This is a genomic window from Chryseobacterium sp. C3, assembly GCF_014218905.1.
Taxonomy (GTDB): Bacteria; Bacteroidota; Bacteroidia; order Flavobacteriales; family Weeksellaceae; genus Chryseobacterium; species Chryseobacterium mucoviscidosis.
In genome coordinates this window covers 403,701-461,264 of sequence record NZ_JACLCU010000005.1, presented here as the reverse complement: position 1 = coordinate 461,264, position 57,564 = coordinate 403,701, and the positions used below count along the sequence as shown (strand labels likewise).

The window sequence follows — 57,564 nt, the reverse complement described above, 5'->3', positions numbered from 1 at the left end:
CCTTCTTTTTCTTCAAATTTCACAATATCAAAATAATCCACTAAGTATGGTGGAAGCAAAAACTTTAGTAATTCTTGTTCGTTTAGCATTAGACAAAGATAAAACTACTTAACATTACTCCCCAGCTTTTGAGCCTGATCCCTTTTCCACTATTTTCTGCACATGCAACTCCTCAAGACAAGCCCAGTCTCCACGATAGCATTCTTTATCCCCAAAAACAGAACAAGGTCTGCAGGTAAGGTCTTTCACCTGAACCACATCTTCCTCCTTTTGTCCAAATCCTAAAAAACCTGCAAAAGGATGAGTTTGTCCCCATACGGAAACACATCTCGTTCCCATGAGACTTGCCAGATGCATATTGGCAGAATCCATAGAGATCATTAATTCTAATGTAGAAATTTTATTTAACTCCTCCTGAAGGCTTAATTTTCCCGCTAAACTGAGAGTATTCGGGATTTCTCTCTCCCACTGCTCCAGTGTTTCAGCTTCAGATTTTCCGCCTCCGAAAAAATAAATCGTATGTTTTTGTGCTAAAATTTTCGCCAGCTCAAAAGACTTTTCCAAAGGAAGCATTTTTCCGCGATGCTGTGCGAAAGGCGCAAATCCTATTCCTGATTTCTCGATAGAAAGAGGTCTTAATGTATGGGAAAGTTCAACGCTAAAGCCCATTTCCCGAAAAACATCTGCATAACGTTCTACCGTTTTTTTTAATTGGTTTTTATTTAAATTCCAGACATTCGTGAGGTCTTCTTTTTCTTCTTTTCCCTTATTGATTTTGAATACTTTAAGCCCTTTTCTTCTGTAAATTTTGTCGAGAATCTTCGTGCGGATTACATCATGAAGATTCGCGATAAAATCCGGATGAAACTCTTTAATCAATTCATTAGCAAGACGCCTCAATCCGAAGATGCCCTTATAATCATCAAGATTAACTCCTTTGAATATAACGTTCGGAATATCAGCAAATAAAGCTTCAAAATTTTTTCGGGAAACCATCACAATTTCCACATCAGGATTTTGCTCCAGAAACTCACGGAAAACGGGAGCTGTCATCGCAACATCCCCAAAAGCAGAAAAACGGTATGCTAAAATTCGGGTCACAGATTAAGACTTCAGTTGATATGCGACTGCATAAAATTTAATCTGCTTCGTCATTGCCATCAAACCATTGGCTCTGGAAGGAGAAAGAAACTCCTGCATACCAATTTCAGAAATAAACTCAAAATCAGAGTCCAAAATTTCCTGTGTAGAGTGACCGCTGTAAATGCTTACCAGAAGCGAAACAATACCTTTCGGCAAAATCCCGTCCGAATCTGCCTCAAAAAACAGCTTTCCCTCTTTAAATTCAGCATCAATCCAAACTTTACTCTGACAGCCTTTAATCAGGTTTTCTTCTGTCTTCTTGTCATCAGAAAGCCCCTTCAGCTCTTTTCCAAGATCAATAATATATTCGTATTTCTGCTCCCAGTCTTCAAGAAAAGCAAATTCGTCGATGATTTCCTGCTGTTTTTCTTTAATAGTCATTGTAAACTGATTTCTTTCTGCAAAGATAGCCAAATTAAAAAGATGTTGAATTTATTTGAAGCTATTCCCGCTTTCTGCTGTATCTTTTTTACACGTTCTTATCCCCATACAAAAAAAGGATGTCGCGGCAATCGGGGCTAAAATTGCAGTCATCCATATCAGATATTTGACATAAATAAATTTATCTTTCTGAAAAAACATAAAATAATATGAATAAACCGTCTCAAAAGAATCAAGCTTAGATCCTTGTAGGATGACAAACTTAGTAGAGTTATCTAAAGAGAAGCTTTTTCAAAAAGCTGTAAGATTTTGGTTTCTTCGTTTTCCCAACAAAATACTTTTGCCGCTTTTTCAAGCTCAGTTTTATAGTTTAGGCGTCCCCTTTCAAGAACTTTATTCAAAGCCGCAGCTATTTTCTCCGGATCATGATCTGTAACAACTTCACCTATATCAAACTGCTTTTTTATACGAAGCATTTCAGGGAAATTGATCATCACCAACGGTACTCTGGATTGTATATAATCACAGACTTTATTGGGAAGAGAATAATAATAGCTTACCCCATTATTTTCTTCAAGACTGAATCCCGTATCTGCTGTTTTCGTCACTTCTCTGAGATTTTCCGGCTTTAGTTTTCCAAGAAATACAACTTTATCCTGAAGCTTTTCCTTTATGACAAGATTTTCATACTCCTTCTTTTTAGGGCCGTCACCGGCAATTTTAAGAACAGCATTCTCAATTGAGTGCATGGCAACAATAACCTTATCAATTCCGCGGGATTGATTAACAGCTCCCTGATAAAGAATTATTTTAGGATTATTTTCTGGAATTTCGGGAGTAGAAATAATTTCTCTTGGAATATTTCTTACAACGATAGGATTTACTTTATATTTTTCCTTAAACCATTCGGCATAGCTTTCACTCTCCGTCATCATGAATTTAATTTTGGGCACAATGCTTTTTTCCAATACCCTCCAAACCTTTTGCGAAAGCTTATTCTGTATTGCGGGCATCTCTGTAAAAATTTCATGACTGTCAAAAACCAAAGGAATATTTAATTTTTTTGAAATAAGATAATTTGGCAGAAGCGCATCTATATCATTGGCATGAAGAATTGTATTTTTGTCAGCTTTTTTCTTTAATTCCTTATATAACTTCCAATTGAACTCAAAATACGCCGTTTTTAAAGTCTTAGATTTTATTTTTATCCTCTCAAAAGGATACGGACGCTCCATCTTTTCGTTTCCTCCCCAGTCATTGCCAATTAGTTCTATATTATATCCATTGTCAAAAAGAGTTTTACATACTTTCTCTATTCTCTGATCAGTATAAAGATTGCTGAATGCTGAAGTTATTATTTTCTTCTTCATTAATTTTTCTTATCAAATATTAGATAATACATTTGAATAAAACAGATGAGTCCATTTGGAATAATAACCGGCCAAAGCATGCCGCTGAAAATCCCGTAAATGACAAAACAGATACAGCCGATCATATTCACGATCCTTATTTTTCTAACATCTTTCAAGATGAAACTCAATACAATAAAAACAGATGCAGAATATCCTATATAACTTGCAAAATCAGAATTCATGAATAAAAATTTCGGGGAGACAAACTTAATCATTTTCAATAAGATAATAAAATTATTTCTGCCATAAAGTCATTTATTGCTTTTTGGTAAAATATTTGTAATTTAGATAATGAATAAATGGCAATGTTGCTTTTATTCTAATGAGATATATTATGGATTATAAGTTTTCACAAGGTTTGAGCCAGGTGTTCAAACAAAGCAAGAGCGAAGCGAAAAGGCTCAAAAGTGAATTTCTTAATACAGAACATCTACTTTTAGGTATTATAAAAACAGAAAACTCTGCAAAAGAAATCCTTCAAAACCTTAATGCGGATCTAACACAAATCAGAAGAAAAATTGAAACTTTAAATACAGCAAGTCTAAATCCTATTTCTGAGGAGGTTACCAATATTTCTTTCACGAAAATGGCAGATCATGCCATCAAACGTGCTGAGCTTGAATGCAGACAATACAAAAGCAATGAGATTAATACCGTTCATCTGCTTTTAGGCATTCTTTACAAATATGAGGACCCTACTTCAAACATATTAGGAGCTTACGACATCGACTATGAAGGAGTTTCAAAAGAATATCAGACTATGCTTAAAAATTCCGGACAGGCACCACAGATGAGTGCTTACGACGACGATGACGAAAGAGAAGATTTTGAGCAAATGAGAAAGCCTACAGGAAATTTAGGCTCTGCTAAAAGTAAAACACCAACACTGGATAACTTCGGTAGAGACTTAACTTCTCTGGCAAGAGACGGGAAATTAGATCCTGTTATCGGTCGTGAAAAAGAAATTGAGAGAGTTTCTCAGATCCTTTCAAGAAGAAAGAAAAACAATCCTTTGCTAATCGGGGAACCGGGAGTTGGTAAATCTGCCATCGCGGAAGGTCTGGCTTTAAGAATTCAGCAGAAAAAAGTTTCCAGAGTCCTTTACGGAAAACGAGTGATCACTTTAGATCTTGCAAGTTTAGTTGCCGGAACAAAATACCGTGGTCAGTTTGAAGAAAGAATGAAGGCGATCATGACGGAGCTGGAGAAAAACAGAGACGTGATCTTATTCATTGATGAGCTTCACACCATTGTTGGTGCGGGTAGTTCAACAGGAAGCTTAGATGCTTCCAATATGTTCAAACCGGCTTTGGCAAGAGGTGAAATTCAATGCATCGGAGCTACTACTCTGGATGAATACCGTCAGTACATTGAAAAGGACGGCGCATTAGAAAGAAGATTCCAGAAAGTAATGGTGGAACCTACTTCTATTGACGAAACCGTTCAGATTTTAAATCAGATCAAAGATAAATACGAAGAGCACCACAATGTAATTTATACACCTGAAGCAATTGCAGCGTGTGTAAATCTTACATCAAGATATATTACAGACCGTTTTCTACCAGACAAAGCGATTGATGCGATGGACGAAGCGGGATCACGAGTGTATATTAAAAACATGAAAGTTCCTACCGAAATCATTGATTTTGAAAAGAAAATTGAAGAAATCAAGGAATTAAAACAAAAAGCTGTAAAAGCTCAGGACTATCTGGAAGCAAGAAAACTGAAAGATGAAGAAGAAAGGCTTCAGATGGAACTGAATTCTGCTCAGGATAAATGGGACAAAGATGTAAAAGAGAAAAAAGAAACCGTAACAGAAGAAAATGTAGCGGAAGTAGTTTCTATGATGAGCGGTGTTCCTGTTACCAAAGTTGGTAAAAACGAACTGGATAAACTTGCCGGAATGGATGGAAACCTGAACGGAAAAGTAATCGGTCAGGAAGATGCGGTGAAAAAAGTTGTGAAAGCAATTCAGAGAAACAGAGCCGGTCTTAAAGATCCGAACCGTCCGATCGGTACATTCATTTTCTTAGGAACAACAGGGGTTGGTAAAACCGAGCTGGCTAAAGTAATGGCAAGAGAACTTTTCGAATCTGATGAATCTTTGATCAGAATCGATATGAGTGAATACATGGAGAAATTTGCCGTTTCAAGATTGGTAGGTGCGCCTCCGGGATACGTTGGATATGAGGAAGGCGGACAATTAACAGAAGCGGTAAGAAGAAAACCTTATGCTGTGGTTCTTTTGGATGAGATTGAAAAAGCGCATCCTGATGTATTCAATATCCTGTTGCAAATCTTAGATGAAGGTCACGTTACAGACAGTTTAGGAAGAAAAATCGATTTCAGAAATACGATTATCATTCTTACTTCAAACATCGGTACAAGAGATCTTAAAGATTTCGGTGATGGTGTCGGATTCGGAACTTCTGCGAAAAAATCAACAACGGATTCCAGAGCAAGAAGTACAATTGAAAATGCGCTTAAAAAAGCATTCTCACCAGAATTCCTGAACAGAATTGATGATATCGTTATCTTTAATTCTCTTGAAAAAGAAGACATCAAGAAAATCATTGATCTTGAACTGAACAAATTGTATTCAAGACTTGAAAAATTAGGATATAAAGTGGAACTGACTGAAGAAGCAAAAGACTTTATTTCTGAAAAAGGATGGGATAAAGATTTCGGAGCAAGACCATTAAAAAGAGCGATCCAGAAATACATTGAAGATTTATTGGCAGAAATGCTCGTAAACAAACAATTAACAGAAGGAGAAACCGTAGTTCTTGATCTGAATGAAGCGAAAGACGGTTTGGCAGGGAAAACTTCAAAGCCGAAGAAATCTGCCGCAGAGAAGTCTTCTTAATCGTAAGTAAATAATTTAATATAACAGAAAAGCATCGGAAAAATTTCCGATGCTTTTTTATTGATTTTTTAAAACAATATTCTTAATTATCGGCAAATCTTAACTTTTTAGTATTTTTACGGCTCAATTAAAAAATATGAATATTTCTATATTAGGAACCGGTTTTATGGGCAAAAAGCATAAAGCTATTTTAGAGCAGATTTCTAACGTTCGTATTAATGCGGAAATAGACTCACATTCAGAACCTAATTCTGATATTCATTTTCAGTCTCTGGAGCATTTTCTGGAAGAAAAATTAGAGACAGATCTGGTTGTGGTTGCCACACCGAATTATCTTCATTTCCAGCACACTAAAATCCTTTTGGAAAATGGATATAATGTACTCATTGAAAAGCCCTTTGTATTTAATCTTGAACAAGCCTATGTTCTTCGAGAAACTGCGCTTCAAAATGACTGCCGTGTTTTTCTGGTTATGCAGAACAGGTTTTCGTCTGTAACTTTATTTCTAAGCGAACTTGTAGAATCTAAAAAACTAGGGAAGATCTATAATATTCAGCTCAATGCATTTTGGAACAGAGGTGAGCAGTATTACATTAAAGATTCCTGGAAGGGAAAAAAGAATATGGACGGAGGCATTTTATATACCCAGTTTTCGCATCTTCTGGATCTTTTATGCTGTGTTTTCAAAGACGATTTTGCCGTTCTTTTCAGAGATTTAACCTCTTTTAGAAACTTTAATATCTCAGAAATTGAAGATACTGCCCTACTCGTTCTTCAGGGTAAAACAGGAACAAAAGTCTCCGTTAATTTCACCACTTCTGTTTTTGAAAAAAATCAGGAGACTTCGCTCAATATTATCGCAGAGAAAGGCACTCTTAAAATATCAGGACAGTATTTCAATGAAATTACGTTCCAACATATTGCTGACTGCCCAGATAAATTTGAGATTCCATCCACTTCCAATGAAGAAAACCTTAAAGAAATGTATCTGGAGATCTTCAAATCTTTGCGAGGGAAAAAAAACAATGCTATTTTACTGAAAGACGGTCTAGGTCTGGTTGATCTTCTGGAAAAAATTTATTCCTAAAGCCCCACCACAAATCCTATATTTGGAACTAAACCACTTGAGAAAATACTCGAATTTTCTTTCCATAAAACATTATACATCAAACCAAGCTGTAAATAAGAATTATTCCCAATTCTCTGCATATACCCGCCGCCAAGATAAAGAGCATCTTCATCTGCATTGGTTTTAAAATCATAAAACTTGTCTTTATAATTGATGAAGTAATGCTGATAATTGGCACTTACGAAAAACGTTCTTGCAATATAATAATTCAGAAAAGGACCAACTCCGAACATCGTAGAACTGTAAGCATTTGATTTCTGCCAGGAAACACTTCCCAAAACTCCGCCTTCAAGATCGTCCGTAAGTCGGTAACCCACTCTTGGAGCCGCTGAAAGATTAAAGTAATTGTTACTTCCGAAACTAAAGCCGATTCCGCCGCCGAAAGTCCAGCGATTGTTATTTTCAGGAGAAGCATTTACAGCAACCTGAGAAAAAAATAGTCCTGAACATGAAACACATAAAGAAATAATCAGTTTTTTCATATTTAAATTGTTTTTATCGATGTCTAAAATTATCACTTTTTTGCGAATCTTTTTAATTGTATTTTTGCAGCGTCAAACTAAGAACTCCCGTTAAGAGTTTCGTAAAATTGAAACAACATGAAAGTAGTAGTAGGATTATCCGGAGGAGTGGATTCCAGTGTTACAGCGTATCTGCTGCAACAGCAAGGTCATGAAGTGGTGGCTTTGTTTATGAGAAACTGGAACGATGCTTCGGTAACGCTGGAAGATGAATGTCCGTGGATCGAGGACAGCAATGATGCCTTAATGGTGGCTCAAAAACTTGGAATTCCGTTTCAGGTGATTGATATGAGCGATCTGTACAAGGAAAGAATCGTAGATTATATGTTCGACGAATATCAGAAAGGAAGAACTCCGAATCCTGATGTTCTCTGCAACAGAGAAGTAAAATTCGATGTTTTTATGAAGACGGCAATGTCTCTGGGCGCAGATAAAGTCGCAACGGGTCATTATGCAAGAGTAGATTCAACGATCGATGAAAACGGTAAGGAAATTTTCCATCTTCTTGCCGGAAAAGATAACAATAAAGACCAGTCCTACTTCTTATGTCAGTTAAGTCAGGATCAGTTGTCCAAAGCATTATTTCCGATTGGAGAGCTTACAAAACCTCAGGTTAGAGAAATTGCCAAAGAAATCGGTTTGGTAACAGCAGATAAAAAAGATTCTCAGGGATTGTGTTTTATCGGAAAAGTAAGTTTACCGCAATTCTTACAGCAGCAATTGGTTCCAAAAGAAGGCGAAATCGTAGAAATTTTCAAAGATTCTCCCCTTTTTGCTGAAGAAATGCCTGAATTTTCGTTAAAACAGGAAGAATTGGAATACCTCAGCCGAAAAATCAATTACAAAAATACAGACGGTAAAGTTATCGGAAAACATCAGGGAGCTCAGTTTTTCACGATCGGACAAAGTAAAGGACTTGGAATCGGCGGACATAAAGAAAGCTGTTTTATCATCTCCAGAGACATGGAAAACAATATTCTTTTCGTGGGAGAAGGACATCAGTTTCCAGGACTGCTTAAAAGAGCCTTAAAAATTGATAATTCTGAACTGCACTGGGTTCGTGAAGATCTGAGACTGAAAAACGGAGAATCGATGGAAGCAATGGCAAGATTCAGATACAGACAGCCATTGCAGAAAGCAACTTTATATCAGTTTGAAGAAGGATTCTATGTGGAATTTGAAGAACCGCAGTCTGCCATTGCAGAAGGACAGTTTGCATCGTGGTACATCGGCGAAGAGCTGATCGGAAGCGGAGTTATTTCCTAAAATAAATCTTATCTAAATAATAATCCCGAAGCGTTTTTAGTTTCGGGTTTTTTTTTGAAAAAACATCAATTTCTATTTCATTTTATGGTTTAAATAGAACAAATTAAGAAACACAGATACAATAATTTCCAATATTAAAATCATTATTAAATAGCCGATTGGTTTTCCTAAGAAAATTCCTCTGGCTAATTTTACCACTCCCAATAGAAATATAGAAATCAGGAAGTAAAAAGTTGTTCTCGAAATGGTTTCTCCAAAAAATTTCAGCGCAAAAACAGAGGCATAAAATCCAAGGACGAGAATGAAATAGAATTTTAGAAAATAGTGTCCTTTCAAAGAAATCGGATCTAAAGTATGGTTGATTGCAATAAGCCAGATCAGACTTATGAGCACCGGAATTGTGTGGGTAAGGATTTTTTTCATGTGTATTGTATTTCGGTTAATCTCCTCCACCTCCGCAACCACCGCATCCGCTTCCACAACTGCTTCCGCAGGAACTGCCGCAACCGGAACCTCCGTCGCTGTGTGAACTGTCGCTTCTGCAGGTGTAGAAAAAGCCGCCATCACTTCCGTTGTCTTTATTGGATTCGTTATTTGTACTGAATGCTTTTATAATCATTACAATCAGCACGAAGACGAAAATAAGAGTCAGGAATATTCCCCAACCTCCGTTATTGTTTTCCGTACAGGAATAGATCACCAAAGAACTGCTTAAAAAAATAAAAATTTTAACAAAAGGCGATATTTTTCTCTTTTTTGAAGGAATTTGAGTCGGTTTCCAGATATCTTTCGGCGGTTCCTGCTCAAATATTTTCTCATAATTTTCTAAAGTTTCCGCAAACCAGCTTTTATGTTTTTCATTTTCGTTTTCTCCGCCTTGTGATGGTTGATGATGCAGTTTCTGCTGCAAAACTTCGGGACAGAATTCTTCCCAGTAGTTTTGTGTGTAAATGAGATGCATATGCCATACTTTGTCTATAATTTCGCTTGGCGAAGCACCATTTGGAAGTTTACAGCAGAGGTAGACGAATTTTTTGTATTCATCAATTGCTTTTCGGGTAAATGTTTCTGTCCAGTTTTCTTCTTTTGCCAGTTTCTTTGAGAAAGGAAAATTGGCAGCAGATTCATCCAATGAGAATTCCTGAAGCCTGTTCCAGAGAGGATCGTTTTGTAATACCATTTTTGTTTCCATTGTTTTAACTTTTAATTTCTACTCAAATATCGTTGGAAGTTGAGATATAAAAGTCTTGCAACAGTCTCATTTGGTTTTAAAATTATCTTATATTAGTCTTATAAATTAGAAAATGAAAAAAGAAGATATTGTACATGTAGAAAAACTGATGAATTTTCTGGCGTTGCATTTCCTGAAGAAACATCATTGGGAAGATGTCTCCAAAACCGAATGGTCTTACATTGTTGCAGAACTTAATGATCTGATTATCCAGGAAACCTCAGAGAACAACAGTAAAAAAAGCCCAGATCTTTTAGGTTCCAACTACCTCTACGAACATTTGATTATCAACAAATTAAAGAAATATTCTCAAAATGAAAATGCAGTATTAAGCAAGCCTAATCTTGCTAAATTAAGCACAATTGTAAAAGTTTTGGGATATTCAAGTTATATCGATTTCATCAATTCTAATACAGAATCATTTAATTTTAATGATCTGAGGATTGATATGAATAATGTAAAGCCAAACACCGCATTGCTGGATCGGCTTGTCGGCTGTTGGTATTCCTACAACAGAAATCTTCCGGAAAATCCTTTACAGGCAAAAGAAGACCGAATCTGGCGTTCTGCAACGGAAATCTACAAATCTGAAACGTCCGGAGAATATTTCATCGAAAGAAGCGGCGGCGACCGTCATAAATATTTTGGAAAAATAACAGCCTATTCCGATTATGTTTTTATCATCATGAACAGCAATACGTTTATCCGGCAGCGTCATTTTATTTCAAGAATAAAAGATATCAAGGAAAAGCTGAAAAATCCAGAGTATAAGCTCCATGAGTTGCATTTTATAAGTACGTGTATCAGTTTTAATCAGGAACCGATTGCCCTTTTCGAAATTTTCCAGAAAGCAGACCGGAAAACCTTTATTTCAGACTCCATCAGTTTTCCGATCGACAGCGATGAAATTCCGAAATCGATTATCAAACAGCTTGAAGACACGGAATCTAACCGTATCGATTACAGATAGTTGATCATAGTTGATGGTCGATAGATTTGAGTTTTTGGGTTTAAGTTTTTTTGTTTTGGGTTTTAACTTACCAACCAGTCTTTAAAATCTTTTACGCGGTCGCGGCTGACAGTAATTTCTTCCTGTGGCTGAAATTCCAGTTCAACCTTGTAATTGGGTGAAGTGTGGATATTTTTAATGTAATCTGAATTGATGATAAACTGCCGGTTTACACGGAAAAATTTCTTTTCATCCAGCACTTCTTCCAGTTCGTCCAGTGTGAAATCCGAAGGATACGTTCTTTCCTGAGTCTGTAAATAAACAATTTTATTTTCGCTGAAAAAACAGCTTACTTCATGTGTCTGTACAATTTTCAGGTTGTACCCGATCTTTACTAAAATTCTGGAAAGCGTGCTTTTCCCCTTTTTAATTAACTGCTTAATTTCGTGTGAATTGACGGAATTATCTGAAGGAATAAATGATTTGAATTTTTCGATCGCTCCGGCAAGATCTTCATCTAAAATCGGCTTCAGAAGATAATCGATGCTGTTCAGTTTGAACGCTTTTAAGGTATACTGATCAAAAGCTGTCGTGTAAATGATAAATCCTTTTGTCGGAACTTTTTCAAAAATATCGAAAGACAGACCGTCTCCCAGCACAATGTCTGAAAAGATGAGCTGCGGATGTTCATTTTCCGAAAACCACTGCACTCCTTCTTCTACGGATTCTATTTTCGCAACAATCTCTATTTCAGTAAATTCTTTAAGCATTCTTTCCAGTTTCCTTGAAGCGGGTTTTTCGTCTTCGATAATGACAGTCTTGATCATTGAGTTCCTGTTTTAGTTTTACAATTTCGAAATAAAAGTAATCAAAAATTGTCAGTTTTAAAACTTCAGCGGTTCTTTTGATTTTTTCATTTCTTTTTCCATCACTTCTCTTTCCCATTCAGAATCCAGAAGGAAGAGTTTTACGGCTTTTACGATTAAAATAATTCCCCAGATGGTAAGAATGATTGATCCGTTCCACAATGAAAAATTAAATATTCCTTTTTCTAAAATATCGTCTCCGAAAATAATTACTGCCACGATCCCAAACCATAAAAGGCTTTTGTAGAATTTTTTAAGATCGTTTACTCTTTCCTGTGCCTGATTGTAATTCATAATAATTTATTTTTAAGGTTAAAATTGAATGTTGGTTATAAAGATTTAGTATTTCTTCTTTCTTCGTCCATCAGTTGTTTTATTTTTCTTTCTTCCCAGTCTCTTCCGATCCCGAAAGTACTCGCTGCGTGTGCTGCAAGACCTAATCCCCATCCTAACATCGGCCAAAAAAACCAAAGATATTGTGGTGATGTTAAAAAATTCAGTACGGCTAAAAATGAAATCACAAGGCAATATGAAGTAAGGTTTCCGTAAAATCCTTTCAGTTCTTTTACTCTTCTTGATGCTTTTTCGTATGCTAATTCTTCTTTGTTGGTGTAAGTTTCCATATTTTTTATTTTTAAAGATTAATTGTTTGTTTTGTTGAGACAAATGTAGGTCGGAAAACAGCCTCAAATCAATTTTAACTGACCGAACCGTAGATTATGCATCCTGAATTGTAAAAATCCCGACTCAACGGAGAATCGGGATTTTTTGATTTTATGTTTTTAGTTGTTTGGTTAGGAATACCGCGAAAGTATAGTGCGTTTTTTAGCTAGAATTTGTAATCAATTTCTATATCAAATGATTGTCAAACTGACTAAATTTCTCCTTTGTCGAAATGACAGTGCAAGGATTTTTAATTATGGAGTTAAGTGTTTGCTCATTTAGGAGCAGAATCTGTGTAGAAATAAGAATAAATCCGTCAATCAATCCATAGGATTGGTATCTTAAATACGATAAATTTTCTAAAGATAGCGTTCCTACGGAACGCAGAACGCCTTGCGAATATGCTGTCTACACAGATGAAACTCTATAGAGTTTTCTACCATTTTACTTTAAATAACTTTCCTGATTTTGTTGATTAAAAATCAGTGAATAAGTAACTTAATAAACAAAAGGAATCAGCTTTTTCGTTTTTCTACGGTAATCCAGATATTCTTCTCCGAACTGCTCGATTAAAGCCTTTTCTTCGACATTAATTCTGTAGCTGAATGCAATGAAAGGAATCAGAAAAGCCAAAGTCAATGAGAACCAGTTGTTTAAATACAATCCCAAACCCAACGAAGTAAGCAATGAAAAAGCGTAAGACGGATGTCTGAGATATTTGTAAAACCCTTCTTTCTTAATTTTATGATCTTCTTTAATCGTAACATCCACCGTAAAATATTTTCCCAAAGAACGAATGATGATGAATCTTAAAATGATTCCGATCCATATCAGAACGGCTCCTGAATAATAAATCCAGACCTCATCAGAAATGGGAAATCTTGTAACATACGAAACCGCAACGGCACTTATGATTGAAAGCGGAATGGCAATCCATAACAGATTTAGAGTAGATTTATCCTTTTTATTGTCTTTTTCTCCGGATTTCAGGATGTTTTTGTAAAGAAATTCGCTTAAAAACCATGCGACCATAGAAATGGCAAAAACAATCTGTAAAGTTTTCATATCAAACGGTATTTGGAAGTGATGAACAATTTATCTGCCGTTTTTTTCCTTTTCCATCAGTTCTTTAATTTTTCTTTCTTCCCATTTATTTCCCAGCATAAACCCCGGAATAAACGTTCTCATTGCTGAAATGGCAACTCCGATTCCCCAGAAAAAAGGAAGCGCAAAAAATTTTAACTGAAAAATAGATTCATTGGGTTTTAATTCTTTGTAATTCAGATATAAAATGAAAATATTTACGGCAATATAAATGAAAACGGAAAAGTAGAATCTTTTGATTCTTTTCACCTGTCTTTCCGCTTCTTTGTATCTGAAATCGCTCTTGCTTATATTTTCCATGATGTTTATTTAAATGTTCTGTTTTGTTTTTCTAAAATTTCTCTGATCTTTCTTTCTTCCCAGCCTCTTCCAATAGCAAAAACGCTCATTCCGTGAGCAACAAGCCCGATTCCCCAACCTAACATCGGCCAGTAAAACCACAGACGATTCGGACTGGTTATGAGATTTAAAATGATTAAAAAAGGAATGATGATGCAGTAAGAAATGAGATTTCCGTAGAAGCTTTTTATTTCTTTTACCCGTTTGTGTGCGCGTTCGTAAGATTCATTTTTGGTTTCTGCTATTTCGCTTACCTCATCTGGTTTAGAAGAAAGTACCGGAAGTTTTACTTTAAAATAATCTTCAGACTTTTCTATAAAAACATTTCTTTTGGTGAGTAAAGAATAGCGCTGTACAATATTTGCAAGACCGATTCCGGAGCTTTCTTTGATCTGCTCTCTTACCTGTAAATTATTTTCGATGCACAACGTATCATTTTCAGAGAAAATTTTAATGATGAGAGGTTTTGAAGAAGTGGCAAAATTATGCTTGATGCAGTTCTCCAAAAGAAGCTGTAAAGAAAGAGGAACGACAAATCTCCGGTAATCTTCTTTTTTAACCTCAAACGTAAAATCTACGCTGTCCTCGAATCGAGTTTTCAGCAATTCGCAATAGGTTTTGGCAAATTCCAACTCATCTTCCACCGTTACCAGTTCTTTGTCTTTCTGTTCTAAAACATATCTGTAAATCTTTGACATTGAGGCAGTAAACTTCTGCGCCTGTTTCGGGTTTTCATCAATTAACGAGCTTAAAACATTCAGAGAATTGAATAAAAAATGTGGATCTAACTGGTTTTTAAGACTTTCAAACTGTGCATTGGCAGATTTGGCAATTAATTTCTGTTCAACCACTTCTTTTTTGGACGTTTTCCGAAGTTCTTCCATGAAACCTTTGGCATGAAGGAAAGCTGAAATAAGCAGGGCAATATTAATCATGAACCAGTTGGAAACATTGTACTTGCCGGAAAAGAATTCTTCGGCGGTTGCTGCCTTCTGGATGACTACGAAATTCATATAATTACAGAAATATACCAAAACTGTGTTTGCGACAAGAATGGAAACAATGCTTATGATTGCTCTTGTTCTGGTGGTTTCAGACCAAGGGAATTTCCTGTTGAGAAAATCGTTGATGATGCCGTTTCCAATTCCCAAAACGAATGAATACATGGTGGAAACCAAAAGAGTGATGGCAAAATTTTCCAGTGTTTTTTCATCATTAAAAACAAAAAAGAAAAAAAATGTTGTTGCCAGCGATATCCAGAGTAATATGATGATGCTTTTGTATTTCATTGTAAGTTTTCTTGGTTCAAAATTAGGCTTTAATAAAAGTATTAAAAATTATTTTTCTCCGAACCGTCATTTTTTGTGACTGAAGGGCACAAAAAAACCTTCCGCGAAGAAGGTTTTTTTAAATTTTAAAGCACAAAAGATAATGTTAAAATGAATTTCTAAAATAATCATAATACTCAAAAGAATAAAAATCAAAATCTTTTGTGGTTTTTGTGGTTAAATAAAAGTTTAAACAGACTTTTTACATTATTTCGCAGCTCCGCTTACAAAATATTCAGCTTCTGCTTTTCCCCAGTTGGGAGCGATTTTAGATTTCGGAACGTAGGTTTTAAACTTCGTTAAAGCATCTTTAAACTGTTCCATCCCTTTTGTTTTGCTTCCTCCAAACTGCTCCGGAGTGAAGTAAGTGTCTTCCGCTTTTATCAGGGCAATTCTTGGGTTTTCGGGATCCAGGTTTTCCGCTTTTTTCAATTCTTCTATGGCTTTCATTCCGTCTGTCATGTATCTTTCGGTAGGATTTTCCATCATTTTAAGAGAATACGACATTTTTCTCAGCAGGTGAATTTCTGCATTGTCTTTTCCGGCAATACTTTCTGCCTGATCAAGATATTTTTCTGCAATATTTGCCTGTGTTGAAAGCTCAGACATTTTACCTTCTCTCATTAACATTCTTCCCTTTTGAATGTATGAAAACGCAGCATAATATGCAGGAAGCCATTCTTTGGTTTCTTTTTTTCCGATTCTGTCAAAGTCATTCGCCAGAGTCTGGAATTCGTCAAGAGATTTACAGTTTTCAATTTTGGCAATTTTATCAGACATTATTTTTTCATAATCTGTCTGGGCAAAAGCAGTTAAACTCATCAGACTTAAAGCAAAGGTTAATAGATATTTTTTCATGTTTTCTAAATTTTTAAGTTAATTTTTGTTTTGAATAAAGATATATTTTTAATTGAATTGAAATAACTTTTACAGATTATTATTGATGGCATCCTGCGTTTTGTCGACTCCGAAGCTGATGAATGCGCCTACAAAAACAAAGGTATTTACAGGCGGAACAACCGCTGAACTCCTTGATCCGTCCATTGAGAAATTGTAACCATATATATTTTTCGATCCTAAAATATTGGATACACTCAATACGAGAACGGTAAATGTTTTTGAGTCTTTCTTTCCTAAATTGGGAAGATAATTTACACTGAAATTTAACGCGGTGTAATCTTTCAGACTGCCTTCGTGTCTTACGAAATATTTCTGTTCACCATTCAAGTCCTGCGTTGCGATGTCGTAATACGGACGGCCTTTTGCGTAGGTGTAGGAAATATTGAAGCCTGTTTTCCATTCCGGAACAAATCTTTTGGCTACTGCAGAAAGGGTATGTTCGGAAGCGAAATTCGGTTTTAAACTCATCGGATAATTCATAAAATCTCTTTTTGAATCTAAGAATGAATAGCTGATCCAGTAATCTATATTGTCGAATGTTTTTTTGTCTCTCCAAAATAATTCCAGTCCTTTTGCATAGCCAAAACCGCTGTTGTTATCTGCTGTCTGTACAAATTGGTTCTGTCCGTCAATATACTGTAGGTTTTTTACCTTCAGAAGATCATCATATTTTTTGTAAAAAGCTTCAAATCTCAGACTTCTTCCTTCCATTGTTCTCTGCACCTGAAAGATATAATGCTGTGATTTCTGGAAGTCTAAATTTGCAGGACCGTTGATGTATCTGCTTTCGGGATTCTGATAAAAAAGTCCGTAAGCGAAAGAGGTAGTCCAGTCTTTGGCAAGACGATACGCTAAAGCCAGTCTAGGTGCAATATTGCTTTTCCCAAGATAGGAAGAATGCTCTGCTCTCACTCCTATTTTTGCTGATAACTGATTGCTGAACCCTAAATCTGTTTCTGCAAACGCTGAAGAGATCAGGTCTTTGTAGTTTTTCGTTACAAAATCGTTAAAATTTAATTTTTCGCTGGTACTGTTGAATTCAAAACCTCCTCTTAATGCGCTGATTTTATTTATTTTTCTTTCTAAAACTGTCTTGAAATTGATGTAATTTCCGTCATTCAGAAGTTTTGTGGTTCCGGTTTGGGTTTCGCCTTTTTGGGTTGAAAAATCAAGGTCTGATTGATTATAGGAATAAGATGCTCCTGCATTTAGCAAATATTTTCCAAATTTCTGCTTGAAAGAGAGATTATGATAGGTATTTTTTCCTTTCAGTTTCACGAGAGACAGGTCATAATCTTCCGGTTCCAGACTTGGAGTCTGCACTGCCATTCTGTTGGAATCATATTTTCCATAATATTTGAAAAATCCGCCTGATTTTGTTTTAAATCTGAAATTCAGATCGCTGTTTATACTTTGTGGAGCTTCAGAGAAATTCGTGTTGAAATTGAAAATTTCCTGCATCAGCTTTAAGTTGGAATAGCCAAGACTTGCTCCGTAAGAATAGTTGTTATTATTGCCCAATCTCTGAAATCCTGCGTTTAAAAAGATCGGAGAAACACCGAAATCGTAAGAACTCTGATCCGGAAGATCCACACTTTCCAGCATCAGTGCCCCCGAAAGAGCCTGACCGTACAATGCAGAATATCCGCCGCTTGAGAAAACATTTCCTTTGAAAAGAGAGGTATTAAAACGGTCTCTTCCTGCAATTCCCGGAACTGAATTGGAGAAATAATTATTGATTAAGCTTCCATCCATGAAAATTCTGGATTCTGCTCCTGTTCCTCCACGGATGAAAAGACCTTCTGTTTCGCCTACTTTCTGAACTCCCGGAAGATACGTTAATGCCGATGTAATCTGTCCGTCCGCTCCGGCTGTTGTGTAGATATCAATCGGAGTAAGTAAAGCTGTTGCTCTTTTTTTGTCGCTTGCTTCGATAGAACCCGCTGAAACGACTACCGCATCAATTTCATTAATTTGCTCTTTCAGTTCTGCATTTACAGAAACTTCCTGATTTTCAATAACAATCGGTTTTTCAACATCAATGTATTTCGGATGGGTAAAAACTAAAACACGGCTGCCTTTTTCTGTGGTTTCGAAAGAGAAATTTCCGTTGGCATCTGTTGTTGCGCCGTCGTAAGTATCTTTCAATGTTATATTTACCTCTCCTACTCCTTTATTTTTGTATGTTACTTTTCCCGAAATTCTGGTTTGAGCAAAACTTAGTGCAAATGATAAAAAAGTGGTAAGAAATAATAATTTTGTTTTCATAGCTGTTTTATTTCGATTCAAAATTATAACGAATTTTCGCTGCTTTTAAATTTTTGTTGCTGAGTGGTCGTTTTTGGAATCTGAATGGTTGTTTTTGATTTTTTGGTGCTGAAAATTTACTTTGTAAAAATATTGACCACCCCGTCAAAAATTCTTTGAATTTTCGCCACCCCTCCAAAGGAGGGGAATTTTACCACTATCTAAACTGAGTTCGGGATAAATCTTCTTAAACGCAAGGTTAAACAAGGAGATTCAATTATCAGGAATTCAGCTTTTAAGATATACAAAGGCGTAAAACTTATCAAAGTAATACCATTTTCGTCTTTTTTAAATAAACGAATTGCCTTTGTTGAGCTTACCAACTTTCAGTAAGTAAAATAATCTTTTGTTTTTCTTTGCGATACATTAATAAAACACTACAAATCAATTATTTAAAATCATTCCTTATCCCAAACTGAGGCTATTTACATTATTAAACTGCGCTGAATTTAATGGATGGGAATGCAGAAATCGACGAGCATTTTTCCTTCGGGATGTTCTTTGTAATTGGTATGGTAGATTTCGAAAGGAAAAGTTTTTCGTACTGAATAATGGTTTTCATTCATCCATAGAAAAAGGGAAACCCAGCATTGTTCAAAGTCATTTAAGGTAACTTCTCCGCTTCCGACAATGAATTTTCCGGCTTCAAGGGTTTCTGGGAAAATCTGGTTTTCCTGCTGTTGTAATTTTTCCTGCAAAAGCATACAGGCGTGAATCTGTACTTTATCGGGCGGAGTAACTTTAAAGCTGTCGTGATAAACGGAAATCATTTTTAGATTCTCTCGGGGAAATAGTTTTTTCTCGGTTGCCCAATCTATTAAGGTGTTGTAAGAGGATTCAACATTAGCAATTCCAAGGCTCATTACTGCTGCGAGATTCATCTCCGGAAGTTCGGTAACTTTAATTTTTAAATTCATTGATGTCCATTTTAACAGGTTTTCTATATTGCAAATGTATTGTTGGAAAACTGCATCCGTTTGTCCGTTCTTGCTTTGTTTTAATTGAATTTTATGAAATTTTTCGGGAGCCGATTTTCTGAATTCTGAGGGAGATTTTCCGTAATGCTTTTTAAATGATTTGTTAAACGCAGAATGGTTGGAGAAACCTAATTCAAGATAAATATTTTTTACACTTATGTTCTTTTTTACAGCTAAACAAAAGGCGCTTTTTTCAATTCTTTTGCGGATGATATAGCTTTGAAGGGTTTCATTGGTCATCAGTCTGAAAACCCTGTGAAAATGAAAGGGAGAATACGCTGCAACTTCCGCAACTTTTTCTAAAGAAAGTTCGGTATCGAGATTGTTATCAATGTACTGAATAGCTTTCACCATTCTTTTTGTATATTCTTCCAAGTTAAAAGCATTTCCTGCAAAGGTATCGACATCGGATGAAATTGGTTTGTCTTTTATTGCTATTGATGAAAAAAGAAAGGAATCGTAATGCGCTTTGAAAAATGTTGTCTAACTTTATCCAACAATCACTTTAAATCATTTAAAAATGAAAGGTACAACATTAGCATTATTGGCAGGATGTGCGTTTTTTGCGGTTTCATGCGGAACAACAAATACGTATCAGATCCTTTCCAAAAGCAACACACAAACGGGCGGAACGGCAAAGTTTACCCAAAAAGGAGATGAAGTTGTTATGAAACTGGATGTTACGAATCTTACTCCGGGAATTCATGCGGTACACATCCACGAAAAGGGAGACTGTTCTGCAGCAGACGGAACTTCAACGGGAGGACACTGGAATCCATCGAAAAACGATCACGGAAAATGGGGCGCTGAACATTTCCACATGGGAGATATCGGAAATCTTACGGCAAATCAGGATGGTGTGGCAACGCTGACTTTTAAAACCAATAAGTGGTGTCTCGGATGTTCTGATGAGTTTAAAAATATCATCGGAAAAGGAATGATTATTCACGCCGCAGCCGACGATTTTCATACGCAGCCAACCGGAAATGCAGGAGGAAGAGTGGGTTGTGTGGAGATTAAGTAGTTTACTGCTTTTATCAGTAAAAAATACCGCTACTTTTTGTTAGCGGTATTTTTATATTTTGATCTGAATATTAAGATTTTACACTCATGTCTGTAATGATGTTCATTGCTTCCTGAAGGTAAAGGTCTTTTTTAAGATTTTTGATCCAGATTTCAGATTTTTTCTTGAAGGCTTCATCTTTTTTCTCTCTTTCAATTTCATTCTGATATAAAGTAAACTGAAGACCGTTTTCAAATTTCGTAAGAGACTTGAACTTCTCAATCTGTGCTTTTCTCTGCTTCATCAGTTCATTGAATTTATTGATATTCAAAGTAATGGTTTCTTCTTTATCCAGCTGTTCTCTCCACTGAGCGGATTCTAACAGCAACTGATATTTTGCATTTTTAGCCATTCTGTCGTTGCTTGCTTTTTCCAACGCCTGAATGTTGAAATAATTAAGCTTCTGGAAACTTGTAGAAGGAATTTTATCCCAAGCCAATGCATAATCATCATATCTTTCTCCTACTTCAGCATATGTGAAAAGATCTTTCATCTGAATATCTGAAACAATTCCTTTTCTCTGGGTAGATTCTCCTGTAATTTTGTAGAATTTCTGGATGGTCAGTTTTAAAGATCCGAAATCGTCTTCTGTGTTTAAGAATCTGTTCAGATCCACAAAAGTCTGCACGGTTCCTTTTCCGAATGATTGAGGCGAACCGATAATCATCGCTCTTCCGTAATCCTGCATCACACCTGCTAAAATTTCTGAAGCTGAAGCGGAAAGTTCGTTCTGCATAATCACCAGTGGTCCTGTCCAGATCGGAGTTTCATTTTTATTTTTTAAGGTCTGAATTTTCCCGTTTCCGTCTTTTACCTGAACATATGGTCCTGCCTGCATGAAAAGACCCATGATGTCTCCCACTTCAGTTAAGGAACCTCCACCGTTGTTTCTAAGATCCAGAACAATTCCTTCTATTCCCTGAGCTTTAAGCTTGATGATTTCGTTTTTAATATCATCAGAAGCATTTCTTCCGTTGGGATTTTCAAAATCTGCGTTGAAACTTGGTAAATTGATGAATCCGTATTTTTTACCATTCGGAGAGTTGATAATAATACTTCTTGCGAAAGTATCTTCAATCGCCACTTCTTCACGAATCATGGTAACTTCTTTTATCGTTCCGTCTTTTTTCTGAACGGTTAAAGTAACCGGAGTTCCTTTTTCTCCTCTGATGAGTCTTACGGCTTCATCAGAAAGCATTCCCACAACATTTACGGCATCTTCTTTCGGTTTAGATTTTACTTTTAAAATTTTATCTCCTTCGGAAAGCTGCTTGGATTTCCACGCCGGAGCGCCGATCGTTAAAGCACCCAGATAAAGATTTCCTTTTTTCTCCTGAATAATGGCCCCGATTCCGATCACTTTTCCGGTGAAATTGGTATCGAAATCTTCTTTATCCTTTGGAGAATAGTAGTTGGTGTGCGGATCGAAAACTTCTGTATAGGCATTCATATACACTGTAAACCAATCCATTTTCTTTCTCTTTTTGAATCTCGTAAAGGTTTCTTTTACAAGATCTTTCACCTCATCGGTTGCTTTTTTAAGCTTCTGATCCGGCGCAAGAGGCTGATATTTTATGGTATCTTTCAGATTATATTTCTGTACAGAATCTTTTTTCTCTTTCTGAGCTTCTTCTTTGCTGTTCATCGATTCAATTTCCTGAAGGATATTGTATTTGATGAATTTTTTCCACTCATTATACTGCTCCTGCTTGTTTGCAGGAACTTTTTTCATTTTCGGTTCTAAAATAAGCGTTTCATCTTCTTCCAGATTAATCGGTTTACTGAAAATATCCTGTGTAATTTTATCGATCTCGTCTACTCTCTGGTATAATCTGTCGATGGTAAGTTTGTAGAAAGTAAGATCTCCCTGGTTGATGTAATCATCCAGTTTCGTTTCGTGTTTGCCGAACTCATCCATATCGGACTGAATGAAATATCTTTTTCCCGGATCTACCATTTCAAAATAATGCTTATAAACATCCTTAGAATAGGCATCATTAATAGGTTTTGGGCTGTAATGCAAATAAGAAAGTGTATTTTTAACGCTCACCATTATCGTCTGCATCTTTTCGTCATCATTCTTTGGCGAGTTGAAACAAAACATTAGACTTGTTAATGGAATTAGGAGTAAAAATTTATTTAGCTTAAAATTTTTCCACATAAATCTGTAATGTATTTTTATTAATTTTAAAAAAGTATTGTAATAATGTAATAAGTAGTTATTTTTTATTCTCCGTTACAAACTATCAAATTTAATACCTTATTTCTAAATATCTGTTACTTTTAAGGAATTTTATTAAAATCCGTTTTCCAATACATTTTCTCTGTTAAAATTGTTTTTTAAAAAAAGAGAATTGTTAGTTTTTAAATTTAGTTTTCGCAAAAATGAATAAAAAGACATAAACATTTCATACAATAATTAAACGCAAAGTTTTTCCGAAGAAACTCTTTATGCTATATTTGTTACAATTAAAAAATTTATATGGAAAGACCACTTATTCTGGTTACGAATGACGACGGAATTACAGCACCGGGAATCAGAAATCTTATCAGTTTTATGAACGAAATCGGAGAAGTAGTTGTTGTAGCGCCCAACTCTCCACAAAGTGGTAAAGGTCATGCGATTACCATAAATTCTACTTTAAGTTACGAAGAAGTACATCTCGACGGTCCGCAAAAGGATTTTTCGTGCAGCGGAACTCCTGTTGACTGTGTAAAGATGGCTCTTGACAAAATTCTTCCGAGAAGACCGGATATTGTGGTTTCAGGAATTAATCACGGAGCAAATTCTTCCATCAATGTTATTTATTCGGGAACGATGTCTGCTGCTGTTGAAGCGGGTGTGGAAAGTCTTCCTGCCATCGGATTTTCTTTGCTGGATTTCAGTTGGGAAGCAGATTTTACACAAGCAAAAGAATATATTCAGAATATTGTAAGAAAAACTCTGGAAAACCCAATGCCGAAAGGAATTGTTTTAAACGTGAATATTCCGAAACTTCTGAAAGAGGAAATAAAAGGCGTAAAAGTATGCAAACAGGCAAATGCAAAATGGGAAGAAAGCTTTGATGAAAGGGTGAATCCTCACGGAAAAAAATATTACTGGCTTACAGGCTATTTCAACAATATGGACGAATCTGAAGATGCCGATGAAACTGCTTTGGCAAATGGCTATATCTCTATTGTTCCGGTGAAATTCGATCTTACAGCTTACGAGTATATGAATACGCTGAATGAGGTAATGAAGTTTGATTAAACATAAATATTGAGGCGTAAAAAAAATTTACGCCTTATTATTGTCCTTTTATCTTGAAATCGAAGATTCGACGTCGTCAAACAAAAGAACGAAAAATTCAAGACTTGGGAACTTTCGCTAAAAATTAATTCTGTTCTCTAAAAATTCTAAAACTCGCGCGAATTCAAGATTTGTTCTTCGGTTTAAACAGTCCTCTCGCGCTCAAACAGTAGAATTTTTTTAACGTTCACAGAAGTAATTTTCTTAACGCTCCATTTCCCTATGTCATTATTAATACAAAAAATTCATAAATAGCGGTGAAATTTGTTGAAAGAAATTAAAACAAAACTCTATCCTCTTTCCTCAATTCATCAAGATATTTGCTTTTATCATCACGATAAAATAAATTCATGGTTTCGAAAGGAATCATTTTAAGGTCTTTATTCACGATATGAACGCAGGATTTTTTCACAGCACGGACATCAAAATCATGCGCATCCATAAAATTCATGATGATAATTCTGAACAGGTTATCGTAATCCAGATTGGGTGCGGAAACGTCAGGAAGACAGCACAATAACTGATTAACTTTAGGTTTTACTTTATCTACAGAAATTCCGGTGCTGAAAATATCCAGAAGCTGCATCTGCAATCCGGTATCCTGTTCGTAAACAATGGTATTTCGGGTTTCATTGTTCAGTAAATCAGCAGGATTGATGTATCGTGTTAAAGGAATCGTTTCGCCTTCCAGTTTCAGAATATATCCCATCGCCAAAGCATCGGGATTACACGGAACCGGAATGATATCATCCGAATTCAGCAAAGGAAACTGATTTAGAATTTCCTGTCTTACTTCTGTTAAAGTAATTTTTTCATGAGCAGAATCTTCGCGGTTTCTTCCTGCAATTTCTACAGGCTGAAAAGTAATTCCGCGGACACATTTCTGTTTCAGGGCAAAGTCAATGATTTTTCCGATCTCGTCAATATTTTTATCTTTCTGAAGAACAATAACGAGGGTAGTCGAAAGATTTAGGGCATTTAATTTTTCCAACGCTCTCATTCGTACGTCCGTTAAATCTTTTCCTCTGAAATCTTCCAGAACTTCCGGTTTAAAGGAATCAAACTGAAGATAAATTTCAAATTCCGGAGCGTACGTTGCCAGTTTTTCGGCAAAACCGGGATCATTGGCAATTCTTACACCGTTGGTATTCAGCATTAAATGCTTAATAGGTTTCGACTTCGCAATATCCATAATTTTAAAAAATTCAGGATGGATTGTCGGTTCTCCTCCACTGATCTGAACGACATCCGGTTCGCCTTCATTTTTAACAATAACATCAAACATGGCTTCGATCTCCTCCAGACTTCTGTGACTTCCGTAATGCGGTGAAGACATTGCGTAACAGGTAGGACATGTAAGATTGCACCGATCTGTTACTTCCACAATAGAAAGGCAGCTATGTTGCTCATGATCAACACATAAACCACAATCATAAGGACAGCCATATTCTACATCGGTTCCAAAATGTACCGGAATTTCTGACGCTTTATTGTAGTTTCTGATATTTTTATAATACTGAACATCAGAAGCAATTTTAGTTTTGAAAAATCCGTGATCCGGACATCTTTTCGTCATGAAAACCGCTTCATCTTCAATAATGATCTTTGCTCCCACTCTTTTCAGACATTCCGGGCAAAGACTTATGGTATAATCGTAATAGGTATAATTTCTTACTGGCATAATAATTCTTAATTTATAAAGCTCCTCCGCAAATCATTCCGCTAATAATCAAACAAATAAGCATGGAAATCGTGACGGTTTGCCAAAATTGTTTCTTCGAAAATTCTTTATTCTTCCACTGAAAAATAGCTTCCGTAATTTTTCCAACTATAGATGAAATTCCAAAAATAGTTCCTCCAAATATCAAAAGTATTACTATTATGCTAATCAATAAATCCATCTTAATTTCTTTTACATTCCACCACAAACAACGCCGCTGATCAGTCCGCCAACAAGCATGGAAATCAGAACAGTCATCCAAAACTGACCCGTTGAAAATTTTCTTTCATTATTCCATTCGTAAATAACTTTTGTAATTACGGCAACAACAAGCGATATCATCAATAATACAAAGGCAATAATTCCAATGATCATTACAACAAGACCACCAAGATCTCCTACTTCAAGAAATATCAGTAATTTCATGGTTAAATATTTAAAGTGAAGTTACAAATTTTGTTTTTCTCAATTTTAAGAAATAATAAAAAATTACAGCTATACAAACAAGCTGTATGGTTCCTAAATTTCCTAAAATTTCTACTCTCGGCTTGATGAAGTCCAGCAATAGCCGGAAGCTAAAATAACTGACCATAAACAACTGAAAGACGAAACCTGAAGGATATTTTTTTGTATTCTGGATGATTTTTAAAACGATCCATAAAAGAATGAGAAACGCTATTTCATATAATGCCACAGGATGTCTGAGAAATTGGTCTCCCAGATGCATTCCGAAAATAAAATCAGTAGGAATTCCGTATGTTTCTTCATGAATTCCGGTAAGAAAGCAGCCGATTCTGCCAATAATCATTGCTAAGATCAGTGGATAGACGATCAAATCTCCGGTACTTTCTTTATGCCCGACAATTTTTTTTGCCCATTCAACACCAATTAAGCCAAAAGCCAATCCGCCAACAATTGTATTATTTGTCCAGATGGTTTTCAAATCAAAATGCTCTAAAAGTCTGATGGGGTTTTCGAGATTTCCAATTAATTTTGATCCGATTAATGCTCCCGCTGTTGCACCAATTAATACCGCAGCCGAAGTATTGAAAGACATTTTCTCTTTCGATTTTCGTTTTAGATAAAAATAAAACCGCATTGCGATAAAAATTCCTGCCCCTTCAAACAGCGGATGAGCGAGAATAGTTTTACCAAATAGGTGAAAGGTCACAGGAAATTCCATGGTTTCAAAAGTATTGTTTTTAATTAAAACTTACTCAATTATTATCCTGATTTTAAAATTGATCTAAACATTTTCTTTAAATTTTATATGTGGTTCTTTTGTCTTGAAACAAAAGAACGAAAAGTTCAAGACTTTGAATCTGAATGCTAAAAATTAAAATTCATTCCTAAAATTCACAAAACTTGCGCGAATTCAATTGGGGTCTTTTGATTAAAAATTTGCCTCGCGCTTCAAACAGTGGGAATTTTTTAACGGAATAAATTGTAATTTTCTTAACGCTTCAGCTTCATATGTCGATTTTTGTGATCGTATTTATGATTTAGTAAGCTTCTGAATCAAGATTTAAATTGTATTAAATAATTTTTGATTATCCGCTATTAATCATACTTTTTTTTTCTAACGCAAAGGACTCGCAAAGATTCTTTATATACTAACTGTTTTTAAGTTCGCAAGGGCGTTTCACTCAGCAAAGAACTCAAAGCTTTTTCCAATTATAACAAATAACAGACAATCATAAATAATTTATAAAATCCTTTTAAATAAAGATTAGAATCAATCTTTTTCATAATTTTAATTAAAATAATTATCCGAATTATGAGAATAGAATATGATATCAAACTGGGTTTTAAGGATGTAATGTTCCGTCCGAAACGTTCTACCCTGAAATCCCGTTCTGAAGTTGATCTTGAGAGAGAATTTACCTTTAAACATACCCGAAAAAAATGGCAGGGCGTTCCCGTGATTGCTGCCAATATGGATACAGTGGGAACTTTTGAAATGGCAGTGGAACTGGCAAAAGAAAAAATCATTACAGCGGTTCATAAGCATTATTCTGTGGAAGAATGGTCAGAATTTTTAGATTCTCAACCTGAAAACATTTATCAGTATATCGCATTAAGCACAGGAACCGGAAAAGCCGATGAAGAAAAGATAAAAACCATCCTCGAAAGACATCCAAAAATCGAGTTTCTCTGCATTGATGTAGCCAATGGTTATTCTGAGCATTTTGTGGAATTTGTGAAGAAGGCAAGGGCAAATTTCCCGGATAAGATCATCATTGCCGGAAATGTTGTAACCGGAGAAATGGTGGAAGAACTTCTGTTAGTCGGCGCAGACATCATTAAAGTCGGGATTGGACCCGGTTCGGTTTGTACAACGAGAGTGAAAACCGGAGTGGGATATCCTCAACTTTCGGCAATTATAGAATGTTCCGATGCGGCACATGGTTTAGGAGGTCATATTATCGCAGATGGCGGCTGTAAAGTTCCGGGAGATGTGGCGAAAGCTTTTGGCGGCGGTGCAGATTTTGTGATGCTGGGCGGAATGTTTGCAGGACACGATGAAAGCGGCGGCGAAATTGTGGAAGAAAACGGCAAAAAATACAGACTTTTTTACGGAATGAGCTCGAAAACAGCCATGGATAAACATTCAGGCGGCGTTGCAGAATACCGGGCTTCGGAAGGAAAAACTGTAAAAGTGGCTTACAAAGGTCCGGTTCTGGATACGGTGAAAGATATTTTAGGCGGCGTTCGTTCTACCTGTACGTATGTGGGCGCTTCCAAACTGAAAGAACTGTCGAAAAGAACAACTTTCATCAGAGTTCAGGAGCAGGAAAATCAGGTATTTAAAGATTAACAATTGAACAAAATATTTAATATTACAAACGGTGATTGTCTCGCTGAGCAATTGAAGGAAACAACCATTTCCGGCGAGATGATTATCTGTAGAGAAGCTTTAGTTGCAGGTTCTTTACAGGCTGAAAATCTGGATGTTTTCTGGAAGGCAAGATCAGAATTTATTGCTGAAAATTATGGTGATACAAAAGAAAATTATTACCGTAAAGTGGTTTCAGAATGTAATAAGATGATGCAGATTCCGGAAGATTCTGAAGTATATCTTTGGTTTGAAGATGATCTTTTTTGTCAGGTTAATATGTGGTTTTGCTTAACGCTGATTCCGAAGGATAAAAATATCAACATCTACCGGATTTTCCCAAAAGCATCGAAAGAAAATCAATGGAAGGGATTTTCGGATTCTGACCGTTTTGATTTGGAAAAAACATTAACCTCAAGAGTTTTATTTAAACAAAAGGATCTTGAATTGGGGCAGAATTTATGGGAAGCTTATCAAAGTAATCGTCAAAATAAATTAAAACAACTTTCTGAAATTCAATCTGATTGCTTTCGTTTTTTACCTGAATTAATTACCGCTTATCAAAACATTAATCCTGAAGTTTTTATTCAAAATTTAATACAGAAAGGCATAACAGATTTTAGTGAAGTTTTTGAAAAGTTCCGTGATGAGCTGGGAATTTTCGGATTCGGAGATTTGCAGGTGAAGCTTATTTATGACAAAGTTTTTAAAGAAAAATAGCACTTATTTTACAACAATGCTTTTCTTGTTGAAATATTTTTCCAACTGATCATTAACGTATTTTTTTTCCTCACTTGCGGAAGACAATTCATCAAAGTACAGTATTTTCGGCACTTCTCTTATTTTATCAATCTTTAAAGAATCTTCTTTTGAATTCTGAATTAAAGAAATTCTGCTTTTTATTTCTTCATCATACGCTTTCAGATCTGTTACAGCGATTTCCTGAACAAAATTATTCATGTTATAATCTATATTGAAACCCGAATAATTCTTATTGAAAAAATCTGTTTCCGGCAGAAAGATGACTAAAAAACTGATCCACCAAAATCTTTTTATATTCTCTTTTTTGTATAGTAAAATGAAAGAAAACGTGCTTAAAAAGAAGATGACAATGTTATCGTTCTGTCTTCCTACAATATTGATCAGATAGCCCAAAAACATTAAAGGTAACAATGAAATCATACAAATTATGCAAGCTTTGGTAAATTTCACTTTACTTTTTAAGGCAGTAAGTTCTTCAAAAAACAAAGCAGTAAATAAAGGAATAAGAAATACTGTTTTTATAAAAATATACCCAAAATTAAAAGTGAAAAAAGCGGCTCTTTTCGTCCACATCCAATAAAAAGCATCATCAGATTTTACCATTCTGTTGAAATTTCCGGGAGCTAAAAAGCTGATAAGAAATCCGATAATTCCGATGGCTAAAAGAATTTTATTTTCCTTTGATGGTTTTTCAAAGCCTATAAAGCTCAATGCTCCTAACAAAATCAGCGCAATGATTTCATTTGCCCCCATCAGAATAAAAATGATAACAGTGCTTAAAAAGAAGAACAGTTTTTTGTGTGATTGCTGAAACTTTCCGTAAAAAAAGAGCAAAAGACCTGATAAAATAACCGGTAAAAAGTAGACATTAGATCCTGTGATCCAAAAATAATGTTCCGGTAAACTGATTAATCCAACCGTATAAATAAAAAACAATAACAGGCTCTTTCTGAGCGCTTCAGCAAAGGAATAATTAAAATACAGTCTGAAATTTAAAATAATGACTGTAAGAAATGATGTCAGTAAAAATACAGGATAAATTTTCGGGATTATATTTAGCGGATCTTTTGAAACAGGATTTAGCATATTAATGGTATAGCCAAAATATCTTCCTCCCCAATGCATATAAAAATCGCATACATTCCCGAGAAATCCTAACTTCTTTGTTCCGTAGGAATAGATATAATCATCGGTCTGATACACATTAAAAAAGGAAATGTAAACCAGACCGATTAATAGTAAAACCGACAAGAATAAGGTAATATTCTGTACCGTTTTCATATTTTATGTCAACAGACCTCCGTCAACGTTTAACGTCTGTCCTGTAACGTAAGAAGACATTTCGCTTCCTAAGAATACACATGCATTTGCGATATCTCTGGTCTGTCCCAGTTTTTTCATCGGGATGGCTTCGTTCCATTTTTCTTTTGCTTTATCATCTAAAGCATCCGTCATTTCAGTCTGTATGAATCCCGGAGCAATTGCATTGCAACGGATGTTTCTTGAACCCAATTCCAACGCTACAGATTTTGTAAAACCGATAACTCCCGCTTTAGAAGCTGCATAGTTTGCCTGTCCTGCATTTCCGCTGATTCCTACAACAGAAGTCATGTTGATGATCGATCCTGCTTTTGCCTTCATCATGGGCTTAATTACCGCTTTGGTAAGGTTAAATACAGAATCCAGATTTACTTTCATTACTTTATCCCAGTCATCTTTCGACATTCTCAAAAGCAGATTGTCTTTTGTAATTCCCGCATTGTTTACCAAAATATCAATTTTTCCAAACTCAGCAATAACTTCGTCTACTAAAGTTTGAGCGGCATCAAAATCTGATGCATCAGACTGATATCCTTTAATTTGAGTTACAGAACTTAAAGTTGCTTCCAATTCCTTCGCTTTTTCTACAGATCCGGCGTAAGTGAATGCTACTTTTGCACCCTGTTCGGCGTACATTTCGGCAATTCCTTTTCCGATTCCTCGTGTAGCTCCCGTAATTAGCGCTACTTTTCCTTCTAATAGTTTCATATATGACAATTATTTTTCTTTATAACGTATTCGCCTTTTGAAAGTTGGCTAATATACAGCATTTAATTTTACAGAAATAAAACAGTGCGCAAAGATATTATAAAATGTTATTCAATGCATTTTAAATCACTTTTTTAGCGAAAATTTATGCCTGTTTTTTATCATCAACGCACATCATGTACGTTAATCGATGAAACTTCTGTCTTTTTGCTCTGTAAAATAGATGAATTCTGTTTCTTTTCCTTTGGTAAGTTTAATGCCTTTTTTATCCGGAAAAAACTTATCGTAGACAATTTCCGTTAAAGGTTCATTTTTGTCGTTGGTAACGCCGAATTTATTATCTTTTTTCACCACAAATTCGTTAACACCCAAAAATGTTGTGATGTCATCATAGACAAAAGGTACAATTTCATTACCGCTTTCATCCATCATGCCGTAAAAATTGTCTATGTTTTTCCCGACTAAAGTAGGATAAAGCTCAAAAGGCTTTACTTCTTTAAATCCTTTCAGCTCTTTATAATTTCCAGTTTTAGGAGAAAATGTGTAAAAGATTTCTTTTTTATTGACAATCAGTGTATTATGGAATATTTTTTCGATTTCGTAATCGTCATTCAGGATATTTTTTAAATTTTTATCCAGAATTTTTTCTTCGTCATCTTTTCTCAGATAGAGATATTTTTCTCCGGCAATGTTCAGACCTTCTACCCTGTCGTATTCCTTTGGAAAAACCACTTCTCCGTTTAAACGGACAACGGCAGTTTTTGGATTTTTCTGGTCCTGTGAGGTTTTAAACAAACCATTAAAAAGTGGGTTTACATAATGATAATCAAGATCATACACCTTCCCTTCCTTCTTAGAAAAAATACTTACTTTATCTTCTCTGGTAAGGTAAATGTATTCTCTTCCCACGAAAGCCTGTTCATACATTTCATCGGCAATGATGTTTTCTTTTTCATCAATAATTCCGTATTTATTTTTAGTAGTATCTAAAGTTACCAAATAAGGAAACGCATTGATATTGTCTACGTTATGTTCCGAAATGGTGCTTAAGGTTTTACCATTATTATCAATAACTTCTCCGGATTTTTCACCTTTCGAAAGATAAGCCCTGCCTTTGTAGAAACGAAGATCATCGGTAAAAGGACGGTCTGAAATCTGTTTTCCGTCAAAATCATAAATCAGCCAGACTCCATTATTTTTAACAAAAAATCTGTTTTCGCTTCCAAAAACTATTTTTTCAGAAAAAGGAATAATTTCTTTTCCGTTAAAATCGTAAACACATTCCTTTCCTTTTTTTGAATAAATCAGCCTGTCTTTATTTTCCCAGGTTCTGAATTTGAAAAGATCCATCGGAATTACTTCCTTTCCGGAAGCATCGATAATCGCTGTTTTTCCATTGGAATTTCCCGCTTTTACTCTCAAAACAAACCTGTTTTTCCATAAATGTGAAATTTCGCTTTTTGCAGGATACTCAAAAGTGATATTGCCCAGAGAATCTACAATTCCTGACTTTCCGGTTTTGGCATCAGAAATCATTCCGTATCCTTTGGAATAGAAACGGACTTCTTTGCCTATTTTTTTTGTTAAAAGTATCTGTTTGTACTGGTTCGTCTGCCCGAAACAGACCGACGAAAGCAGTACGAAAATTAAATTTTTCAATTAAATGGAATTATTTACGATGAGAACAATCTCACCTTTTAACGTTTTGCTTTTGGAAAACTCAATGAGTTCAAGAATTGTTCCGCGTTTGGTTTCTTCGAACTTTTTGGAAATCTCACGGCTTAAGCTAACCTTGGTTTCTTCGCCGAAAAATTCTTTTATCTGCTCCAGTGTAGTATTGATTTTATGGGGACTTTCGTATAAAACGATCGTTTTTTTCTCTTCCGCGAGTTGTTTCAGCTTCGTTTGTCTGCCTTTTTTCTGAGGAAGAAATCCGGCAAAAAGAAATTCGTTATTCGGTAATCCTGAAACCACCAAAGCCGGAACAAAAGCGGTTGCTCCCGGTAAACAGATCATTTCAATATGATGATCGGAACCTGCTTTTGCCAACAAATAACCCGGATCTGAGATTCCGGGAGTTCCTGCATCGGTAATAATCGCAATATTCTGACCGCTTTTAAGATCTGTAATTACTTTTTCCGTTGTCTGATGCTCGTTGTGTAAATGATAGGATTTTAAAGGCTTGGAAATCTCGAAATGCTTTAAAAGAATTCCGGAAGTTCTTGTGTCTTCGCATAAAATATAATCAACCTCTTTCAGTACATTTACCGCTCTGTAGGTCATATCTTCGAGGTTCCCGATCGGTGTAGGAACAAAATATAAGATTCCGCTCAAAATTTAGTTTATAAAAATTTATTTTCCACCAATATCCACAGTCTCTGTGCATATTCGTCCACTTTGCTCCATTTTTTGGCATAATAAAGATCACTCAGGTATTCTTTTGCCTCCTCCAGTGTTCTGAAACTGTTCAGGTTATTTACCACTTCATTCAGCTCCGTCTGGCTTCCTCCGAATAATGTTTTTGTGAAAGCAATCCTGTCGTTCAGATCGAGTTTAAACTCAGGCTTTTTCTTTTCCGCTTCCATAAAATCGGTTGGAATATTGGTCTTTAAAATACTTCCTGTCTCTTCTTTTTTCTCAACAGGAATTGCTTTTTCCGGCATATCTCTTTCAAGATGATCATCATCAAAAAGCGACTGTACCGCTTTCAGACCTTTGATATTTGCCAGTTTTATCTTTTTATCATGATGATAGGCTTCGAGATTTTCAAAGCTTTCATCAGATTTTAAATGTTCTTTCTCTTCAGAAACAGGTTTATTAATCTCAACAATTTTTCTTCTGTCATTAATTTCTGCTAAAATAGGCTGCTCTTGCTTTTCTTCAACAACTGCTTCATTTTTAATTTCGTTAACAATGTTTTCAGCATTTGAAGTATCGGTCGCCAATTCGCCCTGTTCAATCATTGTGCGGGAAGAATACTGATTATCATTTTCTTCCACTAAAATTTCTTCATTTTCATCTAAAACTTCCCCGTCGAAAATACTCGGGATTTTTTCAGATTCTTCTTCATTCTTATACTGAAAATTGTTCTGAATTTTCTCTTCTTCATCAAAATCATTCAGAATATCTCCACGATCGTCCGAAATTTCGCTCTCAAATTCATCAATTTCATTCAGTTGATGATTAAAAATAACTTCTTCTTCCGTTTTGCTGTCATTAAACATTTCTTCCGAGATTTCTTCATCATTTTCGGGTTCAGAATTTGCCAGAATTCTTTCTTCATCCACAAAATTCAGATCCGCTCCGCTGTTTTCAGAAGTTTCATATTCATCCAGTTCATTTAACTGAGCATTGAAAACATCTTCATTCTCTTTCAGATCATTCTTAATTTCATCCTGAGAATTTTCCTCTGCAAAATTAACTAAAGTTTCGTGAATTTCACCTTCTACAATCTCATTTAATTGATTGTTAAAAATTGCCTCTTCTTCAGTCACTTCAGTTGAATAATTTCCGGATTCGCTTCCGTCAATTTCATTAAGCTCATTATTGAAAATAGCTTCTTCTTCCGTTACTTCACTGCTGAAATCATTGGGTTCCTGCAAAGGAGCGGGGGAAGAAAATTTTTCTTTATTTTCTGAAATCAGCGAAGAATTTTCACTTCCGAAATACTCTAAATTTTTTTCCAGCAGACGCAGAAACGAAATCCTGTTGGCAAGCTCTTCTACAAGATCCTGCTTTGACGAAAGTTCGTCTACGTTGCTTATTTTATCCAAAATACCAATGATATTCTTGGATTCAAAAAAAATCTTTTCCTTTAAATCTTGGATGTTCTGCATAGAAGAATCTTGTTAAAATTGCTTACTTTTGAAGTTAAAAATATACGGCTAATTTAACAAATGTTTTTAGAAAATACAATTAATCATTCCAAACAAAGTGGTTGGATGGAAGTTATTTGTGGCTCAATGTTTTCCGGAAAAACCGAAGAGTTGATCCGAAGGCTTAGAAGGGCTGAAATGGCAGGGCAGAATGTGGAGATTTTTAAACCAAAACTGGATACGCGCTATTCGGATGAAGATGTGGTTTCGCACAATCAGAATAAAATCCGAAGCACGGCGGTAGAAAATCCCAGCGAAATTCTTTTGCTGGCCTCCAACTGTCATGTAGTAGGAATTGATGAAGCGCAGTTTTTTGATGAAAGCATTGTGGATATAGCCAATCAACTGGCAAACGGCGGAATAAGAGTAGTTATTGCAGGTCTGGATATGGATTTTCTCGGAAGACCTTTCGGACCGATGCCCAATCTGATGGCAACTGCAGAATATGTAACAAAAGTACACGCGATCTGCAGAAGAACAGGAAATCTTGCCAATTATTCTATGAGAACTTCCGCAGGAAAAGATCTTGTAGAACTCGGAGAAACAGAATCTTACGATGCGGTAAGCAGAAGAGTTTTTGTGGATGAAGTTTTGAATAAAAAAGAGATTTAATATCAAATTTATTATTAATTTTGTTTAAAATTTAATAGTGAAAACTATCAGAAAATGATATTAGAGATTAAAAATTACATAAAGATCAGCAATTCTATTGACGAGATTCTGAAAAATTCGCCTTTCAAAATGAAATACATCATTGAAAAGAGCGGAATTTCCGAGCCTACGTTTTTCAGAAAGATGAAAGAGAAAAAATTTCTTCCGGAGGAATTGCTAAAGATTGCGGAAATTATAGAACCGGAACAGTCTTTCCTGAATTCTTTAAAAGAAGCTGAAAATGATTTTGAAAACGGAATTTATCATACACATGACGAAGTAATGAAAGTTTCTGAGGAACGTTTTCTGAAAAAGTATGGAAATAAGGTGGTCTAAATTCGCTCTTCAGGATCTCGAGCAGATAGAAGATTATATTGGAACTCGATTTACCTATAAAGAATATCAGAATTTTATACATATTCTTAACCACAGGATTAGTTTAATTCTTGACAGAAAAGTAGTATTTCAAAAACTGGAAAAATTTCCGGATTATAATAAAATTCTAATCACAGTGCAGACTACACTTATCTACAGATTAGAAACAAATTATCTGAAAATATTACGTTTATATAATAATTTTCAGGACGAAGATAAAAAATTCATCATAGACGATTTATAATGAACTTTACAGCAGAGGATATCGCAGAAATTACCAATGCGAAGATTATTGGAGACAAAAATATAGTAATCAAGAATATCGCTTTCGACAGCAGAATTATTTATTCTACTAAAAATACTGCGTTTATAGCAATCAATACTTCAAAAAATTCCGGGGAAAAGTTCATTGAATCTGCGGTAGACCGTGGAATAAACGTCATCATTTCCGAACATCATCATCCGCAGTTTGAAAATATTACATGGATCATTGTTGAGAATTCTGTGGAATTTCTTCAAAAATTAGCTAAATTTCATTTTGAAAATGCTCATTTAAAATCCGTCGGAATTACAGGAAGTAACGGAAAAACAATTTTAAAAGAGTGGCTGTATCAATGTCTATGGAATGAATTTCCAACGGTAAAAAGCCCAAAAAGTTTTAATTCTCAGATCGGACTTCCGCTTTCTGTGCTTCAGATTAATAATTCTCACCAGTTAGGAATTTTTGAGGTAGGTATTTCCAAGCCAAACGAAATGGAAAAGCTCGAAAATATTTTCCATCCGCAGATTGGTTTGCTTACCCACATCGGAACTGCTCATCTTGCCAACTTCCAATCGGAAGAGGAGCTGATTGATGAAAAGATCAAATTATTCAAACATTCTGAAACGATTATTTATAACGGAGATAATTCTCTGGTTGACAAAAAGATAAAAGAATTATATTCAGGTAAAAAATTAATTTCTTACGGCTTTAAAGAATACAATCAGGTCTATTTCAAAAACAATATTTCGAAAAACGAAGAGGTAACGGTACATTATTTCGACGAAGAAATTTCTTTTCCGGTTCATCAGAGGGATGAAGCGACTTTAACGAATGCTTTGGCGCTTGTAACGGTTTTAAAGGAACTTGGTATTGAAAACGAAAAGATCGTCGAAAAAATCAACGCTTTAAAGGCCGTTGAAATGAGGCTTGAAGCGATTGAAGGCATTAAGAACAACATTGTCATCAATGATTCTTTTAACCTTGATCTTGACTCTCTGAAAACCGCGCTTCAATTTCTTAATGAATACAACAAACCGAAAAAATCTCTGGTTCTTACAGATATTGTAGGGGTAAATTCTAATTCGAAAGAACTTTATGAAGAAGTCTCCGAGCTTGTAAACGAACAGAAATTTGATTCTGTTTTCCTGATTGGTAATGAAATATCAAAATTTAGTGAATTATTTAAAGCTAAAACTTTTACTTTCATCAATACTCAGGAATTAATTGAAAGTAAACACCTTACAGAAATTGAAAATCAGATCATTCTATTAAAAGGAGCAAGAAAATTTGAGATCGAAAGACTTAAAGATCTGCTTGAACTCAGAAAACACGATACGGTTTTAGAAATTAATTTGAATGCTATTCTTCATAACATCAATTACCATAAATCTTTACTAAAGCCATCCACAAAAATGATGGCGATGGTAAAAGCAAACTCTTATGGCTTAGGAAGTTATGAGATTTCTGAATTTTTACAGCATCATCACATAGATTATCTTGGAGTTGCTTTTGTTGATGAAGGTGTAGAACTCAGAAAAAAAGGAATTACGGTTCCTATTGTGGTCATGAATCCTGAACAGCACAGTTATGAAACGGTGATTGCTTACAATCTGGAACCGGAAATTTACAGTTTCAGAGTTCTGGAATTATTCTATGAAGCGGTTCAGAAATCAGGATATGATAAGAAGTACCCGATCCACATCAAACTGGAAACAGGAATGCATCGTCTTGGTTTTAAAGGCAATGAACTGGATCAGTTAAGTGAGACTTTAAATTCAATGAATGTAAAGGTTCAGAGTATTTTCAGCCATCTTTCATCATCTGATTTACCGGATGAAAAAGAATTTACCTTACATCAGCTAGAAACCTTTGAGAAAAATTCCAGCTATTTGATAGAAAAATTGGGATACACTCCTATCCGACATATTTTAAATTCTTCAGGAATTACAAATTACACCAATCATCAGTACGATATGGTAAGAATCGGGATCGGAATGTTAGGAGAATCACCAAATAGTGAAATACAAAAACAATTGAGATCTGTCGTAAGTTTTAAAACAGTGATCTCTCAAATTTCTACGGTAGAAAATGGAGAATCAGTAGGTTACAGCCGTCGATTTAAAACAGATCATCAGACAAAAATAGCCACCATTCCTGTAGGATATGCCGATGGAATCCCAAGATTAATCGGAAACCAAGTCGGAAATGTAGGAATCCACAAAACCCTTGCTCCGATTGTAGGAAGCATCTGTATGGATATGATGATGATTAACGTAGATCATATCCCGAATGTAAAGGAAGGCGATACCGTAACCGTCTTTAACGCAAAACCAAGTTTAAAAGAATTCGCAGACTACTGCAAAACAATAACCTATGAAGTTTTAACCTCCATTTCGCCTCGTGTGAAACGGATTTATATTAAAGATTAGCCTATGAGAAAGCTCCTGATTATTTTATTTGCCTTTCAATTGCTTCTGATTCAGTCTCAGGTAAAGAAAGACCTCGTTATTCCGAAAAATCCCAAAATAGGACTTTCTCTTGCAGGTGGCGGAGCTAAAGGATTTTCTCATGTAGGCGTACTTAAAGTGCTGGATTCTCTGGGCGTAAAAGTAGATTATATTGCAGGAACAAGTATGGGAGCCATTGTAGGCGGACTGTACGCTTCAGGATATTCCGGAAAAGAGATAGAAAAGATTGTAATGGATACCGATTTCTATTCTTTAATCACAGATCCCAAAGCAAAACGACAGGAAACAACTTTCTTTAATAAATCCGTTGACAAATATCTTTTGTCTATTCCTCTTAAAAACGGAAAAATTACCCTGCCCTCTTCCATCAGTTCCGGACAGAAAAATGTCTATCTGTTAAAGGAACTTTTCAAAAATGTTTCCAATATTGACGATTTCTCCAAACTTCCTATTCCTTTTATGTGCGTCGCGACCAACCTGGAAAGCGGCAATATGCAGATTTTTGAAAAAGGAGATCTGGTACAGTCGATTATGGCAAGTTCTGCATTTCCATCACTCATGGATCCTGTTAAAATTAATGACAGCATTTATATAGACGGAGCCATGACGGTAAACTATCCTTCCAAACCTTTAAAAGACAAAGGAATTGATATCGTTATCGGGGTAGATCTCAATCAGGATCTTTCCAAACGTGAAGATCTGAACAGTATTATTGCTATCTTAAATCAGGTTATTGATTTCGGAATTAAAAAAGATACCAAAAGACAGTATCAATATACCGACATCAACATCAAGCCTAATTTAACAGGCATGACTGCTACAAGTTATGATGATAAGAAAAAAATTCTCGACAGTGGCTACGTAGAAGGCTTAAAATACGTCGATATTCTCGATCAGCTACCCAAGAGACCTTTCGACAGAATCAGACAGCAAATGAGCCCTATTTATTCCAATGTCTATAAAATCGACAGTCTCGAAATAGAAGGAAGCAGAATTTACGGAAAAAATTATGTTTTAGGGAAAATGGGACTGCGGCTTCCTTCTCTTCAAACCTACGGAAGCATCAATAAACAGATTGATAAATTAGTCGCCACCAACAATTACAAATTCATCAATTACGATATTATTTCCGGAAACAATTCAAATTACCTTAAGCTCTACGTTACCGAAGACGATACACGACACTTTCTAAAATTCGGTTTACATTACGACGAAATTTTTAAAACCGGACTTCTTTTAAATTATTCAGCAAAACGACTTTTATTCCGAAATTCAAATCTTTCTCTCGATGTTGTTGTGGGAGACAAACCCCGATATTATTTAAACTATTTTATTGATAACGGATATATTCCGGGCTTCGGAATTTATTCTTCGGGAATGAGCTTCAGTTTAAGAGGCAACAATAACAACGAAATCGACAAATGGTTCTGGCTGAGAAATGAAGCCTATCTTCAATCGATCTGGAAAGATAAATTTGCCATCGGCGGCGGAATCAGCCACGATTATTTCGAAGCAGAATTTAACGGAGACAATAAAAGATACAGCAGATTTCTAAATCCGTATGTATTTATGAAAAGCGATACCCAAAACGACAGGGACTTCCCTACCCGCGGAATTTACATTAACGCAGAAGGAAAAGTAATTGATCTTTTAAAATCTGAAGTAGATAAAAGACTCGTTCAGGTAAAAGCAGATATCAGGATTAATCTTCCGATTTCAAAACAGTTTGCATACAGACTTAATCTTTACGGAGGAATCACCATCGGCGAAAACCTTCCCGACTTCTACAAATACAGACTGGGCGGAATCTTTGAACAGAATATTGTAAACTACAGAAGCTTTTCAGGATTTTATTTTGCTCAGCTGAACAGCAATAATGTGGTTTTAATTTCAAACGACCTTCAATTTAAATTCAATAAAAACTATTTCCTGAGCGGAAACTTTTCATTTGCCAATCTTTCCAATGATATAACTTTTGAGGATGCGGTAAAATTAAACTTCAGTTCAGTAGGATTAACGGCTGGATACAAATCTCCTTTCGGGCAGATCAAAATCAACTTCAGCCATTCACTTAAAAACAATCAAAAAGGCATATTCAGTGTTATTTTAGGACACTGGTTTTAATTACGAAATGATACAATTTTTTTACGAAAACTTACCCGAATCGGTAAACACAGAATACAAAAAATGGCTGGAAGATCTTATTCTTTCAGAAGAAAAAAAGTTGGGCGAGATCAATTATATTTTCTGTGACGACGAATATTTACTCAAGGTAAATCAGGATTATTTACAGCACGACTACTATACTGATATCATTACATTTGACTATGTAAAAGGGAAGACCATAAGCGGCGAGATTTTTGTATCTTTGCAGCGCATTTCAGACAACGCTTCTACCCTATCCAGAAATTACGAAGAAGAATTACGTAGAGTTTTGGCTCACGGCATTCTGCACCTTTGCGGATATAAAGATAAAACAGAAGAAGAAGAACTGCAGATGCGAGGAAAAGAAGATCATTATTTAGCAAAATACCATTAAGTTTTTTTTAGAGCTTAATCCCGCTCTCCGCACTCGCTATTTTCTTTTTTCAAAAGAAAATGAGCTCAGACAAATGCTGTGATCGGGGCTAAATAAAGCGCAACAGAACAGATTTAAGACAATAAAATTTACAAATGTTTCACGTGAAACATTTGTAAAAAAGAGTAAAAATTAAGGCTTAAAACAAGCAAAAAAAAAATGATTTCAGAAATATATGATGTAATCGTAGTGGGTGCCGGTCACGCAGGATGTGAAGCAGCAGCTGCAGCAGCCAATTTAGGTTCAAAGACGCTGCTTATTACAATGAATATGCAGACCATCGGACAGATGAGCTGCAACCCTGCAATGGGAGGAATTGCAAAAGGACAGATCGTAAGAGAGATCGATGCGATGGGAGGATATTCCGGAATTGTAGCAGACAAATCTGCGATCCAGTTCAAGATGCTGAATCTTTCCAAAGGTCCTGCCATGTGGTCACCAAGAACACAAAACGACAGAATGCTTTTCGCGGAAGAATGGCGTTTGGCTTTAGAAAATACACCCAATCTTGATTTCTTTCAGGACATGGTAAAGCAGCTTATTATCGAAAATAATAAAGTTGCCGGAGTAGTTACTTCATTAGGAATAGAGATCAAAGGACGTTCTGTAGTTCTTACCAACGGAACTTTCCTTAATGGTTTGATCCACGTTGGAGACAAACAGTTAGGAGGCGGAAGAATGGGCGAACCAAGAGCTTTTGGAATTACAGAACAGCTCGTTTCTTTAGGTTTTGAAGCGGGAAGAATGAAGACCGGCACCCCACCCCGCGTAGACGGAAGAAGTCTGGATTATTCTAAAATGGAAGAACAGAAAGGAGATGAAAATCCTCAAAAATTCAGCTATTTAGATACCCCTAAATTAACCAAACAATTAAGCTGTCACATCGTTTATACCAACGAAACAGTACATGATATTTTACGTGAAGGTTTCGACAGAAGCCCAATGTTCAATGGTACAATTCAAAGTTTAGGGCCGAGATACTGTCCGAGTATTGAAGATAAGATCAACCGTTTTGCAGAGAGAAACAGACATCAGTTGTTTGTAGAACCTGAAGGGTGGAAAACAGTAGAGATCTATGTAAACGGATTCAGTTCTTCCCTTCCGGAAGATGTGCAGATCAAAGCAATGAAACATATTCCGGGATTTGAAAACGTAAAAGTATTCCGTCCTGGCTATGCCATTGAATATGACTACTTCCCTCCTACCCAATTGAAGCATACCTTGGAGACAAAATTAATTGATAACTTGTACTTCGCGGGACAGATCAACGGGACAACGGGATACGAAGAAGCAGCCGGACAAGGTCTTATTGCCGGAATCAACGCTCACAACAAAGTAAAGGAACAGGATGAATTTATCCTTAACAGAGATGAAGCTTACATCGGAGTTTTAATTGATGATCTTATCACAAAAGGAACAGAAGAACCGTACAGAATGTTTACCTCAAGAGCAGAATACAGACTTCTTTTAAGACAAGATAACGCAGACATCAGATTAACGCAAAAAGCTTTTGATTTAGGTTTAGCCAAAGAAGAACGACTAAAAAGAGTAAATGAGAAAGTCGCTCAGAGTGAGGAACTTGAGAACTTTCTTCGGGAAACTTCTTTAAAGCCGGGAGTAATTAATCCTATTCTGGAAACTATCGAAAGCAGTCCTGTTGATCAGGCTTACAGAGCAGCGCAGATTCTTACAAGACCGAATATGACATTGGAAAAACTGGATCAGATCGACTTTATCAACGAAGTTTCTACTAAATATGATGATGAAGTTAGAGAACAGGCAGAAGTGAATATCAAATACAGAGGCTATATTGAGAAAGAAAAAGAAAATGTTGCCAAACTGAACCGTCTGGAAAACATTAAAATTCCGGAAGATTTCGATTATACAAAGATCTCAAGTCTTTCTGCAGAAGCAAAGCAGAAGATGACGAATGTAAAACCAAAAACAATTGCACAGGCTGGAAGAATCAGCGGAGTTTCGCCAGCAGATATTAACGTTTTGTTGGTCTATTTAGGACGCTAAAACGAAAATGTTTCACGTGAAACATTCATAAAAATACAATCAAAAATTAAGGTATTTATGAGCTTATACAAAGGTCTGAATATCTTAATTTTTAATTTTAAAGAAAAATCAAATGAAAATAAAAGATCATTTTCTATCTCAGGAAATTTTTGAAATTATTGAAACAGATACCAAAGGAGTTTTCAAGACCTCCCCTATTCCATCCAATATTTCAAAATATTATGAAAGTGAAGATTATATTTCCCACCATCAGGATTCCGGAAGTCTTAAAGAAAAATTGTATAAATTTTTACAATCCTTTAATTTGCAGTACAAAAAAAATATACTTTTAGATCGAATCAGCAAAGGATCAAAAGTATTGGATTATGGTTGCGGAGCCGGAGAATTTGTAAAGTTTATAGAAAATGATTTCGAAACTTTCGGTTTTGAACCGGATGCAGATGCAAGAAAAGCAGCGCAGAACAAAATTTCAAAAGCGACTATTTTAGATAATATTCATTGCATTGAAGATAAAAGTCTGGACGCAATTACTTTATGGCATGTTTTTGAACATATCGAAAATCAGGACGAGATGCTCGAAATTTTCAATCGTAAACTGAAAGACAAAGGACTGTTGATTATTGCCGTTCCCAATCCTACTTCTTACGATGCGAAACATTATAAAGAATATTGGGCAGCGTATGATGTTCCGAGACACGTTTATCATTTTTCAAAAAACGGTATGGAAAATCTGATTGCTAAAAAACCCAACTGGAAAATGAGAAAAATCAAACCTTTGGTTTTGGATTCTTATTACATCTCTATGCTAAGCGAAAAATATAAAAAATCATCCCTATTTTGGCTAAAAGCAACGATCTTCGGAACGATTTCTAACGTAAAAGCCCTTTTTTCGAACGAATTTTCAAGTTTGATATACATTATCGAAAAAAAGTAGAAAATCGAAATTTAAGCCATTTCTGAAGGTCAATTTTTCAGAATTTGAGCCTTGAAAATCAAAATCCCGGGAAATTCTCCGGGATTTTATTTTTTATCAACTCCCCTACTCGATTCAAATTTTCAGAATATTTTTTACACAAGATTAAATTTTGAAAAAAATCAGATCAGAATTTTAAAATTTGTTAGTAAAAAGTTAGTAACTCAAAATTTGACTCTATTTTTTGAAAATTAGAAAAGTAACAATAGTTTTTAAAAACTTCAATTTTCATCCTTTTAGAATTTTGAAAATTTTAATCATTACATCATTATCATATTTTTTGACTTTTCTACTAATTTTGAAATTAACTCAAATATGAGCAATTAAGTAAAAATGAATCAGCAAAAATTTTTATCTATTTCAGAAATTTGAATTCTCTGGTAATTTTCAGGATTTGAAAATTTATTCATCGATAAATCAAAAATGAAAATTATTAATTTGTTCTTCGCATTTGAAAATTAAAAATACTGATCTTTTTTAAAGAACAATATTTAAACTTTTATATAACAAAAGATTTAAACACTTTAGTTTCTTAAATTTAATACTAAAACTAAAAAAGCATACATAAGTAAAAAAATCAAAGATTTTTCTCTTTGCAGACTTTTGTAATACTTTACATAAATCCTATAAAGTCTTTTGTATCTTTTGCGGTTAAAATTAAAATGACTTTGAGCAAGCTTAAAATAAAAAGTCCGCCGAAAAAATCAGCGGACTTAAGATATATAAATTAATTTTCTTAATTGTTAATGGCAGCAACACCCGGAAGTTCCAAACCTTCCAGACTTTCCAACATCGCTCCTCCTCCGGTAGAAACATAACTTACTTTTTCTCCGTAACCGAATTGCTTCACAAACGCAACACTGTCTCCTCCTCCAACTAAAGAGAAAGCTCCCAATTTTGTAGCTTCGGCAATACTGTCTCCCAAAGCAACAGTTCCTGCCGCAAAATTCGACATTTCGAAAACTCCGATCGGTCCGTTCCAAAGAATGGTTCTGGAATTTAACAATACATCATTAAACTGATCTCTCGATTTCGGACCTGCATCCAGTCCCATCCAACCTTCAGGAATTTCGTAAATATCCACTTCTTTTCTGTCGGCATCATTACTGAAACTTTCAGCAATTACTGTATCTGAAGGAAGATAAACTTTTACTTTATGTTCTTTAGCTTTTTCTAAAATCTCCAGTGCTAAAGGTAACTTATCTTCTTCCACTAACGAAGTTCCGATCTTTCCGCCTAAAGCCTTAATGAAAGTAAACGCCATTCCGCCTCCAATGATTAAATTATCAACTGCCGGTAAAATATTTTCTATAATGGTAATTTTAGTTGAAACTTTAGAACCACCAAGAATAGCTGTAACAGGTCTTTCACCGCTTTTTAATACTTTATCAATCGCCTGAAGCTCTTTAGCCATCAATAAACCGAAAAATTTAGTTGATGGAAAAAATTTAGCAATAACCGCCGTTGAAGCATGTGCTCTGTGAGCTGTCCCGAATGCATCATTCACATATGCATCTGCTAATTTAGAAAGCTGTTCTGCAAAAGCTTCATCGCCTTTTTCCTCTTCGTTATGAAAACGCAGATTCTCCAACAAAAGAATTTCTCCCGGCTTAAGCTCAGAAGCAGCCTTTTCAGCCTTTTCTCCAACACATTCGTCCACAAACTTAACTTCCTGTCCTAAAACCTCAGAAACCTCGTCTACGATATGTTTCAGCGAAAACTCGTCTTTAACCTCCCCTTTTGGTCTTCCCAAGTGAGCCATTAAAATTACAGAACCGCCATCTTTAAGGATTTTATCCACGGTTGGTTTTACCGCAACAATTCTCGTATTGTCTGTTACTTTAAGCTGGTCGTCCTGCGGAACATTGAAATCCACTCTTACAAGCGCCTTCTTTTCATTGAAATTGAAATCATTGATTGTTTTCATATGTACATTTTATATTTTTTCGGGTAAAGTGAACCGACTTTGAGAATCCATTGGCTTCATTTTTTCCGGCAGGTCGGGTTCATTCATTTCGTTCAAATTTTGTTTCACAAATGTAAGATTTTAAAATTTTCAGAACGATTCAAGCTTTGAAAAGTTTTCAAAAAGTTTCCCGCAGACTCATCATTCATCAATCAACATAATTTCTTTTCTCTTAAAAAAAGAAAAATGATACTGTTGTTGAGTATTGTTAGTTTAGGGGATAAATTTTAATGAAATACTTTACCACATTTAATTTTAAGCCAATTCACAACTTATATACATTGTAATCCATTGATATTAGAGTATTTCACATCGTTATTAACAATTGTGGGTAACTTTCAGAATTTACTATTATTAATAAATATTTTATGGAAAAGACCAAGAATTCTCCCCAATAACTTTGTGTAAAAAAATGTCGGATCTATGAAAGTAAAATTCCATTACAAAATTTTTCAATGTTACGAAACTTTAGTTTTAGAACTTTTTTCAACAGTTACCCACAAGCGTTTTCACAATTAACTCGCAAAAATTTAAGACTTATCCACATTATACTTAACTTTGTGTGGAATAAATCTATTAAAGGCTTAATACAAGTATTATGAAAAGAAAAATAGCAATTGCTGCAGACCACGCAGGCTATGAATACAAAGAGATTGTTAAGAACTATCTTTCAGAACGTTTTGAAATCCAGGATTTTGGCACGTTTTCCACAGACAGTGTGGATTATCCGGACTTTGTACACCCCGCTGCTTCATCTGTTGAAAACGGCGAAAATGAACTGGGAATTTTAATCTGCGGAAGCGGAAACGGAGTTCAGATTACTGCCAACAAACATCAGAAGATTCGCTGTGCGCTTTGCTGGATGCCGGAGATTGCTTCCTTGGCAAGACAGCACAACGATGCCAATATGATTTCGATCCCTGCGAGATTTATATCAAAGGAACTGGCTATTGAAATTGCTGAAAAATTCCTTTCTACAGACTTTGAAGGAGGTAGACATCAGAACAGAGTAGACAAAATTGCATTCTGCTAAAAGTATAAAGGCTTGTAAATCAATTTGCAAGCCTTATTTATTTTTTATTTAGTATATTTGCAGCGTCCAATAGAAATTACAATCTATTATTTCCATACAAGCCTGTAGAAAATTTAAAAACACATTATTAAAAGGTTTTTCTCCACACTTCTCCATATTTGTATTAAATTTATACAAAACTAAAACTTCCGTTGTAGAATAAATGGAAGGAAAATTGATGGGTTTTTACCAATAAACTAAACTTTAAGATTTAAAAATCTCATGATTATTCGGTATTTTTAAATCTCTCTGATTGAGATATCAGAATTGAAAATTTAACGAATTACAAATTAAAATGGCAAAGAAAAGAAAATATATAAGTCAGAAAAATGAACATAAACTAAAGGAAATCGGAAGACTTATCCTTAGATTTATGAATGAAAATTCCACGAAAGTCTACAACTATAAGCAGATTGCAGACGGGATAGATTATAAGAATCCGAGACAGAGAGAACTTGTAATTCAGGCACTGCACAGATTGCAGGCTGCCGAAAGAATTAAAGAAACAGAAAAAGGAAAATATATTGTTAACCTTAATATCAAAGGAACGTTAACAGGAATTATCGATTTCAACCAGTCCGGTAATGCTTATGTAAAGGTAGAAGGTCTTGAAGATGATATTTTTATCCACTCCAAAAACGTAAAAGATGCTTTGCAGGGCGATAAAGTATTAATTGTAACCTACACTTACAAAGGTAAAAAGCTGGAAGGCTCTGTTCTTGAAGTTCTGGAAAGAACGAGAACAGAATTTGTGGGAACTTTGCAGATCGTTCCTCACAAAGATTTTGGTTTTGTGGTTTGCGATAAAAAGACCATTAACACTGATATTTTTGTTCCAAAACCTAAATTCGGAGGTGCGGAAGACGGGAATAAAGTGATCGTAAAAATGACGGAATGGAGACCGGGAGATAAAAATCCGGAAGGAGAAATTATCCAGGTTTTAGGAGCTCCCGGAGAACATGAAACGGAGATCCACTCTATTCTTGCCGAATATGGACTGCCGTACGAATTCCCTGAAGAAGTGGAAAGAGATGCAGATAAAATAGACAGAAGCATCAATGAAGAAGAAGTTGCAAAAAGATGGGATATGCGTGGAATTACAACCTTCACCATCGACCCGAAAGATGCAAAAGATTTTGATGATGCGTTATCCATCAGAAAATTAGACAACGGAAACTGGGAAATCGGAGTTCATATTGCGGATGTTTCGCATTATGTGGTTCCGGGAACGATTCTGGATGATGAAGCTTACCAGAGAGCTACTTCAGTATATCTGGTAGACCGCGTTGTACCGATGCTTCCAGAAGTTTTAAGTAATGATGTCTGTTCGCTTCGTCCGCACGAAGATAAATTTACTTTTTCAGCCGTTTTTGAGCTGAATGACAAAGCTGAAATCAAAAAACAGTGGTTCGGAAGAACGGTAATTCATTCAGACAGACGATTTACGTATGAAGAAGCGCAGGAAAGAATTGAAGGAAAAGACGGTGATTTTAAAGAAGAAATTCTGGTTTTGGATCAATTGGCGAAAATCATGCGTCAGAAAAGAATCAAAGACGGAGCGATTACTTTCGACAGAAGTGAAGTACGGTTTAATCTGGATGAAAACAACGAACCGGTGGGAGTTTACTTTAAAATAAGCAAAGATTCCAATCATTTAATTGAAGAATTTATGTTGTTGGCGAATAAAAAAGTATCGGAATTTGTTTCTCTGAACAAAAGAGGAGAAATTTCACAGAATACCTTTATTTACAGGGTTCACGACGATCCGGATCCTGCAAAACTGGAATCTTTGAGAGATTTTGTGTCGACTTTCGGATATAAAATGGACTTGGCAAATACCAAAAAAGTAGCGGAATCTTTAAACAAATTACTGCATGATGTAAAAGGTAAAGGCGAAGAAAATATGATCGAAACTCTGGCGATGCGAAGCATGAGCAAGGCGATTTATTCTACAGAACCTATCGGTCACTACGGATTGGGATTCGATTATTACAGCCACTTCACCTCTCCTATCCGTCGTTATCCGGATTTAATTGCACATCGATTATTGCAGCATTATCTTGATAGCGGAAAATCTCCGAACAAGGCAGATCTTGAAGAAAAAGCAAAACACTGCAGTTATATGGAAAGATTGGCGGCAGATGCGGAAAGAGATTCTATAAAATTCATGCAGGTGAAATTTATGGAGAAACATTTGGGAGAAACTTTCAACGGGGTTATTTCTGGTGTTGCGGAATTCGGTTTCTGGGTAGAAATTCCTGAAAACGGTGCGGAAGGATTAATCAAATTAAGAGATTTAACCGACGATTCTTACTCTTATGATGCAAAAACCCACGCTGTGTATGGAAACAGGCACGGTAAAAAATACCAGTTGGGAGATCAGGTTCAGATCAAAGTGGTTAAAGCAAATCTGATTCAAAAACAATTGGATTTCAAGATTGTTGATTAGATTTTACAACAAAGAACTATATTTAGAAACTGCAAGAAATTGCAGTTTTTTTTATTTTACTTAAAATTTATTTGATGGGAAAATACTGTTTTAGATTTATAAGAAATATGAATACTGTAGCTGTTTTACTGGGCTTGCTATTATGTATTGAATGCAAAAGAAATGAACAGAAAATAGTTACTGAAAAGAGCGATCAGTCTCATTTTATAAAAGACAGCTTACCGTACAGTCCGTCTCTGAAATCAGCTTTAACCCGAATTAAAAGTTTTGATGACGGTAAAGGATCTGATGTCGATGTAATTAATAATTTTAGAATTGAAGAAAATTCATGGAAAGAAGAAATTGAAAATATTTATCTAAAACTTCATGAAAAGATCAGAAAAGATGATCCTGAATCTCTTTCTTCACTTGAAAAATACTATGAAAGTTGGAAAAACTATCTGGAATCATATTATTCCTTTAAAAGAAATTTTTTATCGCATTATATCTATTCTAAGCAATGGATTTTTTATGTTTTCCCGAAATTGAGACAGGAATACAAAGATAAACTTATAGAATATTATGAATTGTATGAGTTTGATAAGTATTAATTGATCCGATGCTTTTCTTATTTGCTTTTTACAACATAAAAACTAACTTTGTATAAATAGATGAAATTATTTCATTGAAAACACCACTGAATGTTTGAACTTATATTATCTGCCATCGTTTTAGGATTCATGCTGAGTCTGGTTTTTATAGGACCTATTTTTTTCCTTTTAATTGAAACCAGCTTTTCGAGAGGTCCGAAACATGCTTTAGCACTGGATTTAGGCGTTATTTCTGCAGATCTTCTGTGCATTTTGGCAGCGTATTATGCGAGTGCAGATATTGTAACGCTCATCGATAAACATCCCGGATTTTACAGGATTACCGCCATTCTGATCTTTGTGTATGGAATTGTGATGATGGTTACCAAAACCAAGATGCATATTCCCGGAGAAGAAAAATTCATCAATCAGAACTATTTTAAAACATTCGTCAACGGTTTTTTCTTTAATCTTCTGAATGTCGGAGTCATCCTTTTTTGGCTTGTCACCGTTATTTCGGTAAGAAATCAGTATCCCGATACCAGTAATTTCATTTTATACATCGGAATCGTCATCGGAACGTATCTCTTTATCGATCTGGTAAAAATATTCCTTGCGAAGCAGTTTCACGACAGACTTACCCAAAAATTAGCCAACAGAATCAGAAGAATTGTTGGCGGAATTCTCATCATATTCAGTTTCTTTATTTTCTTGCAGAGCTTTAAAAAATTCAATCAGTTTGATAAAAGACTGGAAGAAGCAGAGAAAACTGAAGTAAAATACAAAAAGACAAATGAATAAAACAATCTTTCCCAAATCCCTGAAAAAAGGCGATAAAATAGCCATTATTTCTCCTTCGGGAGCCGTAGAATCTTCCCAACTTGAAAAGGGAATCGAAATGATTAAAAGTAAAGGTTTCGAACCCGTTTTGGGAGAATATCTTTACACGAAATATGCAAACGGATACAATTACGCAGGAACGGAGCAGGAAAGATTAAAAGACATGAACTGGGCGCTCAATGACAGCGAAATTTCCGCAGTCTGGGCTTCAAGAGGCGGTTACGGTTGTCAGCATCTCATTCAGCATCTTAATCTTAAAAACTTTGCCAAAAATCCAAAATGGTACATTGGATATTCAGACAATACTGTAATCCAGAGTTATTTGCTGAAAAAAGGTTTTGCATCGATTCACGGACAGACTGTAAAAACATCGAGCTTTGGTGTTACCGAAGAAAGCTACGATCTTATTTTTGATGTTTTAAAAGGAAAATCCCTTAAATATAGCCTCTCCTCTCATCAGTTTAATAAAAAAGGAAACGTTGAAGGACAGATAGTCGGTGGAAATTTAGCCTTGATTTATGCGCTTTTAGGAACGAAATATTCCTTTGATTTTAAAGATAAAATTCTTTTCATTGAAGATATCGGCGAAAATTTTTATGCTCTCGACAGAATGATCATGAGTCTTGAATTAGCCGGAGTTTTTAATAAAATTTCAGGGTTGATTATCGGCGGAATGACCAATATAGGCGATGAAAAAGAAAATAAACAATACGAAGAAAGCTTTGATGAATTTGCTTACAAGTTAGTTGCCGACAGAATTTCAAAGTACAATTTCCCAACAGTGTTCGGTTTCCCGAATGGACACATCAAAGACAACAGACCGTTGATTATTGGTGGAAATGTGAGATTGGAGGTTAAGAATAAGGCTAAGATTGAGTTTTAATATGAATCTGTTATTTCTCCGAACTTTAGGAATATATATTGTCTTCTTTAAATGTTTGATGAAAGGAGAAAAATTAAGTTTAAGGGAGATTTGGAATAAGAAGGAGGAATATCATCTGACTTTGTATGGAATAATTTTTTGGATAATTATACTGATTGTAAGTTTTTCAACAGTGATTTTTTGTATAAAAAATAATCTATCGATATAATGGCAGATCACAACGATTTTGGTAAAAAAGCAGAAGAATTGGCCGCTGAATATTTACAGAAAAACGGCTACAAAATTTTGGTAAGAAACTTTCGATACCAAAAAGCAGAACTGGATTTGGTTGCCGAAAAAGATAGTTTAATTGTAGTCGTTGAAGTAAAGGCACGTTCTACTGATGTGTTTAATCTTCCACAGGAAGCCGTAAACAAACGAAAGATTAAGTTGATTGTTTTGGCTGCCAATTATTTCATTGAAGAATACAATAAAAATCAGGAAGTACGATTTGATATCATTTCCGTTATTCTCGACGAAAATAAAAATCTGGTGATCGAACATATCATCGATGCTTTTGAAGCATTTGACGCGAACTAAATTAATTTAAGATTGAATTAAATGTATTAATGATAAATTGTTATACTAATAAATGATTGTCCGTAATCTGACATAATTGAAAAACCTTTGAGTTCTTTGCTGAGTGAATAGTTTATGCTGAGCTTGTAGAAGTAGCTTTGCGAAATTAAAAAAAGTGGTATATAAAAAGAATCTTGGCGATCCTTTGCGTTAAAAAGCTGTACGATTAATAACGGATAATCAAAAAAACTTAATACAATCCAAAAATAAAAAGTAAAAATGAAAACAATATTAATCACCGGAGCAACATCCGGAATCGGAAAATCTACCGCCGAACTTCTGGCAAAACAGGGAAACAGAATAATTATCTGTGGAAGAAGGTCTGAAGTTCTTGAAGATTTAAAAAATGAACTTTCAGAATATACCGAAATATTTAGTTTGAAATTCGATGTCAGAAATCTTGAAGAAGTGGAAACTGCAATCGGTTCTCTTCCTTCGGAATGGAAAAATATTGATGTTTTAATCAACAATGCCGGAAATGCTCATGGATTAGATCCTTTGTCTGCCGGAAAAACAGATGATTGGGATTCTATGATCGACGGAAATGTGAAAGGACTTTTGTATGTTTCTAAAATGATTATTCCGGGAATGAAAGAACGAAATTCAGGACATATTGTCAACATCAGTTCCGTTGCAGCAAGACAAACGTACGCAAACGGTGTGGTCTATTGTGCCACAAAAAAAGCAGTGGATGTCATTTCCGAAGGAATGCGAATTGAACTGACGGAATTCGGGATCAAAGTAACTAATATTCAGCCGGGAGCTGTAGAAACAGATTTTTCGATGGTAAGATTTAAAGGAGACAGCGAAAGAGCTGCAACGGTTTACGCCGGTTATGAGCCTCTGAAAGCAGAAGATATTGCAGATTCCATTGCCTATTGCATCAATGCTCCGAAACACGTCTGTATTTCGGATATGACGATCTACCCTTCTGCTCAGGCGGAACCGAGAACCATCCACAGAAAGTCTTAATCTGAGTTTGAACGATGAAACTTTTACCCTTCTTACTGTGCTTCTCTTGTATTTTCGCATACTCACAAAAGTATTCAAAAGACAAAAACAACTCCTTTCTCAGGCGGTAAAACTGGATTCTCTGATACAGAATAACGATTCCGGAGTTTTAGATTTGTTCGAAAATGATGTTTCTTTCGGACACTCCAATGGATGGATTCAGAACTATTCGGATTTTAAAAGAGATTTCAGCTCGAAAAAAGTAATTTATGATAAGATTGAACAGATTGAAATTTCAGAGCTTAAAAAAGATAAAAATATCTGCTCACTGAGAAGAAAAATAAAAGTTTCAGGAACCTACAAAAGCCAGAAATTCGAAATGATTCTTGCATTGCTGGAAATCTGGAAAAAAGAGAAATCGGTCTGGAAACTCTGGAGCAGGCAAAGTGTGGAAATAAAGCCATAAATTTGCAGGGAAACAATCGATTTGCATTTTGTTGTTGATTTTAAATTTAAAAAATGAAAATTCTATATCTCGAAACCTCGTCAAAAAACTGTTCTGTTGCCATCTCCGATAATGAAAAACTGTTGTGTGTAACGGAAGAAGTTTCTGAAAACTATAAACAGTCTGAAAGTCTGCATACTTTTGTAGAATGGGCTTTGGAAGGAGCCGGAATTTCCATGAAGGAAATTGAAGCCGTTTGTCTTGGAAAAGGTCCCGGTTCGTATACCGGATTGAGAATTGGGGCAGCTTCTGCAAAAGGTTTCTGCTACGGACTGAAAATTCCTCTGATTGCGGTAAATTCTATGGAAAGTATCATAGAGCCTTTTTTAGACCAGAACTACGATTTGATAGTACCAATGATCGATGCGAGACGAATGGAGGTTTATACGGCGGTTTATGACGGAAAAACAGGCAAAGAAATTTCTGCAACCGAGGCTAAAATTCTAGACGAAACTTCTTTTGAAGAATTTAAAGATAAAAAAATCCTTTTTGCAGGAGACGGAGCCAAGAAAGCAAAAGATATCTTACAGCTTCCGAATGCCGTATTTGATGAAAATATCTATCCTTCTGCAAAATATTTAGTAAAAAAAGCACTTGCAAAAATAGAGCAGAAAGAATTTGAGGACATTGCTTATTTTGAGCCTTTCTATCTCAAAGATTTTCATGGAGTAAAGAAAAAAAATAAAAGCGAAGAGTAGTTCTTCGCTTTTATTTTTATTGTGGTTTTGCCGGAACTGTATTCACAGGAGGCTGCTGATTGTTATTTTGTTTTTTGGGCGGCTTTTTTCCGCTGTTGTTCATCGGCTGGCTCTGCTGAGGATTATTCATCATATTATTTCCCTGCATTTGTAGAGAACTGCCGATTCCGTTATTCTGCTGTGTCGGTTGTTGCGGAACATTGTTTACCATATCTCCCGGATTTTGAGGCACCGCATTTCCTTTATTATCGGTAGCCTGGAAGCTCAGGTCACTTTTCAGATAATTAAGCATTTCTTTGGCTTTTTCGCCTTCAGGTGTTTTACCGTAATTCAGGGCAATCTGTTCCAGTTGAAGAATCATTACCTCTTTCCCACTTGCTTTTCCTGAGTTAAATGCATTCAGCAAATATAATTTCGGAACCAGGGCATCCTTCGGATTTTGCTGGATCGCTTTTTCAATGAGATCTTTACTTTCCCCGAACTTCTCAGATTCATAAAGCGCAAAAGCCTGTTTGTACTGGTTTTCCACATCTGCGGAAGATTTTACGAAAGAACTGCTTTTAGGATTTCTTGCAAATTCTGCATACGATGTGTAAGGATAGTCTTTTAAGAGGATTTGTTTTGCTCTTTCGGATGCCTGTGGATTTTTTTCATAATTCATGGCGAAAATCTCATACAAAGCCTGTAACATTACTTTTTCTTCAGGTTTTACATCCACCAGATCATACAGGGTTTTTGTAGCTAAAGGCGTATTGGTAAAATAGTTCTGATACATAACTCCCAAACCTAAAGAAGCGGTATCTCTGTCTTTTTTAAGCTGATCCAGTTTTGCAACATCTGTCGGAATCTGCTCTATGTAGAAAGCCGGTTCAAAACGTCTCGGATTTGGTGCGGCAGTGGTTCCTAAAGCATCATTTTTAAGATCTTCGATTGTTGCCATTTTCTTGGAAAAACGCCAGTTGTCTACCAAAGCTCTGTCTCCCCAGGTTTGCTTAAAGGTCTGGGTTCCTTTGGAAACCGTCCCTGTATTGCTGAAATAGAAACCTTTGGTTGCCACTCCGAAATCTTCAAAAGAATTTGAGCTGTTGGCAAATATGGAAGTTGCATTATAATCTCCCGTATCAAAACCTTTGCTTCTTTCTGCACGTTTTCTTTCCAGTTCTTCCCTTTCTTCTTTTGCCTTGATTTTAGCAATGTATTTATTGAAAAAATCTGTTTTCTGGTCGATAGACATTTTTGCAAGATTCAGGATACTGTCGTTCTTTTTGATCAGATAATAGTTTCTTGAAATCTTTTTGATGTACGTAGACTGATCTGCCAAAAGGACTTTTGAAGGTTCGTAAGTCATTACCGCCAAAGCAGAATCATAATACGCTCCGGCTCCGATGTAATCATTTTTATCCAGATAGCCCTTCCCGATTTCATAGTAAGCAAGACCCCGAATTTGCCCGTCAGACACTTTTTCCTTCAGAGATTTTCTGAAAAATTCCTGAGCTTCATCCTTTTTTCCGGCTTTGTTTGCCATCAGTCCCAAAGCATAGTAAAATTCGTTTTTTCTGGATCCGTAAGTTCCTTTTTTACTGATGTCTTCAAGGTATTTTCTTGCTCCGCTGTAATCTCCGTTTCCGTTGAAAGTTTTGGCAATTTCGATCTGGGATTTTACCTCAAATTCAAAATCATTGGCGTATTTGTAAGCAGCCATAAAGCTTTCGCGAGCCTTTTCATTCTGGTTAAGACCCTCTAGAACCTGCCCTCTCAGATAAGCAATTCGGCTTTTCAGCTTTCTGTTGCTGTTCAGTTCAAAAGCATTATCCAGTTCTTTTATGGCTTCTTCTTTTTTTCCTGCGTCCAAAAGAGATTCTGCATAGTAAACACTCAGTAATTTCTCGTATTGCTTTGAAATTTTGTCTCCTTTCAGTTTGGCAAAAGTTTCATGAGCTTTATGATAATTTTTGATCTGATCATACGCTAAACCCTGATAAATTCTTGCCAGAGGAAGTCTTTTATCATCCTTCATGTGCGTAAAAACATAATTTAGCGCATCAAGTGCTTCCAAAGATTTTCCCCTGTAAATTCTCGCCTGTGCAAGAATCATGTACGCATCGAAAATCTGTTTGTTCTGCTCTTCCCCATGTCGGATCACAGAATATTTGTTGATCGCTTTTAAAGCCTTTGCTTCTGCAATTTCCAGTGTGGTGGCTCCTTTCTGTTCAGGCTGACCGGATTCTCCAGTAGCCATTCCCGTTGCACCCGACATCGGATTTCCGGGCATTCCTGAAGGCATTCCCGGAGGACGGCCGCCGCGGGAATCGGTATTTTGCTGAGGACGGTTGATCTCTCCCATTTTCATGGAGTTTTCTGCAAATGCAGCAGACTGTCCCAGATCACTTCCCAAAGGCTGATCTTCATACGTAAGAATCGGGATATAAGGCGCATAAAAATTGTCTTTATGCCCTTTATCGCGGGTCTCAAACTCATTATTTAAAGCATCTTTTGCATTAAATAACGTGTTGTAATATGTGGTAAATCCTTTCATAAACTTAGACCGCTGTTCAGGCTTTTTTACCTTTGTGGCGCATGAAGCAACGATACAGAGTATCAAAAGGAATAAAATATTCTTTTTCATTATTAAATATAACTCGCTAATCTACTTTTTATTATCAATAGAATTGATGATTTTGTAAAAATAATAAAATTTTATGGGGAAACTCGTTATATTTCTTTCA

Annotated in this window: 54 protein-coding genes (1 of these 54 cut by a window edge); 25 read left to right on the top strand and 29 right to left on the bottom strand. The window is 35.6% G+C overall.

Annotated features, from left to right (window positions below; all coding sequences use genetic code 11):
* Positions 1-114 precede the first annotated feature (114 nt).
* From H6W53_RS14080 to H6W53_RS21535, 4 genes are all read right to left on the bottom strand, one after another.
* Positions 115-1,101, bottom strand: a complete 987-nt coding sequence (locus H6W53_RS14080) for a glycosyltransferase family 9 protein (protein WP_317169751.1) — start codon at positions 1,099-1,101, stop codon at positions 115-117.
* A 3-nt stretch (positions 1,102-1,104) separates the two neighbouring features.
* Positions 1,105-1,524, bottom strand: coding sequence for a SufE family protein (locus H6W53_RS14075; protein WP_185207705.1), 420 nt, complete (start codon positions 1,522-1,524; stop codon positions 1,105-1,107).
* A 275-nt stretch (positions 1,525-1,799) separates the two neighbouring features.
* Positions 1,800-2,894 (bottom strand): glycosyltransferase, encoded by a 1,095-nt coding sequence (locus H6W53_RS14070; RefSeq protein WP_185207688.1) that lies wholly within the window; start codon positions 2,892-2,894, stop codon positions 1,800-1,802.
* Positions 2,894-3,118 carry a uroporphyrinogen decarboxylase gene (locus H6W53_RS21535; protein ID WP_108409427.1) on the bottom strand — a complete coding sequence of 75 codons (225 nt, stop codon included), beginning with the start codon at positions 3,116-3,118 and terminating at the stop codon, positions 2,894-2,896. Before H6W53_RS21535 ends, H6W53_RS14070 begins: the two co-directional genes overlap by 1 nt.
* Positions 3,119-3,270: 152 nt before the next feature.
* Between H6W53_RS21535 and H6W53_RS14065 the strand changes: the two genes are divergently transcribed.
* Together H6W53_RS14065 and H6W53_RS14060 are read left to right on the top strand one after the other, a co-directional pair.
* The gene (locus H6W53_RS14065) at positions 3,271-5,802 is read left to right on the top strand and encodes an ATP-dependent Clp protease ATP-binding subunit (RefSeq protein WP_076391020.1); all 2,532 of its coding nucleotides are present in this window, start codon (positions 3,271-3,273) and stop codon (positions 5,800-5,802) included.
* Between the two features lie 136 nt (positions 5,803-5,938).
* Entirely contained in the window at positions 5,939-6,889 is a 951-nt protein-coding gene (locus H6W53_RS14060) for a Gfo/Idh/MocA family protein (protein WP_185207686.1), read from the top strand.
* On the opposite strand, the gene H6W53_RS14055 is transcribed toward H6W53_RS14060, so the two are convergent.
* Complete coding sequence (locus tag H6W53_RS14055) at positions 6,886-7,413, bottom strand: hypothetical protein (RefSeq protein WP_185207684.1); 528 nt, start codon at positions 7,411-7,413, stop codon at positions 6,886-6,888. The genes H6W53_RS14060 and H6W53_RS14055 overlap by 4 nt on opposite strands.
* 117 nt (positions 7,414-7,530) lie before the next feature.
* Between H6W53_RS14055 and mnmA the strand changes: the two genes are divergently transcribed.
* Positions 7,531-8,718 (top strand): tRNA 2-thiouridine(34) synthase MnmA, encoded by a 1,188-nt coding sequence (mnmA, locus tag H6W53_RS14050; protein WP_185207682.1) that lies wholly within the window; start codon positions 7,531-7,533, stop codon positions 8,716-8,718.
* Positions 8,719-8,790: 72 nt separating this feature from the next.
* Here mnmA and H6W53_RS14045 read toward each other — a convergent pair whose 3' ends face one another.
* Together H6W53_RS14045 and H6W53_RS14040 are read right to left on the bottom strand one after the other, a co-directional pair.
* Entirely contained in the window at positions 8,791-9,141 is a 351-nt protein-coding gene (locus H6W53_RS14045) for a hypothetical protein (RefSeq protein ID WP_185207681.1), read from the bottom strand.
* A gap of 16 nt (positions 9,142-9,157) precedes the next feature.
* On the bottom strand, positions 9,158-9,910 hold the full coding sequence (locus H6W53_RS14040) for a glycine-rich domain-containing protein (RefSeq protein ID WP_185207679.1): 753 nt from the start codon (positions 9,908-9,910) through the stop codon (positions 9,158-9,160).
* A 112-nt stretch (positions 9,911-10,022) separates the two neighbouring features.
* Between H6W53_RS14040 and H6W53_RS14035 the strand changes: the two genes are divergently transcribed.
* Complete coding sequence (locus tag H6W53_RS14035; protein WP_185207677.1) at positions 10,023-10,919, top strand: hypothetical protein; 897 nt, start codon at positions 10,023-10,025, stop codon at positions 10,917-10,919.
* A 62-nt stretch (positions 10,920-10,981) separates the two neighbouring features.
* Here the strand turns inward: H6W53_RS14035 and H6W53_RS14030 are convergent, their stop codons facing one another.
* From H6W53_RS14030 to H6W53_RS13990, 9 genes are all read right to left on the bottom strand, one after another.
* Entirely contained in the window at positions 10,982-11,725 is a 744-nt protein-coding gene (locus H6W53_RS14030; RefSeq protein ID WP_185207675.1) for a LytR/AlgR family response regulator transcription factor, read from the bottom strand.
* 57 nt (positions 11,726-11,782) lie between these two features.
* Positions 11,783-12,058 (bottom strand): 2TM domain-containing protein, encoded by a 276-nt coding sequence (locus H6W53_RS14025; protein ID WP_185207673.1) that lies wholly within the window; start codon positions 12,056-12,058, stop codon positions 11,783-11,785.
* A gap of 35 nt (positions 12,059-12,093) precedes the next feature.
* Positions 12,094-12,387: a 2TM domain-containing protein gene (locus H6W53_RS14020; protein WP_116099288.1), complete on the bottom strand. Its 294-nt coding sequence runs from the start codon at positions 12,385-12,387 to the stop codon at positions 12,094-12,096.
* A gap of 538 nt (positions 12,388-12,925) precedes the next feature.
* Positions 12,926-13,492: a methyltransferase family protein gene (locus H6W53_RS14015; protein WP_185207671.1), complete on the bottom strand. Its 567-nt coding sequence runs from the start codon at positions 13,490-13,492 to the stop codon at positions 12,926-12,928.
* A 30-nt stretch (positions 13,493-13,522) separates the two neighbouring features.
* Entirely contained in the window at positions 13,523-13,831 is a 309-nt protein-coding gene (locus H6W53_RS14010) for a 2TM domain-containing protein (protein WP_185207669.1), read from the bottom strand.
* A gap of 5 nt (positions 13,832-13,836) precedes the next feature.
* Positions 13,837-15,159, bottom strand: coding sequence for a 2TM domain-containing protein (locus tag H6W53_RS14005; RefSeq protein ID WP_185207666.1), 1,323 nt, complete (start codon positions 15,157-15,159; stop codon positions 13,837-13,839).
* Between the two features lie 246 nt (positions 15,160-15,405).
* Entirely contained in the window at positions 15,406-16,056 is a 651-nt protein-coding gene (locus H6W53_RS14000) for a hypothetical protein (protein WP_185207664.1), read from the bottom strand.
* Between the two features lie 69 nt (positions 16,057-16,125).
* Positions 16,126-18,366: a TonB-dependent receptor gene (locus tag H6W53_RS13995; protein WP_185207662.1), complete on the bottom strand. Its 2,241-nt coding sequence runs from the start codon at positions 18,364-18,366 to the stop codon at positions 16,126-16,128.
* A gap of 488 nt (positions 18,367-18,854) precedes the next feature.
* The gene (locus tag H6W53_RS13990; protein ID WP_185207660.1) at positions 18,855-19,757 is read right to left on the bottom strand and encodes a GyrI-like domain-containing protein; all 903 of its coding nucleotides are present in this window, start codon (positions 19,755-19,757) and stop codon (positions 18,855-18,857) included.
* 145 nt (positions 19,758-19,902) lie between these two features.
* Here H6W53_RS13990 and H6W53_RS13985 point away from each other — a divergent pair, with 145 nt between their 5' ends.
* The gene (locus H6W53_RS13985) at positions 19,903-20,406 is read left to right on the top strand and encodes a superoxide dismutase family protein (protein ID WP_185207658.1); all 504 of its coding nucleotides are present in this window, start codon (positions 19,903-19,905) and stop codon (positions 20,404-20,406) included.
* Between the two features lie 70 nt (positions 20,407-20,476).
* On the opposite strand, the gene H6W53_RS13980 is transcribed toward H6W53_RS13985, so the two are convergent.
* The gene (locus H6W53_RS13980; protein WP_116098693.1) at positions 20,477-22,606 is read right to left on the bottom strand and encodes a carboxy terminal-processing peptidase; all 2,130 of its coding nucleotides are present in this window, start codon (positions 22,604-22,606) and stop codon (positions 20,477-20,479) included.
* 321 nt (positions 22,607-22,927) lie between these two features.
* On the opposite strand from H6W53_RS13980, the gene surE reads away from it, so the two are divergent.
* A complete protein-coding gene (surE, locus tag H6W53_RS13975; RefSeq protein ID WP_185207656.1) occupies positions 22,928-23,698 on the top strand; it encodes a 5'/3'-nucleotidase SurE in 771 nt (256 codons plus the stop codon).
* A gap of 316 nt (positions 23,699-24,014) precedes the next feature.
* Here surE and H6W53_RS13970 read toward each other — a convergent pair whose 3' ends face one another.
* From H6W53_RS13970 to H6W53_RS13955, 4 genes are read right to left on the bottom strand one after another with little or no spacing between them, the layout of a single operon-like run.
* Entirely contained in the window at positions 24,015-25,418 is a 1,404-nt protein-coding gene (locus H6W53_RS13970) for a radical SAM protein (protein ID WP_185207654.1), read from the bottom strand.
* Between the two features lie 13 nt (positions 25,419-25,431).
* A complete protein-coding gene (locus H6W53_RS13965) occupies positions 25,432-25,638 on the bottom strand; it encodes a hypothetical protein (protein ID WP_185207652.1) in 207 nt (68 codons plus the stop codon).
* Between the two features lie 11 nt (positions 25,639-25,649).
* A complete protein-coding gene (locus H6W53_RS13960; RefSeq protein ID WP_185207650.1) occupies positions 25,650-25,883 on the bottom strand; it encodes a hypothetical protein in 234 nt (77 codons plus the stop codon).
* Positions 25,884-25,893: 10 nt separating this feature from the next.
* The gene (locus H6W53_RS13955) at positions 25,894-26,640 is read right to left on the bottom strand and encodes a prolipoprotein diacylglyceryl transferase (RefSeq protein WP_185207648.1); all 747 of its coding nucleotides are present in this window, start codon (positions 26,638-26,640) and stop codon (positions 25,894-25,896) included.
* Between the two features lie 594 nt (positions 26,641-27,234).
* Here H6W53_RS13955 and H6W53_RS13950 point away from each other — a divergent pair.
* Positions 27,235-28,275 (top strand): GMP reductase, encoded by a 1,041-nt coding sequence (locus H6W53_RS13950; protein WP_076391039.1) that lies wholly within the window; start codon positions 27,235-27,237, stop codon positions 28,273-28,275.
* Between the two features lie 3 nt (positions 28,276-28,278).
* The gene (locus tag H6W53_RS13945; protein ID WP_185207646.1) at positions 28,279-29,013 is read left to right on the top strand and encodes a DUF1835 domain-containing protein; all 735 of its coding nucleotides are present in this window, start codon (positions 28,279-28,281) and stop codon (positions 29,011-29,013) included.
* 3 nt (positions 29,014-29,016) lie between these two features.
* Here H6W53_RS13945 and H6W53_RS13940 read toward each other — a convergent pair whose 3' ends face one another.
* The 5 genes from H6W53_RS13940 to H6W53_RS13920 all read right to left on the bottom strand — a co-directional run bounded on the left by H6W53_RS13940 (position 29,017) and on the right by H6W53_RS13920 (position 34,919).
* Positions 29,017-30,336, bottom strand: coding sequence for a DUF6056 family protein (locus H6W53_RS13940; protein ID WP_185207644.1), 1,320 nt, complete (start codon positions 30,334-30,336; stop codon positions 29,017-29,019).
* 3 nt (positions 30,337-30,339) lie between these two features.
* Complete coding sequence (fabG, locus tag H6W53_RS13935) at positions 30,340-31,083, bottom strand: 3-oxoacyl-[acyl-carrier-protein] reductase (protein ID WP_087706694.1); 744 nt, start codon at positions 31,081-31,083, stop codon at positions 30,340-30,342.
* 183 nt (positions 31,084-31,266) lie between these two features.
* Positions 31,267-32,742 (bottom strand): WG repeat-containing protein, encoded by a 1,476-nt coding sequence (locus H6W53_RS13930; protein ID WP_185207643.1) that lies wholly within the window; start codon positions 32,740-32,742, stop codon positions 31,267-31,269.
* The gene (rsmI, locus tag H6W53_RS13925) at positions 32,743-33,417 is read right to left on the bottom strand and encodes a 16S rRNA (cytidine(1402)-2'-O)-methyltransferase (protein ID WP_076391044.1); all 675 of its coding nucleotides are present in this window, start codon (positions 33,415-33,417) and stop codon (positions 32,743-32,745) included.
* A gap of 8 nt (positions 33,418-33,425) precedes the next feature.
* Positions 33,426-34,919: a hypothetical protein gene (locus H6W53_RS13920; RefSeq protein WP_185207642.1), complete on the bottom strand. Its 1,494-nt coding sequence runs from the start codon at positions 34,917-34,919 to the stop codon at positions 33,426-33,428.
* Positions 34,920-34,979: 60 nt separating this feature from the next.
* Here H6W53_RS13920 and H6W53_RS13915 point away from each other — a divergent pair, with 60 nt between their 5' ends.
* From H6W53_RS13915 to H6W53_RS13880, 8 genes are all read left to right on the top strand, one after another.
* A complete protein-coding gene (locus H6W53_RS13915; protein ID WP_076391046.1) occupies positions 34,980-35,570 on the top strand; it encodes a thymidine kinase in 591 nt (196 codons plus the stop codon).
* A gap of 54 nt (positions 35,571-35,624) precedes the next feature.
* A complete protein-coding gene (locus H6W53_RS13910; RefSeq protein ID WP_087706688.1) occupies positions 35,625-35,945 on the top strand; it encodes a hypothetical protein in 321 nt (106 codons plus the stop codon).
* On the top strand, positions 35,926-36,228 hold the full coding sequence (locus H6W53_RS13905; protein WP_185207641.1) for a hypothetical protein: 303 nt from the start codon (positions 35,926-35,928) through the stop codon (positions 36,226-36,228). Before H6W53_RS13910 ends, H6W53_RS13905 begins: the two co-directional genes overlap by 20 nt.
* On the top strand, positions 36,228-38,675 hold the full coding sequence (locus H6W53_RS13900) for a bifunctional UDP-N-acetylmuramoyl-tripeptide:D-alanyl-D-alanine ligase/alanine racemase (protein ID WP_185207640.1): 2,448 nt from the start codon (positions 36,228-36,230) through the stop codon (positions 38,673-38,675). Before H6W53_RS13905 ends, H6W53_RS13900 begins: the two co-directional genes overlap by 1 nt.
* Positions 38,676-38,678: 3 nt before the next feature.
* Positions 38,679-40,838, top strand: a complete 2,160-nt coding sequence (locus tag H6W53_RS13895) for a patatin-like phospholipase family protein (protein ID WP_185207639.1) — start codon at positions 38,679-38,681, stop codon at positions 40,836-40,838.
* Between the two features lie 7 nt (positions 40,839-40,845).
* Positions 40,846-41,253, top strand: coding sequence for an rRNA maturation RNase YbeY (ybeY, locus tag H6W53_RS13890; protein WP_076391051.1), 408 nt, complete (start codon positions 40,846-40,848; stop codon positions 41,251-41,253).
* Positions 41,254-41,451: 198 nt separating this feature from the next.
* On the top strand, positions 41,452-43,314 hold the full coding sequence (gene mnmG, locus H6W53_RS13885; RefSeq protein WP_185207638.1) for a tRNA uridine-5-carboxymethylaminomethyl(34) synthesis enzyme MnmG: 1,863 nt from the start codon (positions 41,452-41,454) through the stop codon (positions 43,312-43,314).
* Positions 43,315-43,426: 112 nt separating this feature from the next.
* On the top strand, positions 43,427-44,248 hold the full coding sequence (locus tag H6W53_RS13880) for a class I SAM-dependent methyltransferase (protein WP_185207636.1): 822 nt from the start codon (positions 43,427-43,429) through the stop codon (positions 44,246-44,248).
* A 775-nt stretch (positions 44,249-45,023) separates the two neighbouring features.
* Here H6W53_RS13880 and H6W53_RS13875 read toward each other — a convergent pair.
* Positions 45,024-46,214, bottom strand: coding sequence for a phosphoglycerate kinase (locus H6W53_RS13875; RefSeq protein ID WP_185207634.1), 1,191 nt, complete (start codon positions 46,212-46,214; stop codon positions 45,024-45,026).
* A gap of 637 nt (positions 46,215-46,851) precedes the next feature.
* Here H6W53_RS13875 and rpiB point away from each other — a divergent pair.
* From rpiB to tsaB, 9 genes are all read left to right on the top strand, one after another.
* The gene (gene rpiB / locus H6W53_RS13870) at positions 46,852-47,286 is read left to right on the top strand and encodes a ribose 5-phosphate isomerase B (protein WP_185207632.1); all 435 of its coding nucleotides are present in this window, start codon (positions 46,852-46,854) and stop codon (positions 47,284-47,286) included.
* Between the two features lie 334 nt (positions 47,287-47,620).
* Positions 47,621-49,774: a ribonuclease R gene (gene rnr, locus H6W53_RS13865; protein WP_185207630.1), complete on the top strand. Its 2,154-nt coding sequence runs from the start codon at positions 47,621-47,623 to the stop codon at positions 49,772-49,774.
* 107 nt (positions 49,775-49,881) lie between these two features.
* On the top strand, positions 49,882-50,364 hold the full coding sequence (locus tag H6W53_RS13860) for a hypothetical protein (protein WP_185207628.1): 483 nt from the start codon (positions 49,882-49,884) through the stop codon (positions 50,362-50,364).
* A 90-nt stretch (positions 50,365-50,454) separates the two neighbouring features.
* Positions 50,455-51,144 (top strand): LysE family translocator, encoded by a 690-nt coding sequence (locus tag H6W53_RS13855; protein ID WP_076391058.1) that lies wholly within the window; start codon positions 50,455-50,457, stop codon positions 51,142-51,144.
* Positions 51,137-52,066 carry an LD-carboxypeptidase gene (locus tag H6W53_RS13850; protein WP_185207626.1) on the top strand — a complete coding sequence of 310 codons (930 nt, stop codon included), beginning with the start codon at positions 51,137-51,139 and terminating at the stop codon, positions 52,064-52,066. The genes H6W53_RS13855 and H6W53_RS13850 overlap by 8 nt, the downstream gene beginning before the upstream one ends.
* A 207-nt stretch (positions 52,067-52,273) precedes the next feature.
* On the top strand, positions 52,274-52,645 hold the full coding sequence (locus H6W53_RS13845) for a YraN family protein (protein ID WP_185207624.1): 372 nt from the start codon (positions 52,274-52,276) through the stop codon (positions 52,643-52,645).
* A 258-nt stretch (positions 52,646-52,903) separates the two neighbouring features.
* Positions 52,904-53,656, top strand: coding sequence for an SDR family NAD(P)-dependent oxidoreductase (locus H6W53_RS13840; protein ID WP_185207622.1), 753 nt, complete (start codon positions 52,904-52,906; stop codon positions 53,654-53,656).
* 46 nt (positions 53,657-53,702) lie between these two features.
* The gene (locus tag H6W53_RS13835; RefSeq protein WP_185207620.1) at positions 53,703-54,101 is read left to right on the top strand and encodes a hypothetical protein; all 399 of its coding nucleotides are present in this window, start codon (positions 53,703-53,705) and stop codon (positions 54,099-54,101) included.
* A 53-nt stretch (positions 54,102-54,154) separates the two neighbouring features.
* The gene (tsaB, locus tag H6W53_RS13830) at positions 54,155-54,838 is read left to right on the top strand and encodes a tRNA (adenosine(37)-N6)-threonylcarbamoyltransferase complex dimerization subunit type 1 TsaB (RefSeq protein ID WP_185207618.1); all 684 of its coding nucleotides are present in this window, start codon (positions 54,155-54,157) and stop codon (positions 54,836-54,838) included.
* 16 nt (positions 54,839-54,854) lie between these two features.
* Here the strand turns inward: tsaB and H6W53_RS13825 are convergent, their stop codons facing one another.
* Complete coding sequence (locus H6W53_RS13825) at positions 54,855-57,464, bottom strand: tetratricopeptide repeat protein (protein ID WP_185207616.1); 2,610 nt, start codon at positions 57,462-57,464, stop codon at positions 54,855-54,857.
* A gap of 86 nt (positions 57,465-57,550) precedes the next feature.
* A protein-coding gene (locus tag H6W53_RS13820; protein WP_185207614.1) for a Maf family nucleotide pyrophosphatase crosses the window boundary here: on the bottom strand, positions 57,551-57,564 show its 3' portion. 541 nt of this gene lie beyond the right edge of the window; the window shows 14 of its 555 coding nt (coding positions 542-555); its start codon lies beyond the right edge, outside the window; its stop codon occupies positions 57,551-57,553.

Excerpts from the sequence above, each read along its gene's own strand:
- H6W53_RS14075 (WP_185207705.1), bottom strand. The coding sequence starts at position 1,524 with ATGACTATTAAAGAAAAACAGCAGGAAATCATCGACGAATTTGCTTTT.
- H6W53_RS14070 (WP_185207688.1), bottom strand. The coding sequence starts at position 2,894 with ATGAAGAAGAAAATAATAACTTCAGCATTCAGCAATCTTTATACTGAT.
- H6W53_RS21535 (WP_108409427.1), bottom strand. The coding sequence starts at position 3,118 with ATGAATTCTGATTTTGCAAGTTATATAGGATATTCTGCATCTGTTTTT.
- H6W53_RS14065 (WP_076391020.1), top strand. The coding sequence starts at position 3,271 with ATGGATTATAAGTTTTCACAAGGTTTGAGCCAGGTGTTCAAACAAAGC.
- H6W53_RS14060 (WP_185207686.1), top strand. The coding sequence starts at position 5,939 with ATGAATATTTCTATATTAGGAACCGGTTTTATGGGCAAAAAGCATAAA.
- H6W53_RS14055 (WP_185207684.1), bottom strand. The coding sequence starts at position 7,413 with ATGAAAAAACTGATTATTTCTTTATGTGTTTCATGTTCAGGACTATTT.
- mnmA (WP_185207682.1), top strand. The coding sequence starts at position 7,531 with ATGAAAGTAGTAGTAGGATTATCCGGAGGAGTGGATTCCAGTGTTACA.
- H6W53_RS14045 (WP_185207681.1), bottom strand. The coding sequence starts at position 9,141 with ATGAAAAAAATCCTTACCCACACAATTCCGGTGCTCATAAGTCTGATC.
- H6W53_RS14040 (WP_185207679.1), bottom strand. The coding sequence starts at position 9,910 with ATGGAAACAAAAATGGTATTACAAAACGATCCTCTCTGGAACAGGCTT.
- H6W53_RS14035 (WP_185207677.1), top strand. The coding sequence starts at position 10,023 with ATGAAAAAAGAAGATATTGTACATGTAGAAAAACTGATGAATTTTCTG.
- H6W53_RS14030 (WP_185207675.1), bottom strand. The coding sequence starts at position 11,725 with ATGATCAAGACTGTCATTATCGAAGACGAAAAACCCGCTTCAAGGAAA.
- H6W53_RS14025 (WP_185207673.1), bottom strand. The coding sequence starts at position 12,058 with ATGAATTACAATCAGGCACAGGAAAGAGTAAACGATCTTAAAAAATTC.
- H6W53_RS14020 (WP_116099288.1), bottom strand. The coding sequence starts at position 12,387 with ATGGAAACTTACACCAACAAAGAAGAATTAGCATACGAAAAAGCATCA.
- H6W53_RS14015 (WP_185207671.1), bottom strand. The coding sequence starts at position 13,492 with ATGAAAACTTTACAGATTGTTTTTGCCATTTCTATGGTCGCATGGTTT.
- H6W53_RS14010 (WP_185207669.1), bottom strand. The coding sequence starts at position 13,831 with ATGGAAAATATAAGCAAGAGCGATTTCAGATACAAAGAAGCGGAAAGA.
- H6W53_RS14005 (WP_185207666.1), bottom strand. The coding sequence starts at position 15,159 with ATGAAATACAAAAGCATCATCATATTACTCTGGATATCGCTGGCAACA.
- H6W53_RS14000 (WP_185207664.1), bottom strand. The coding sequence starts at position 16,056 with ATGAAAAAATATCTATTAACCTTTGCTTTAAGTCTGATGAGTTTAACT.
- H6W53_RS13995 (WP_185207662.1), bottom strand. The coding sequence starts at position 18,366 with ATGAAAACAAAATTATTATTTCTTACCACTTTTTTATCATTTGCACTA.
- H6W53_RS13985 (WP_185207658.1), top strand. The coding sequence starts at position 19,903 with ATGAAAGGTACAACATTAGCATTATTGGCAGGATGTGCGTTTTTTGCG.
- H6W53_RS13980 (WP_116098693.1), bottom strand. The coding sequence starts at position 22,606 with ATGTGGAAAAATTTTAAGCTAAATAAATTTTTACTCCTAATTCCATTA.
- surE (WP_185207656.1), top strand. The coding sequence starts at position 22,928 with ATGGAAAGACCACTTATTCTGGTTACGAATGACGACGGAATTACAGCA.
- H6W53_RS13970 (WP_185207654.1), bottom strand. The coding sequence starts at position 25,418 with ATGCCAGTAAGAAATTATACCTATTACGATTATACCATAAGTCTTTGC.
- H6W53_RS13965 (WP_185207652.1), bottom strand. The coding sequence starts at position 25,638 with ATGGATTTATTGATTAGCATAATAGTAATACTTTTGATATTTGGAGGA.
- H6W53_RS13960 (WP_185207650.1), bottom strand. The coding sequence starts at position 25,883 with ATGAAATTACTGATATTTCTTGAAGTAGGAGATCTTGGTGGTCTTGTT.
- H6W53_RS13955 (WP_185207648.1), bottom strand. The coding sequence starts at position 26,640 with ATGGAATTTCCTGTGACCTTTCACCTATTTGGTAAAACTATTCTCGCT.
- H6W53_RS13950 (WP_076391039.1), top strand. The coding sequence starts at position 27,235 with ATGAGAATAGAATATGATATCAAACTGGGTTTTAAGGATGTAATGTTC.
- H6W53_RS13940 (WP_185207644.1), bottom strand. The coding sequence starts at position 30,336 with ATGAAAACGGTACAGAATATTACCTTATTCTTGTCGGTTTTACTATTA.
- fabG (WP_087706694.1), bottom strand. The coding sequence starts at position 31,083 with ATGAAACTATTAGAAGGAAAAGTAGCGCTAATTACGGGAGCTACACGA.
- H6W53_RS13920 (WP_185207642.1), bottom strand. The coding sequence starts at position 34,919 with ATGCAGAACATCCAAGATTTAAAGGAAAAGATTTTTTTTGAATCCAAG.
- H6W53_RS13915 (WP_076391046.1), top strand. The coding sequence starts at position 34,980 with ATGTTTTTAGAAAATACAATTAATCATTCCAAACAAAGTGGTTGGATG.
- H6W53_RS13910 (WP_087706688.1), top strand. The coding sequence starts at position 35,625 with ATGATATTAGAGATTAAAAATTACATAAAGATCAGCAATTCTATTGAC.
- H6W53_RS13905 (WP_185207641.1), top strand. The coding sequence starts at position 35,926 with ATGGAAATAAGGTGGTCTAAATTCGCTCTTCAGGATCTCGAGCAGATA.
- H6W53_RS13900 (WP_185207640.1), top strand. The coding sequence starts at position 36,228 with ATGAACTTTACAGCAGAGGATATCGCAGAAATTACCAATGCGAAGATT.
- H6W53_RS13895 (WP_185207639.1), top strand. The coding sequence starts at position 38,679 with ATGAGAAAGCTCCTGATTATTTTATTTGCCTTTCAATTGCTTCTGATT.
- ybeY (WP_076391051.1), top strand. The coding sequence starts at position 40,846 with ATGATACAATTTTTTTACGAAAACTTACCCGAATCGGTAAACACAGAA.
- mnmG (WP_185207638.1), top strand. The coding sequence starts at position 41,452 with ATGATTTCAGAAATATATGATGTAATCGTAGTGGGTGCCGGTCACGCA.
- H6W53_RS13880 (WP_185207636.1), top strand. The coding sequence starts at position 43,427 with ATGAAAATAAAAGATCATTTTCTATCTCAGGAAATTTTTGAAATTATT.
- H6W53_RS13875 (WP_185207634.1), bottom strand. The coding sequence starts at position 46,214 with ATGAAAACAATCAATGATTTCAATTTCAATGAAAAGAAGGCGCTTGTA.
- rpiB (WP_185207632.1), top strand. The coding sequence starts at position 46,852 with ATGAAAAGAAAAATAGCAATTGCTGCAGACCACGCAGGCTATGAATAC.
- rnr (WP_185207630.1), top strand. The coding sequence starts at position 47,621 with ATGGCAAAGAAAAGAAAATATATAAGTCAGAAAAATGAACATAAACTA.
- H6W53_RS13860 (WP_185207628.1), top strand. The coding sequence starts at position 49,882 with ATGAATACTGTAGCTGTTTTACTGGGCTTGCTATTATGTATTGAATGC.
- H6W53_RS13855 (WP_076391058.1), top strand. The coding sequence starts at position 50,455 with ATGTTTGAACTTATATTATCTGCCATCGTTTTAGGATTCATGCTGAGT.
- H6W53_RS13850 (WP_185207626.1), top strand. The coding sequence starts at position 51,137 with ATGAATAAAACAATCTTTCCCAAATCCCTGAAAAAAGGCGATAAAATA.
- H6W53_RS13845 (WP_185207624.1), top strand. The coding sequence starts at position 52,274 with ATGGCAGATCACAACGATTTTGGTAAAAAAGCAGAAGAATTGGCCGCT.
- H6W53_RS13840 (WP_185207622.1), top strand. The coding sequence starts at position 52,904 with ATGAAAACAATATTAATCACCGGAGCAACATCCGGAATCGGAAAATCT.
- tsaB (WP_185207618.1), top strand. The coding sequence starts at position 54,155 with ATGAAAATTCTATATCTCGAAACCTCGTCAAAAAACTGTTCTGTTGCC.
- H6W53_RS13825 (WP_185207616.1), bottom strand. The coding sequence starts at position 57,464 with ATGAAAAAGAATATTTTATTCCTTTTGATACTCTGTATCGTTGCTTCA.